Below are 53,144 nucleotides of genomic sequence, written 5' to 3' on the forward strand. Positions count from 1 at the left end.
CCACCCCGGTCAAGCTGGACGTGAAGGACGTGCCGAAGTTCAACGAATCCGAAGGCCACGGCCCAAAGCGCGCCCATAAGGTCAGCGCCTATTTCGACGACCTGTCGCAGCATCTTGTCTGGGAAATCTACAAGAAGGATTTCCAGCTCTTCAGATACGACTTCGACGATCCCGACAACAAGCTGCCCAAAGGCGAGGTCGACCTGGACGAAGTCCATGCCAGGCTCGGGCGCTGACCGGCCGCTTTCCGTTGCCCCAATACCCCCGCCGGAGGCAGCGGCGCGGATGCGCCGCTTCCCTTGCAGATTTCCCTTGCGCAATGCGAAAATCCCGCTATTTTGCCGCGTTCATTCGACCGGCGGGGGAACCCCGGACCGCGGCCCCCGCTTTGCGAGCAGTTTTCGCGACTTGCGGCCAACGCTCCGGTGGCCTATGCCCGCCCCAGATACGAACACCGAATCCGGGGCCGCCCCAGCCGGGTTGCCCCCCGAACCACTTGAGGTTGAGACATGGCCGTCCCTCAGAACCGAGTTACCCGCTCCCGCCGCAACATGCGCCGTTCGCATGATGCGCTCGTCGCCGGCAACCCGAACGAATGCTCGAACTGCGGCGAGCTGAAGCGCCCGCATCACGTCTGCCCGTCCTGCGGCCATTATGCCGACCGCGAGGTCGTGGCGCAGGCCAATGAGGTCGACCTGGACGAAGACGCGGCCTGAGCGGACCGACCGCGGATATGGCTTCGGCAGATTCCAACACCCTGCCTCGCGCCCCTGGCGACGGGGACGGCGTGGTGATCTCCGTTGACGCGATGGGCGGCGACCGCGGCCCGGCGACGGTGATCGCCGGCATGGCCGAAAGTGCCGGGAAGAACCCCGGCATCCGCTTCATCGTCCACGGCCCGCAGGCCGAACTGGAACGACTGATCGCCCGTCGCGGCGATCTTGCCGGGCGCTGCGACATTCGCGACGCCGCCGGCGTCGTGACCATGGACGACAAGCCCAGCCAGGTGCTGCGCAAGGGCGAGGGCACCTCGATGTGGTCCACGCTCGAATCGGTGCGCCAGGGCGAGGCGACCGCCGCCGTCTCCTGCGGCAATACCGGCGCGCTGATGGCGCTGTCCATGCTGCGGCTGCGCAAGCTGCCCGGCGTGAACCGCCCGGCCATCGCCTGCCTCTGGCCCTCGCGTAATCCGCAAGGCTTCAACGTCATGCTGGATGTCGGCGCCGATATCCGCGCCGATGCGCAGGACCTGCTGACCTATGCGCTGATGGGCGCCTCCTATGCCCGCAACGGCTTCGGGCTGGAGCGGCCGCGCGTCGGCCTGCTGAATGTCGGGACCGAGGAACACAAGGGCCGGCCCGAGCTGAAGCAGGCCCATGAACTGATCCCCACCACGGCGCAGGCGGCGAATTTCGACTATGTCGGCTTCGTCGAGGGGGGCGACCTGCCCTCGGCCCGCGTCGACGTGATCGTGACCGACGGCTTTACCGGCAATGTTGCGCTGAAGACCGGCGAGGGCACGGCGAAACTGGTCGGCGAATTGCTGAAGGAAGCCTTCGGCAAGTCGGTGATGTCGAAATTCGCGGCGCTTCTGGCCATGGGCTCGCTCAAGCGGCTGCAAAAGCGCATCGACCCACGCCGCGTCAATGGCGGCGTCTTCCTGGGACTGAACGGGACGGTGGTGAAATCGCACGGGTCTGCCGATGCGACCGGCGTCTCGGCGGCGATCAAGCTGGCCTTCCGGCTGGCGCAATCCGGCTTTCAGGACCGGCTGGCGGCGCGCGTGGCGCAATCCGTCGCGGCGGCCGGCCAAATCAACGGCAGCAAGGAAAGCGAGGCGTCCTGATGCGGCGTGCGATCGTCCGGGGAACCGGCCATTACCTGCCCGAGCGCGTGGTCGAGAACAGCTGGTTCGAGGACAAGCTGGACACCAGCGACGAATGGATCCGCGCCCGCACCGGCATCGAGCGGCGCCATTTCGCCGCCGAGGACCAGCGCACCAGCGACCTGGGCATCCTGGCCGCGCAGGCCGCACTGGCCGATGCCGGGCTTGAGGCCGCACAGATCGACGCGGTGATCGTGGCGACCTCGACCCCCGACCTGACCTTCCCCTCGGTCGCGACCATGGTGCAGGCCGGGTTGGGCATGCGGCATGGCTTCGCCTATGACCTGCAGGCCGTCTGCGCCGGCTTCGTCTATGCGCTGGCCAATGCCGATGCATTGATCCGCGCCGGACTTGCGGATCGCGTCCTGCTGATCGGGGCCGAGACCTTCAGCCGGATCATGGACTGGACCGACCGCGGCACCTGCGTGCTGTTCGGCGACGGCGCAGGCGCCGTGGTGCTGGAGGCCGCCGAGGGCCAGGGCAGCTCTGCCGACCGCGGCATCCTGGCGACCGACCTGAACAGCGACGGGCAATATCGCGACCTGCTCTATGTCGATGGCGGCGTCGCCTCGACCGGCACGGCCGGGCATCTGCGCATGCAGGGCAACCTGGTCTTCCGCCACGCGGTCGAAAAGCTGGCCGACACCGCGCATCGCGCGCTGGATCGCGCCGGGCTGACCCCCGACCAGGTGGATTGGCTGGTGCCGCACCAGGCCAACCTGCGCATCATCGAGGCCACGGCCAAGCGCATGCACCTGCCGATGGAAAAGGTGGTGCTGACGGTCGCCGACCACGGCAACACCTCGGCCGCCTCGATTCCGCTCGCGCTCTCGGTGGCCAATGCCGAGGGGCGCTTCAAGCCCGGCGACCTGCTGGTGGCCGAGGCCATCGGCGGCGGCCTCGCCTGGGGCTCGGTCGTGCTGCGCTGGTAGGCAAGCCCTTATTTCAGCTGCGAATCCTTGGAGCCGCGCCGATTGATCCCGGCGCTCGGGCGCCATGCCCTGTCCCGGCCCGACTGGCAATCCACGCACAGCCGCACGCCGGGAATCGCCCGCCTCCGCGCCTCGGGGATCGGCTCGTCGCATTCCTCGCAGAAGGCGGCGCTTTCCCGGTCGCCGCACTGCGCATTGCGCAGCCGCATGCGCTCGATCGCCTCTTGCGTCGAGACCTCGATCTGCTCGTTCACCGCGTCGTCGCGCGCCCAGCCGCCAGCCATGTCAGCTCCGCTCCGCCTGCCTTTTCGACCCCAAGATAGGCATGAATTGCTGCGCTTCCAAGCATCCCCCAAGGCGCCATGCGCGGGGTCTTGCGGGTAAGGCGCGAATAATGCGGGACAAAATCGGCCGATGAGGGAACGGAATCGGGCCGGGGTTGTTGACTCGGCGCCGTAAAGAAATCATCCTTCGCACCATTCAAGAGGTTTCCGAGATGAGCGACTCTACCCTGACCCGCATGGACCTGGCCGAGGCCGTGTTCCGTGAGGTGGGTCTGTCCCGCCACGAATCGGCCCAACTCGTCGAAAGCGTGCTTGGCCATATCTCCGATGCGCTGGTGCGCGGCGAGCAGGTCAAGATCTCGTCCTTCGGCACGTTCTCGGTCCGCGACAAGAACGAACGCATCGGCCGCAACCCCAAGACCGGGGAAGAGGTGCCGATCACGCCGCGCCGGGTGCTGTCCTTCCGGCCGTCGCATCTGATGAAGGATCGGGTGGCGGCAGGGAACAGGCGCAAGGGCTGATGAGCAAATCCCCCGACGCCTTCAGATCCATCGGAGAGGTCTCGCGCCTCGTGGGCGTCGCGCCGCATGTGCTGCGCTATTGGGAATCGCAATTCACGCAGCTTGCGCCGGTGAAGCGCGCCGATGGGCGCCGCTATTACCGACCCGACGATGTGCGCCTCGCCGCGGGGCTGTGCCAGGTTCTGCGCGAGGAGGGGCTCAGCATCCGCGGCGCCAAGCGGCTGATCGGCGCCGACCGCGGCTCGGCGCTGCGCGAGATCGGCGCCGCACGCCTGGGCGAGGCACAAGGCGATGCCGGGCCGGCCGAACGCCCCGCCCCCAGCCCGGCGGTGCGCCTAGCCCTGCCCGGCTCGGCCGAACCGGCAATGCCGGCAGCACCGACCCGGACCAGGATCGCGGCGAAACCGGCCCGCCCTGCCCCGCAACACGCCGAATCGCTGCCGCTTTTCGCGGGATTGGATACTGGTCGCCCTTCCGCCCCCGCAACCGACTGGCTGGGGCGGCTGGTCGGCACCGCCATGGCGCTGCGCCAGCACGAATTGCAGGGCAAGCCCCTGCCCGCCCGTGCAAAAGCCCTGCGCGACGCGCTGCACGACCGCCGCTGACGCCTATGGCCGGCCGCTTTCCCACCGCCCGCGGCGGCCTGTCCACAGCAATCGAAAATCTTGCCGAAAATTCCGCCCTTGGCCCCTTGTGCTGGCGGCCCGCTTCGCTCTATATGCCCCTCGTCGGGCCGTGGCGCAGCCTGGTTAGCGCGTCCGTCTGGGGGGCGGAAGGCCGCGAGTTCGAATCTCGCCGGCCCGACCATTCCGAAAACGCCCATCCCCGTCCGGGGGTGGGCGTTTCCTTTTGCCGAAAGGGTTTCGCGTGAACGGTGTGCTTCCCGATACGTCCCTGCGCCAGCTGATCGCGAGCGGTGCGATCTCGGCCGACCAGCCGATCCTGCCCGAACAGGTCCAGCCTGCCAGCCTGGATCTGCGGCTGGGTGCGACCGCATGGCGGCTGCGCGCCTCGTTCCTGGCCGGGCGCGGGCGCAAGGTCAGCGACCGGCTGCGGGATTTCGAGATGCACCGCATGGATCTCACCGACGGCGCCGTGCTGGAAAAGGGCTGCGTCTACCTGGTGCCGCTGATGGAGCGCCTGACGCTGCCCGCCGGTCTCGACGCGGTGGCCAATGCCAAAAGCTCGACCGGGCGGCTGGACCTGCTGACGCGGCTGGTCACCGACGAGGGCACCGAGTTCGACCGCCTGCCGCAGGGTTATGACGGCCCGATCTATGCCGAGATCTGCCCGCGCAGCTTTTCGGTTCTGGTGCGGCCCGGCATGCGGCTGAACCAGTTGCGGCTGCGCCAGGGCCAGGCCGTGCTGACCGATACCGAATTGCGCGACCTGCATGTGCGCGAGCCGCTGGTGACCGGCGAGGCGCTGATCGACGAGGGGCTGGGCTTTTCGGTCGACCTGCGGCCCCAAGGGGGCGATCTGGTCGGCTATCGCGCCCGGCCGCATAGCGGGGTGATCGACCTCGACCGCATCGGCGCCTATCGGGCCCGCGACTTCTGGGACGAGTTGCGCACCACGGACGGTCAGCTGATCCTCGATCCCGGCGCCTTCTATATCCTGGTCAGTCGCGAAGCGGTGGCGATCCCGCCCGACTACGCCGCCGAGATGGCGCCCTACCTGGCCATGGTGGGCGAGTTCCGGGTGCATTACGCCGGCTTCTTTGATCCGGGCTTCGGCCATGGCAGCGCCGGCCAGGGCGCGCGGGGCGTGCTGGAGGTGCGCTGCCACGAGGCCCCCTTTGCGCTGGAGCATGGCCAGGTCGTCGGTCGCCTGGTCTATGAGCGTATGGCCGCGCGGCCCGAGCGACTTTACGGCAGCGGCATCGCATCGAACTACCAGGGCCAGGGGCTGAAACTCGCCAAGCAATTCGCCTGAACGGCGCGCAGGCTGGCGTGGCCGGGGGCAGTCCTAACGCATCCGCCGGGTGACGCGCGCGGCTTGGCGGGCGCGCTTGATCGCCTCGCGCATGGTCTTTTCACGGCTCTGCTGCTGCTGCGGGCTTTGCTTCTGCCCCGGTTTCGGCGCATTGATCCGGCGCGTGCCCCAGTTCAGCAGCCGGTTCGCGGCCATCCGCATCAGCATATTGACAATCTGGTTCAAATTCATCTGGTTACCCGGCACTCTTTACTCATCTTCGAACAGATCCTCGGCCATCGCCTCGGCCTCATCGGCACCCTCTTCGCCGAACAGGCCGGGTGCGAGCCCCTCGCCCGGCGGGCGCGATTCGAGCAGGCCGGCCGCACGCAGCTCGGCCAGCCCCGGCAGGTCGCGGGCGCTTTCCAGCCCGAAATGATCCAGGAAGGCTTCAGTCACCACGAAGGTCACCGGGCGGCCGGGAGTCTGGCGGCGGCGACCGATGCGGACCCAGTCCAGCTCGATCAGCTGGTCCAGCGTGCCGCGGCTGACGGCGACACCGCGGATCTCCTCGATCTCGGCGCGGGTGACGGGCTGGTGATAGGCGATGATCGCCAGCGTCTCGGTCGCGGCGCGCGACAGGCGGCGGCTTTCGACCACGCTTTCCTGCATCAGGAACCCCAGATCGGCGGCGGTGCGAAAAGCCCAGGCATCGCCGACGCGCGCCAATTGCACCCCCCGCCCTTCATAGCGGGCGCGCAGGGCCTGCACCGCCTCGCCCACATCGCAACCGGCAGGCAGGCGCGCGGCGATTTCGCGCTGGCTCATCGGCTCGGCCGAGGCGAACAGGATGGCCTCGACCATGCGCTCCTGCTCGGCCAGCGGCGGCGGCGGGAAACGCTGGGGATCGGGGGCGGCGATGTCGTCCTGGCTCATTGCGGGCGCCTGCGGATGGTGATCGGGGTAAAGGTTCCGGCCTGGGAGATTTCCAGCGCGCCTTGCCGCGCCAGTTCCAGCGTCGCGGCAAAGGTCGCCGCGGTGGCCGAGCGGCGGCGCTGCGGATCGGCCTCCCAGCCGTCGGGCAGAAAGGCGGAAAGCTCGGTCCAGTCGCCGGCAAAGCCGATCAGCCCGCGCACCCGGTCCAGCGCCTGCTCCATGGTCAGCACATCGCGGCGGTCGAAGGCATAGGGGCGGAACTCGTCGCGGGTGCGCAGCCGGGCATAGGCGCGCATCAGGTCGATCAGCCCGGCCTGCCAGGCGACCTGGCGCTGGCGGGCCACGGTTTCGGGCGCGCCGCGTGCAAAGCGGTCCTGCCCCAGCCGGTCGCGGGCCATCAGCCGCGCCGCCGCCTCGCGCATGGCGTTCAGCCGCTCCAGCTGGAAAGCCAGATGCGCGGCCATTTCCTCGGCGCTCGGCCCCTCGGCCTCGGGATCGGGCGGCAGAAGCAGCCGCGACTTGAGATAGGCAAGCCAGGCCGCCATGACCAGGTAATCCGCCGCCAGCTCGATACGCAGCGCGCGGGCCTCTTCGACGAAGGCCAGATACTGGTCGGCAAGCTCCAGCACCGAGACCTGCATCAGATCGACCTTCTGCGTGCGCGACAGCGTCAGCAGCAGGTCCAGCGGCCCCTCGAAGCCCGAGACATCGACGACCAGCACCTCCTCGGCGCGGCGCTCGGCCACGGCCTGCGGCGCGAGCCCCGGCAGATGCGGCGCCGGATCGGGTTCGGAAACCGGGTCCGGCACGGGGGTCAGGTAAGGCACCTTGGTCATGTCGCGTCCAGGCAAGAGAACCTGCGCAGAATCCGCGATAGGCCGAGCTTAGTCAACCGATCAGGCCGCCAGCCCGCCAAGCGCCGCCAGTTCGGCCCTCAATGCGGCGATATCGTCCTGAACCGGCGCGCGGCGCAGGGCCAGCGCCGCCTGCCCCCGCTCCGTCGCGCGCGGGCTCATGCTTCCGGCGGCGGCGACGATCTCTTCCATCTGCGCCGGCGTCTCGTTGCAGGACAGCACCAGGTCGCAACCGGCGGCGATGGTGGCCGCGGCCCGTTCGGCCGGACTGCCCGACAGCGCCTGCATGCCGATATCGTCGGACATCAGCAGCCCGTCGAAACCGATCTCGCGCCGGATCATCCGGATCACCGGGGCCGAGGCAGTGGCGGGCGCGTCGTCGATGGCGGTAAAGCGGATATGCGCCGTCATCGCCATGGGCAGGTCGGCGAGCGCGCGGAAGGGGGCGAAATCGCCGGCGCGAAGCTCGTCCAGCGGCGTGTCGACCACCGGCAGGTCCTTGTGGCTGTCCACCCGCGCCCGGCCATGGCCCGGCATGTGCTTGACGACCGGCAGCACGCCGGCGGCCAGCATGGCCTGCGCCGCGGCGCGGCCCAGCCGGATCACCGTATCGGCATCCGAGCCGAGGCAGCGGCTCCTCAGGAAGGGATGGGTGTCCTCGCGCGCGATATCCAGCACCGGGGCGCAATCGGCGTCAATGCCGACGGCGCGCAATTCCTGCGCCAGCAGGTAGTGGTGCAGCCAGACCGCACGTTCGCCGCGCCCCGCCTGGTCCAGCGGCGCCGGCCAGTCGGTCCAATGCGGCGCGCGCATACGCTGGACGCGCCCCCCCTCCTGGTCGATCAGCACCGGGGCATCGCGGCCCACCGCTTCGCGCAATTCGGCGGTCAGCCGGCGCAGGCGATCCGGCGCATCGACGTTGCGCGCAAACAGGATGAAGCCCCAAGGGTCGGCGGCGCGGAAGAAATCGTGCTCGGCCCGGCTCAGGTCCGGGCCGGCGATGCCGCCGAGGATGGTGGCGCTGGTCATTTCAGCGGCTCATTTCGCCGCGGCGGGGATGCAGTCCACGCCCTCGGCGATCAGCGCCGCACAGAAGCGGCGCGCCTCGTCGCGAGAGGCGAAGCCGGCGGCGCGCAGGCGCCAGAAGGTGCGGCCATTGGCCTTGTGCTCCTGGACCACCATGCCCTTGCCGGCGAAAAGCGCGCCGAACTTGCCCGAGACGCGGTTCCATTCGCCCCGCGCCAGCGCATCGCTGTCAAAGGCGCCGATCTGGACCAGCGGCGCACCCGAGGCGACCTGCGCCGGAGCGGGCGCAGCGGGTTCGGGCGCGGCGGCGGGACGGCTCTCGGCGGCGGCGGCAGGCGCAGCCACGGGCGCCGGCGCGGATGACGCCGAGGCGGCGGCCACGCGGCGCGGACGCGGCGCGGGACGCGCCGATTGCGCGATGCCGCCGGGGGTCGGCGCGACGCCGGCCTCGGCCAGCGCGGTGGTGATGGCGATGTCGCGCGTCTCGTTGCCGGCAAGGTCGGTCACCGCCTCGTTCACCGGCGCATCGGCGGCCGGGGCATCCGAGATCACCGCATTGGCGACGGATTCGGCAGCCGGATCGGGCTCGGCCAGGGTTTCGCCGTCGGGACGGGCGATGACGCGGGCGGTTTCCTCCATCAGCGGCATTTCGACCGGATGCGAAGGCTCTTGCGCGGTGGCGCCCAATTCGCCCATGGCCACGTCCTGGCCCTCGAGCGGGGTAGCGGACGGCGCGATGGCCACGCGTTCCACGGCCGCGGACTCGGCACCGGCGGCGACCGAATTCACGGCAAGGCCGGTGCGGTCGGTCAACTCGCCCCCCGGATTGTCGGGGGCGGTGCGGGCCTCGCCCTCGATGGCGCGGATCACCGGCACGCCCGAGACGTCGCGGACCACCAGCTTGTAGCCCCAGACGGCCAGGATCACGATCAGCCCGACCGAAACCAGCGCCCCGACGTAATGCGTAAGCCGCGTAAGCCGCCCCAAAAGCGAGGGCGATTCGGCCAGTGCCTCGGCATGGGCGTGATAGTGCTGCCCGTCCCAGCCGCCGTCTTGCCAGCCCTCGTCCTGCCAGTCCTCGACATGGCCCTGCTGCCGGTCGGCATGGGGATAATCCTGCGACAGCCCATGCGACTGCGACCCGTCAAACCCGCCCGAAGAGCGGAAATCTACTACCGTCATTCCTGCCTGCCTGCCGGTTGTCCCGACGCTGCTCGTTTATCTGCTCGTCCCCGGCAGGGCGCCGTTCTTCAGCGCATTTCTTTGGCCGGAGTCACCCCCAAGATACCAAGACCGGCCGAAATGACAACGCCGACGGACCGTGCGAGGGCGATTTTCGCCGCCATGGCCGCAGGATCGCCCTCTTGCAGGAAGCGCAAGGCGGGTTCGTCATTGCCGCGGTTCCACAGCGAATGCAGCTCGGACGCGATATCATAGAGGAAAAACGCAATCCGATGCGGCTCATGCGCGCGGGCCGCGATCTCGACCGTGCGTGGCCATTCTGCAACTTTGCGGGCCAGTTCCAGCTCGGCCGGATGCGAAAGCTGCGCCAGATCCGCCTGCGCCAGCGCCGTATCCGAGGTGTCGACACCCATCCCGGCGGCCTTGTTCAGCACCGAGTTCACCCGGGCGCTGGCATATTGCACATACCAGACCGGGTTGTCCTTGGACTGCTCCAGGACGCGCGCGAAGTCGAAGTCCAGCGCCGCGTCGTTCTTGCGCGTCAGCATGTGGAAGCGGGTCACGTCCGCCCCCGCCTGCTCGACCACGTCGCGCAGGGTGACGAAGGTGCCGGCGCGCTTGGACATCTTGAAGGGCTCGCCGTTCTTGAACAGCCGCACCAGCTGGATCAGCTTGACGTCCAGTGGCACCCGGCCGTCGGACAGCGCCTTCACGGCGGCGGTCATGCGCTTGACATAGCCGCCATGGTCGGCGCCGAAGACGTCGATCAGCGCATCGTAGCCGCGCTCGATCTTGTCCCAGTGATAGGCGATGTCGGGCGCGAAGTAGGTCCAGGAGCCGTCCGATTTCTTCACCGGCCGGTCCACGTCGTCGCCATGCGCGGTCGAGCGGAACAGCGTCTGTTCCCGCGGCTCCCAATCCTCGGGCGTCTTGCCCTTGGGCGGCTCAAGCACGCCTTCGTAGATCAGCCCGGCCTGGCGCAGCCGCTCGATCGCAGCCTCGATCCGGCCGGTGCCGTAAAGCGCCTTCTCGCTGGAGAACACGTCCATATGGACATTGAGCAGCGCCAGATCCTCGCGGATCATGTCCATCATCGCCCGGGTGGCGAAGTCGCGCACCTCGGCCAGCCATTCCTCCTCGGGCTTGTCCAGCAGGGTCTCGCCGTATTTCGTTTTCAGCGCCTCGCCCACCGGGATCAGGTAGTCGCCGGGATAAAGCCCCTCGCGGATCTCGGGCTCCAGCCCGTTGGCCTCGCGATAGCGTTCATAGGCCGAGCGCGCCAGCACGTCGACCTGCGCGCCGCCGTCGTTGATGTAATATTCGCGCGTGACCTCATGGCCCGAGAAATCCAGCAGCGCGGCCAATGCGTCGCCGAAGACCGCGCCGCGGGTATGGCCGACATGCATCGGGCCGGTGGGGTTGGCGCTGACGAATTCGACGTTGATCCGCTGGCCCCTGCCCATCTCGGAACGGCCGTAATCCCCGCCCTCGGCCAGCGCGGCGCGGACGACGGACTGCCATTCGCCGGGCACCAGCCGCAGGTTCAGGAAGCCCGGCCCCGCCACCTCGGCCGAGGCGATGCGCGGATCGGCGGCCAAGCACGCCGCCAGCGCCTCGGCGATGTCGCGCGGTTTTTTCCCGGCGGGCTTGGCCAGCACCATGGCGGCGTTGGTGGCCATGTCGCCATGGGCGGCGTCCCGCGGCGGCTCGACCGTCACGTTCGCGGTGTCGAGGCCCGCAGGCAGCTCGCCCGCCTGTTCCATCTGCGCCAGCGCGCCGATCACCAGCGTGCGGATATCCGAAAAGAGGTTCATGGCTTCCATCCGTAAGATCGCCCGGGGATAGCGCCTGCCCAAGGGGGCCGTCAACCGGGCCGCCGAACGCGAAAACCGCATCAGATTGACGAAGAGCGGGTTTTCCGCTAGGTCCGCCCTGTCTGCATCCGGCAGGCAAGGCGAGGGGCGTGCGGAAATTGCGTCCCGACCCGCCGCGAAACCCGGTTTCCCCGGGCAGGCGGCGATGGACGCAAGCACGGCGCGGGCTGGCCCGCGCATTTGATACGAAAGCCCTGAATGACCAAGTTTTCCGATCTGAAGCTGGACCCCAAGGTTCTGAAAGCCATCGCCGAGGCCGGCTATGAGACGCCCACGCCGATCCAGGCCGGGGCGATTCCCCCGGCGCTGGAAGGGCGCGACGTGCTGGGCATCGCCCAGACCGGCACCGGCAAGACCGCCAGCTTCACCTTGCCGATGATTACCCTGCTCGGCCGCGGCCGGGCGCGGGCGCGGATGCCGCGCAGCCTGGTGCTGTGCCCGACGCGCGAACTGGCCGCGCAGGTGGCCGAGAATTTCGACATCTATGCCAAGCATACCCGGCTGACCAAGGCGCTGCTGATCGGCGGCGTTTCCTTCGGCGAGCAGGACAAGCTGATCGACCGCGGCGTCGATGTGCTGATCGCGACGCCCGGCCGGCTGCTGGATCATTTCGAGCGCGGCAAGCTGCTGCTGACCGGCGTGCAGATCATGGTGGTCGATGAGGCCGACCGGATGCTCGACATGGGCTTCATCCCCGATATCGAGCGCATCTTCCAACTGACGCCCTTTACCCGGCAGACGCTGTTCTTCAGCGCCACCATGGCACCCGAGATCGAGCGCATCACCGACACCTTCCTGCACGCGCCCGAACGCATCGAGGTCGCCCGCCAGGCCACCACCAGCGAGACGATCACCCAGAAGCTGATCGAGATCGCCCCCACCCGCCGCGACCAAACCGCCAAGCAGAAGCGCGAATTGCTGCGCGCCCTGATCCGCGCCGAGGGCGAGGGCCTCAAGAACGCCATCATCTTCTGCAACCGCAAGACCGAGGTGGACATCGTTGCCAAGTCGCTCAAGGCGCATGGCTTCGACGCGGCTCCGATCCACGGCGACCTGGACCAGCGCCACCGCATGGCGACGCTGGACGGCTTCCGCGAGGGCACGCTGCGCTTTCTCGTCGCCTCGGACGTGGCGGCGCGCGGGCTGGACATCCCGGCGGTCAGCCATGTCTTCAACTTCGACCTGCCCAGCCATGCCGAGGATTACGTGCACCGCATCGGCCGCACCGGCCGGGCCGGGCGACTGGGCACCGCGATTTCCATCGCGACGCCGGCGGACGAGAAATACCTGGGCGCCATCGAATCGCTGGTCAAGCAGGCCCTGCCCCGCTGCCCGGTGCCGGAGGGCTTCACCCTGTCCACCGCCGCCCAGGGCGCGCCGCGCCCCGCACGCGAAACCGGCCGCAAGGAACGCGGGCGCGACCGCGACCGCCGGGGCCGCCGCGACGACAGCGAACAGCGCGCAGCGGCACCCGTCCAGGCCCATGAGCCGCGCGCCGAAGCGAAACCGGCCGAGCCGGCCGAGCGCAGGCATGACCGCGCGCCCCGTGAAGACCGCCGCGAAGATCGCCGCGAGCGCCACGAGCGTAGCCATGACCGGCGCGAGGACCGCCGCACCGACCGCCATCCCATCATGGGCATGGGCGATCATGTGCCGGAATTCCTGACCCGCAGCTTCCGCCCCGGCTTCACCGAACCCGCCGAAGAGATGCCGGCCGAGGAAACCGTCGCGGCCGAGCCCCGGCGCAAAGGCATCGCACCGGCCCCGGCGGAACAGGCCCGGGCCGAATCCGCACCGGTCGGTGCTGCTGCCCAACCCGCCGAACCTGCAGCCGTCGAGCCGCTTGCCGAAGTCCAGCCTGTGCCGGCCCCCGAACCTGCCACGGTCGAGCCTGTCGCAGAACCCGTGACGGAAGCCACCCCCGAAGCCGCTGCCGAAGAAGCACCTGCCGAGCCCGCAGCGGCCCCGGAACCCGAGGCCAAGGCGAAGCCCGTCCGCAAGCGCAAGCCGCGCACGACCAAGGCCAAGGCCGAAGCGGCGGAGGCGCCCGCTCCCGAGGCCGCCGAAACCGCGCAGCCCGAACCGGAACAGGCCGAAATCGCGCAACCGGAGGCCCCAGCCGAGGTTGAGGCCGAGCCCGCCGCCAAGCCGGCGCGCAAGGCAGCGAAAAAGCCGGCCAAGCCCCGCGCACCCCGCAAGACGAAGGCCAAGGCGGCCGAGACGGAGGCCGCCACCGGAACCGCGGAACCCGGCGCCGAGACTGCCCCGAGCCCGGACGACACCACCGCCGGGGCCTGAGCCGGGTCCATGGCCCTTTCGGCCTTCACGCCATCCTCGCGACGCGGGCGCCCATCCTGGGCGGCGCTCGCCCTTGGCGTCGGGCTGGGCGCGGTGGCCGCGCTGGGTCAGGCTCCCTGGGATCTCTGGCCGCTGACCTTGCTGGCGCTGGCGCTGCTCTGCCGGCGGGTCGCCCATGCTGCAACGCCCCGCGCCGCCGCCTGGAATGCCTTTGCCGCCGGGCTGGGCTATTTCGCGCTGGCGATGTCCTGGATCGTCGAGCCCTTCCTGGTCGAGCCCGAGATCTATGGCTGGATGGCCCCCTTTGCGCTGGTCTTCATGGCGGCAGGCGGGGCACTGTTCTGGACCGTTCCCGCCTGGCTCGCCGCCCGCTTTGCGCCCGGCTTTCCCCGGCAGGGGCTGGGCTTTGCCGCGCTGATGGTGCTGTCGGACTGGATGCGCGGCTGGATCTTTACCGGCCTGCCCTGGGCGCTGACCGGCCATGTCTGGATCGACACCCCCGCCGGGCAGGTCGCGGCGACCCTCGGCGCGATCGGGCTGTCCGGCCTGACCATGCTGGCCACCGCCCTGCCCCTGTGCTTTCACCGGCCCGGCCGCTTTCCGGCACTGCCCGGCACGGTCCTGGCCGCGTTGGTCGTCGCCACCGCCTGGAGCGCCGGGCTGGCGCGGCTGGCCCAGCCCCTGCCGCCCGATACCGGCCTGCGCCTGCGCCTGATCCAGCCCGACGCCACCCAGGCGCTGAAATGGGACCCCTATTGGTCCGAGGTGTTCTTCCGCCGCCTGCTCGACCTTTCGGCGGCGCGCGACCCCGACGCGGCGCCGCCGGATGCGGTGATCTGGCCCGAGACGGCGGTGAACTTCCTGCTGGAGCAGTCAGGCACCGCCCCGCAGGAGATCGCCGCCTATGTCGGCACTCCGGTGATCCTTGGCATCCAGCGGGTCGAGGGCGAGCGCTATTTCAACAGCCTGACCCAGTTCTCGGCCGACGGAATCGGCCCGGTCTACGACAAGTTCCATCTGGTTCCCTTTGGCGAATACACGCCCTGGGGCGACATCATGGCGCAGTTCGGCATTCGCGCCTTTGCCGCGCAGCACGGCTTCGGCTATTCCGCCGGCCCGGCGCCGCAGGTCATGCACCTGCCCGGCCTGCCGGCGATGCAGCCGCTGATCTGCTATGAGGCGGTGTTTTCGCATCACCTGATCGCCGAGGAAAATCGCCCGGAATGGCTGCTGCAAGTCACCAACGACGCCTGGTTCGGCCAGCTTTCCGGGCCGTGGCAGCATCTGGCGCAGGCGCGGCTGCGTGCTATCGAATCGGGCCTGCCCCTGATGCGGGCGGCCAATACCGGCGTCTCGGCGGTGATCGACGCGCGCGGGGGGCTGCGCGCCACGCTGGGACTGAACCGCGCCGGCCGCATCGATGCCGCGCTGCCCGGGGCATTGCCGCCCACGCCATGGTCGCGCTGGGGCGACTGGCCGGCCGTGGCGCTGGCGCTGGCGGCCTTCCTGCTGCTTGCCGGAACGTCTCGCGCCAAGTTGCGCGGTTGACGTCGGCGGGCGCGTCCACTAACGCTTCCCCTGACCGCCACAACGGCTTCCTGGCGTGGCGGCGTCATTTCAACGGAGCATCTTCATGGCCAGACAGGACTATGTGTTCACCTCGGAATCCGTCTCCGAGGGCCACCCCGACAAATTGTGCGACCAGATCTCGGACGCTGTTCTGGACGCGCTTCTGGCCGAGGACCCGGCCGCCCGCGTCGCCTGCGAGGCCTTCGCCACCACCGGCACGGTCGTGATCGGCGGCGAGATCGGGCTGAGCGACAAGAAAAAGCTTGGCGAATACATGGGCCGCATCGCCGAGATCGCCCGCAACACCATTCGCGACATCGGCTATGAGCAGGAAAAGTTCCACTGGAACACCTGCCATGTCCACAACTACCTGCACGAGCAATCCGCCCATATCAGCCAGGGCGTCGACCGCGACGGCGCGGGCGACCAGGGCATCATGTTCGGCTATGCCGTCGACGAGACCCCGGAACTGATGCCGGCACCGATCCAGTATGCGCACGCGATCCTGCGCCGGCTGGCCGAGGCGCGCAAGTCCGGCGCCGAGCCGACGCTGGGGCCGGATGCGAAATCCCAGCTGAGCCTGCGCTACGAAAACGGCAAGCCGGTCGAGATCACCAGCCTGGTGCTGTCGCACCAGCACAAGGACGAGAGCCAGACCTCGGACGACATCCGCGCCATCGTCGAGCCCTATATCCGCGAGGTCCTGCCCGCCGAATGGCTGACCGAGCGCACGGAATGGTGGGTGAACCCCACGGGCACCTTCGTGATCGGCGGACCCGACGGCGACGCCGGCCTGACCGGGCGCAAGATCATCGTCGACACCTATGGCGGCGCGGCCCCGCATGGCGGCGGCGCCTTTTCGGGCAAGGACCCGACCAAGGTGGATCGCTCGGCCGCCTATGCCGCGCGCTACCTGGCCAAGAACGTCGTCGCGGCCGGGCTGGCGAAGCGCTGCGTGATCCAGCTCAGCTATGCCATCGGCGTGGCGAAGCCCCTGTCGATCTATGCCGACACCTTCGGCACCAGCGAGGTTCCCGAGGCCGAGATCGAGCGCGCCGTCTCGCGGGCCATGGACCTGACACCGCGCGGCATCCGCGAGCATCTGGCGCTTTGCCGCCCGATCTATCGCCGCACCGCCGCCTATGGCCATTTCGGCCGCGCCCCCGATGCCGATGGCGGTTTCTCGTGGGAGCGGACCGATCTCGTCGAGGCGATCAAGCGCGAGCTTTGAGGGCATGGGGGCTTTGCCCCCGCGCGTTCCGCGCTCCCCCAGAGTATTTTCGAAACAGAGAAGGGGCCGCGGGCTTTCGCGGCTCTTTTTCCATGCGGGACCGGGCGCTCAGTCCTTGAAGCTGCGGCTGTCCTTGATCTGGTCCCAGGCCCAGACCACCTCTTGCAGCCGATCCTCGTCCGAGCGGTCGCCGCCGTTCATGTCCGGGTGAAGATCCTTGACCAGGGACTTGTATTGCTTGCGGATCTCGGCGCGGGTCCAGGTCTCCTTGGCCTCCAGGATCTCCAGCGCCCGGCGCTCGGTCGGCGGCAGCTTGCGCGCGGTGCGGGTGCGCAGTTCGGGGTTGGTGCCGTTCGCGCCCAGGATCTCCAGCGGATCGTCGATGCCGTGGCGGGCCCACTTCTGTTCCTGCGCGGCGCGGCCGAAGGGCTTGGTCGGCCGTTCCCAGACCGTGGCATTGTCCAGGAATTCCTGGAACTCCGCCTCGGACTGGCCCTGGAAATAGTTCCAGTTCAGGTTGTATTCGCGCACATGTTCCTTGCAGAACCAATAGTATTCGTCCAGCGCCCGCGGGGATTTCGGCGCGCGATACTGGCCCGGCTGGTTGCAGCCCTCCTTGTCGCATCGCCGCGTCGATGTTTCGAAGGCGCCGGACATGCCGCGCCGGCCCTTGGCCCGGCGTTTCTTGTCCGAGGCCGCGGAAATGTCGAATCCGAACGGGTCGCTGTTGCTCATCTGCCTGCCTTGTCCTGAACGGGACAGGCAGTTTAGGCTATTTCGCGGGACATGAAAGGGGGCAAGCGCATGATTGCCGACGAGATGCGTAAAAGACTGGCCGAACTCCAACCCTTGCGGCTGGAAATCATCGATGAGAGCGAGAACCATCGCGGCCATGGCGGTTGGCGCGAGGGTGGCGAGACGCATTTCCGCATCCGCATGGCCAGCGCCCGTTTTGCGGGGCTGGGCCGTGTCGCGCGCCACCGGCTGGTGCATGCGACCTTGGGCGACATCGTGCCGCGCATCCATGCGTTGGCGCTGGAACTGGCGGAAAACTGACCCGTTAGCGCGCGCAGGCTTGCCGGACCGGGGCACCGGGCGTAGAAGCCCGGAAAGCCAGAAAGCACAAGGAATTTCCGCATGACCTCGCCCAAGGATTTCAACGATCGCATGCTGTCGCTTGGCCTTGCCCGCGTCAGCGAGGCCGCCGCCCATGCCTCGGCGCGGCTGATCGGCCGCGGCGACGAGAAGGCCGCCGACCAGGCCGCCGTGAACGCGATGCGCGAGCAGCTGAACATGCTCGACATCAAGGGCGTCGTCGTCATCGGCGAGGGCGAGCGGGACGAGGCGCCGATGCTGTTCATCGGCGAGGAGGTCGGCACCGGCGCCGGCCCCGCGGTCGACATCGCGCTGGACCCGCTGGAGGGCACCACGCTGACCGCCAAGGACATGCCCAACGCGCTGACCGTGATCGCCATGGCGCCGCGCGGCACGCTGCTGCATGCGCCCGATGTCTACATGGAAAAGCTTGCCATCGGCCCGGGCTATCCCACTGACGTGGTCAGCCTGGACATGTCGCCCTCGGAACGGGTGCGGGCGCTGGCCAAGGCGCGCGGGGTCAAGGACAGCGACATCACCGTCTGCATCCTGGAGCGCCCCCGGCACGAGGACCTGGTGGCCGAGGTGCGCTCGACCGGCGCGGCCATCCGGCTGATCACCGACGGCGACGTGGCCGGCGTGATCCATTGCGCCGAAGCGGAGCTGACCGGCATCGACATGTATATGGGCTCGGGCGGCGCGCCCGAAGGGGTTCTGGCCGCCTCGGCGCTGAAATGCATGGGCGGGCAGATGTGGGGCAAGCTGCTGTTCCGTAACGACGACGAGAAGGGCCGCGCCGCCAAGGCCGGCATCACCGACCTGAACCGCATCTATTCGCGCGACGAGATGGTCACCGCGGACGTGATCTTTGCCGCGACCGGGGTGACGAACGGCTCGATCGTGGCCGGCGTCAAGCGCGAGCCGCATTACCTGCAGACCGAAACCATCCTGATGCGCTCGAAGACCGGCTCGTTGCGGCGCATGATCTATCGCAACCCGATCAAGTAAGCTTGGACGGACGGGCTTGAACAGCAGGCGGTCATGGGGGATGAAGCCCACATGACCGCCTTTCTTTCCGTAGAATCCTCGCTGACCGGCCGCCTCTGGCGCGGTCCCGAAGCCACGCTGGAACGCGCCGCCGAGGCGCTGGCCCAGGACAGCCGCCTGCCCCTGCCCGTCAGCCGGGTGCTGGCCGCGCGGGGCGTGCCCGCGCATGAGGCGCCGCTTTACCTCGACCCCAAGCTGCGCGACCTGCTGCCAGACCCTTCGAGCCTGCGCGACATGGACAAGGCGGCCGAGCGGCTGGTCGCGGCCGTGCTGGCCGGCCAGCGCATCGCCATCTTCGCCGATTACGATGTCGATGGCGGCGCCTCGGCCGCGCTTCTGCTGGACTGGCTGCGCCGGCAGGGCCGCGACGCCACGCTCTATATCCCCGACCGCATCGACGAGGGCTATGGCCCCAACGCCCCTGCCATCGCGTCGCTGTCGCAGGGTCATGACCTGATCATCTGCGTCGACTGCGGCACGCTCAGCCATGAGGCGCTGGCGGCGGCGAGTTGCGATGTGATCGTGCTGGACCACCACCAGGGCGGCGAAACCCTGCCCCCGGTCCTGGCGGTGGTGAACCCGAATCGCGCCGACGAGGACGGCAGCCTTGGCCATCTCTGCGCCGCGGGCGTGGTGTTCCTGACGCTGGTGCGCTGCAACAGCCTGCTGCGCCGGGACGGCCATCCGCAACCCGACCTGATCCCGCTCTTGGACTTGGTGGCGCTGGCGACGGTCGCGGATGTGGCGCCGCTGGTGGGCGTGAACCGCGCCTTCGTGCGGCAGGGACTGCTGGTCATGGCGCGGCGCGAACGTCCGGGCCTGGTGGCGCTGTCGGACGTGGCGCGGCTCGATTCGGCGCCGAACGCCTTTCACCTGGGCTTTCTCCTGGGGCCGCGCATCAATGCCGGCGGCCGGGTCGGGCGTGCCGATCTGGGCGCGTTGTGCCTGTCCTGCACCGACGGCCGGCAGGCCGAGCGGCTGGCGGCCGAACTGGACGTGCTGAACCGCGACCGCCGCGCCATCGAGGCCGCCGTGCGCGACGAGGCGCTGGCCCAGGTCGAGGCCCGCGCCAGCGACAGCCTGGTCGCCTGGGCGGCGGGCGACGGCTGGCATCCCGGCGTCGTCGGCATCGTTGCCGCGCGGGTGAAGGAGGCGACCGGCCTGCCCTCGGTGGTGATCGGGGTAGAGGGCGGCATCGGCAAGGGCTCGGCCCGCTCGGTGCCCGGCGTGGACCTGGGCCGCGCCATCCAGCGCCTTTCGGCCGAGGGGCTGCTGTTGAAGGGCGGCGGGCATGCCATGGCGGCCGGCCTGACAATCGAGGAGGCAAAGATCCCCGCAGCCATGGAGCGCCTGTCGCAGCTTCTGTCGCGCGAAATGGCCGAGCGTCCGGGCGCCGGCGAGCTGCGCATCTCGGGCCTCATGGACCCCGCCGGGGCGACGGTCGAGCTGATGCAGATGCTGGAGCGCGCCGGCCCTTTCGGCCAGGCGGCGCCGGCACCGCGCTTTGCCTTTGCCGAGCAGCTGATCGACAGCGCGGGCGCGATGGGCGACAGCCACCTGCGCCTGCGTTTCCGCAGCCCCGGCAGCCCGGTGCTGGAGGCGGTGGCCTGGGGCGCGATGAACGGCCCGCTGGGTCCCGCGCTGCTGGGCGCCCGCGGCCGCTGCTTCCATCTGGCGGGCAAGCTGGAGCTATCGCAATGGGGCGGTCGCGAGCGGGTGCGGCTGCGTCTGGACGATGCCGCGCCGGTGGGTTGAGGCCCCTGGTTCCAGCCGGAAAAAACTTTATGCCAAGGTGATTTTTCCGCTTGCAGGCCCGCAGCAGAGAACCTAAATACCGCCCCACGCCGCAGGGTACGACCCGGCGGATACGGAAAGTGGCCCGTTCGTCTATCGGTTAGGACGTCAGGTTTTCAACCTGAAAAGAGGGGTTCGACTCCCCTACGGGCTGCCACTTCATCACTTATTCCCCCTTATTTTCAATGGCTTGAGAATTGCGATTGCCCTGCAATTCGTGGAACGAGGGCAATTTGCTCATGCCGCCATCGGCCAGCCGGGCGCGTCCTGCCGCCTTGGTATAGGTCGCAGCTTCGTGCGGAGTCTTGTGCGCGAGGAACGCCATGATCTCGTATTCCGTCGCCCCTGCATAGGCCAAGCGGGTCGCCCCCGCCTTGCGCAATCCGTGCGAAGAACAGTGCGGCAGTCCGGCGGCGATGCATTGATCCTTGAACCAGTTCGCGAAGCTTTCGGGCTTGTAGGGCCGGCCACCGCCATGGTTCAGGAACAGCATCACATCGCGCGGAAGGCCGTCCAGTTCGGCCCATAGCTCGGGCAGGATCGGCAGGTCAGCGGCCTGCCCGGTCTTGCCGCGCCGATATGAGATGCGGCCGGCCTTGATATTCTGCCAGCCCAGCCGGATCACATCCTGGCGCGCTGCCCCGGTGCACAAGATCAGGACCAAGGCCAGGCGTTGCTTGGTGCCGGGGCCGAACCTGTCCAGGAACCGCGAGATTTCATCCTCGGTCCAGGTGTGATAGCCGCTGTCGTTCTCTTTCCGCGCCATGGCCTTCTTTGCCGGGTTGACCATCAGCCATTCCTTGCGGATCGCGAAATTGAACAACGTAGACAGGTTCTTGCGCACCGTATTCGCCGCGCTGGGACCGGCCTTCATCCCCATGATATGTTCGACATGCCGGGTGCGAATATCGTCCAGCGGCCACTTGCCCGCCTCTGCCTTGAGCCAATCGAACTGGCCGCGCAGGGTCTTTTTGCGGATATCCGAAGCGTTCAGATACTGGGCATCGCCCATGAACTGCTCGATCAGCCACCCGAGGGTGCCATAGATCGCGGTCGAGAAAACAGGCTTCTGGGCGCCGCGCAGCAGCGCCTCATACTCGGCCTTGAACTCGTCGGACCCGTAGGGGTGATCGATATAGGCATCGATCACCTTCACGCCGTTGACGTGCTTCTTGAACCGCCAGCGAAGCTTGCCGCGCTGCCAGTTGCGTGACACGCCGGGGAAGCCGCCGCCGTTACGCTTTGCCATGGCGCGCTCCGATCATCTGATCAATCCGGTTGTCGGCGGCGGACACGGTGCCGGCGCGCAGAACCTGAATGGTGCCGTCCGGCGCGATACGGAACTCGCCCGGCTCAAAGCCCGCCGCAAGGGCACCTTTGATCGCGCGGGTCACGTCCGTTTGCTTGAAGGCAGTGCGAGGGTTTGCCATTGATCAACCCTTCGCTTCGCGCTGCGCCTGGATGATGCTATGCCGGTGCATATCTGATTCTCCTAGCGGGTTTCAGGTCGAAGCCGGGGCGGGCGAAGTTTGGCGACCGAGGCCGCCCCGGCTGGTACTATTCTTAGCCGCCCACGACTTTGGCGGCTTCCTCGATCTCGTGAACGATACGGCCACGCAGGTAATGAAAGTTCCAAACCTCGACAGACAGAACGTCCGGCGCATGCGGCCCTTCCCAAGGAATGTGCCGCTCTTTCGGATCAAACTGATCGACGTAATACGACGAACCCATCGAGGGCTTGACGATATAGACCTGATCCGCCTCCGGGTGGGTTTCCAGAAACTGCCGGATAGCGCAGGCTTTATGCCCGGCGCTTTCGGCTTTCATGCCGGCGTCGAGGAACCGTTGATACAGACGCAGAACGATAATGTCGTTCACATCGAAGCTGCGCGCCTTGCCCGGCGTGGTCTTGGGTGCACAGGGGTAGAAACCAGCATGAACCGCCTCGTTGAAACGATCCGGATGGGTGGCTGCGATTTCGCAGGCAAGGGCGGTAGTGGCCCGGTAGTTCGTGGATTTGGGAAAGTCGCTCATAGCTAACCTCTTGATATTTTCCAGAGCTTAACCAAACCTCTTGATATCGTCAAGAGGCGCTGCTGGAATCCGATGACAGCCATGCCCGGCCTAGCCACAGTCAACACCCGCGGACTCAAGGTTCGCTTGGAACTTGTCGGCATAGTTCCGCAACACCCGCACCAGGTTGAGGCAGGCCGGCGTTGCTGCCGGATCAACCTCAACCCGCGCGCAGATCGCCCGAACCTCGGCAGGAGAGGCGTTGAAGATGATGCGCAGGAATTCATCCTCTTGCGGGGTTATGACCATGCCAGATTCTCCGGATTGAGATGGAAGGCCCGATCCTGCACCCACTGGGCTGTCCCTCGATCATATTCACGCCATCGGAAGCTGGCGCCAGTTCCATGCCACCACCGGCCAACTGTGCCTTGCTCATGCCAGTTTTCCGAGAGGTTGACCGAAATCGCGCCAATCTCGGAAGGGGCGATTTCGCGCACCATGCCAAGGATTTCGGCCGCATGGTGGTCGATCCGTTCCTGGATGGTCGGCAAGTTGATATGGGAAGAAGAAGTGGCGCGGGCAGCGATAATGGTCGGTGCAAGGCCAAGGAAAAAGCGCCGCTTCATGCTGCGCCTCCTCGATTGCTCGCTTTCCTCGCGTGGACCAGCGCCCGCGCGTAGGCTACCGGATTGTTCAGTTTGCGCGCGGTCAATGCGGCCCGAGCAGCCTGCAGTTCGGCATCCAGCCGCTCGAAGATCGGTAGAGCTGCAGCGTCCTGCACCACTACCCGCGCCGCGATCAGGTGCGCACGCTCAAGTCGGGCAGCAAATTTGGCGTTCATGCCACGCCCTCCATCAGCTTGCCAACGCGGCGCAGGGCGGCGCGGACGTAGCTGCGGGCCTCGCGCTCGGACTGCGAATAGCCCGAGGGGCGTTCGGTCGCGTCCAGCGCCAAGGTCAGGCAGTCGTGGATTTCGAAGAGGCGGGCGGAAGGCAAGCCGGGATTGTCCCCGGGAATCGGGTTAAGGTGCATTGTCATAGCTCCTAGGCTAAGGTATCAACAATTATTGTGGATACTCGCACCCCAAGGTTGCGTCAACAATTTTTGTGGATATGAAGCCTGCACAAGCACGCGCAGCGCGCGCCCTGATCGGAATGACGCAAGGAACGCTGGCCGAGGCGGCGAGCGTAAGCTTGTCAACCGTGGTGGATTTTGAGCGGGAAAGACGGGCTGTGGCTGAACCGTCAGTCAACGCAATCCGCACTGCTCTCGAAGCGGCCGGCGTGATCTTTATCAACGAAAACGGCGAAGGTCCGGGTGTCAGACTGAGGAAGGATAATCTATGATCGAAATCGGCAAAGACTACCGGCTTGTGATGATCGAGCGCGATGACGATGGATATCACACTGGTTCCATTAGCGTCACTGTAACTGGTCGGGATGGCAACCTGCTGCAAGTAAATGGCTGTGAAGTCATCAACATGGCATCGCCCTTATTTCACTCTTTGATCGATGAGGAAGGACGGCGGGCATACTTCAAAAGGGTGAACGAAAAGTTCGAAGCAAGCCTGTCTGGTGAGGATGGGGACTTCACCTGACGGGAATGGCCGGGGCGCATCAACGTCCCGGCCATGATCAGCCCCGGTTCCGCCATGCTGATCTGCGCCGCGACCGCCGGAGAGACGATCCGCGCCTTGACGGGGTTTGGCTTTCCCAAGCCGGGCACTCGCCGTCTGATCCCAGATGCTTCGCGGTGAACAAGTCGCAAGCCCGCAGGCGCATCCCGCCCTATTTCATCAGTCTGCCCAATCGATGAAGCTCATCACGTCCTTGACGGTGGCCGGGTCCAGCCCGGCCTCTTTGGCCTCGGCCATGGCCTGCAGCATGGTGGCGACGGCGCGGGCCTTGCCGCCGTGGTCGTAAGCCTGCATCGGCCGCACCACGTCGATTGCGACGGTCGCGCCTAGCTTTTCGGTCGCTTCCTCGGCCATCAGGTTAACGATGGGTTGCAGCACCAGCTGCGCCAGGTGGCGCTGCGCCTCGCGCACCAGCGGGCCGGTGGTGGCCGGGTTGGTCAGGCCGGGCAGGATGCCGAACACGTTGTAGATTTCGCCCTTGGCCACGGTCAGAAGCTTGTCGGCCAGCGTCTTGTCGAGCTGGGGCGAAAGCTGGTCGGGTGACTGGCCGATATTCGGGTTCATGCCGGCGGCGGTTGCCTGGGCGGTGCCCTCGATGACAAGGGACGCGCCCCGGTTGCCCCGGAAGCTGCGCCGCATGGTATCCATGTCCTCGGCCGAGCCCTCGGGAACCGGGATGATCTGGCTGCCGATGGGCGCATCGCGGAACACGTCGCGCAACGCCATGGTGATTTCATCCAGCAGGGACGCCGAGAGCTTGGCGCGGGCCAGCGGTGCCGATCCGGCCCAGGGGGTGACGGCATCGCAGCCGATGCGGAAATGCAGCACCTCGGGGGCCAGCACGGTTTCCGAGCGCCCGCCGCCGATCTCGGGCAGGCCGAGGCGATAGGCGCGCGGCTGGCCATAGCGGGTGGACAGATCCCAATCGGTGGCCGGGATCAGCCGGTCGCGGATCAGGAACAGACATTCCCCGCGCAGGGCCAGCGCCCGGGCGCAGATCGCCATGCTGCGCCGGTCCAGCAGGTCGGTGCCGGTCACGTCCGCCAGCGCCAGCCCGCTTTCCCATAGGCTTACCGAGGCCTGAACGGCCGAGGTCAGTTCGGCCAGGCCGGAGCCGCCGGCAATCCACGCCTCCCGCGCCGCCATCAGCGCAGCGGTATAGCCTGGCTGCACGGCGCGGGTTTCGATGGGCTTGCGGCGGAAAATATCCATCAGCCCCATGTCAGAGCCTCCAACGGTTCAGGTGATGCGTGACGATGCGTTCCGCGACCTCGCCCACGGGCTGCCATTCCCGCGCCTCGATCTGGGCTTGCGAATAGGCCGGCCGGGTGACGGCCGAGACCTCGAGGAGATCGGCCGCCGTGATGGTGCGCAGTGTGCCCCCCGCGCGCCGCTCGATCCGCTCGCCGCCGCGGTGGACGCGGAAACCGGGCGACAGGCCACGGATCAGGCCCGAGGCATGGGCGGCAAGGAAGTCCCGCGCCCAGCTGGTCTGGCCGTCAATCGTGGCCTCGATCTGCAAGGCGGTGTCGGTGTCTCGCAGCTGCAAGGTGCCGGCCGCGCGCGATGCCAGCGGGCGGTTGAAGTCATGGCCGGCCAGCAGGTGGATATCCTCGTCCCGCTCGATCCGGTCTGCGAAGGCGCGGGCGGCGATAACCTCATACCGCCCGGCTGCCAGTTCGGTTTCCGCGCCATAAGGGAACGTCGCCCGAAGGCGGGTTGCCCCGCCCTCGCTGCGCAGTTCCAGCGCCCCGAGTGACGCCCCCCACAGCATCAGGGTTCCCCGATGCCGGTCAGGATGCGAGTCTGCATCCCACGCGGCACGGTAAAATCGGCCGTGACCAGCGCCGTCAGCACCAGCTGGCCAGATTGCGCCTTGGTGTAGGGATCGCGGATCAGGTCCACGCCGCCGTAGATGCCGAGATAGCCCGGCGCGATGCCCTGCACGGTCGCGGTCAGGATCGCGGTTTCATCGGGGATCACATTGCTGATCGCCGGGCTGGCAATGTGCTTGGTCAGGCGGTCCCATTCCGAAACGGCGGTGCCGGTGATCAGCGCATCATCCAGCTCGGCCCAGATCGCCGGGCCAAAACCCAGATTGACCTGGCTGGCCGAGGTGATCGCGTTGGCCTGCATGAAGGCCACCACCTGCGCCCGGAATGCCGCCCAGGTCGCGGCCGCGCCAACGGCGGTCGAGGCGATGCCATAGGTCGCCGCGCCGGGGATGATGCCCAGAGGCTGGCCGGCCGCGCCGCTGCCGTTGATCACCACCCGGTCAAGCTCGGTGCCGATCACCGCGTTCAGGTCGCGGCGGATGGCCGATTCCAGCCCTTCGCCCGCCTGTTTCAGCGCCTTGCGGCTGATGATCATCTGCGCCCCGCCGGTCTGGTCGGGGTTCAGGCTGCGTTCCGAGGTCTGGTATTCCGAGGCCGCGCCGACATTGCCCAGCTCGGTGGTCTGCCAGCCGAACACCGCGCCGGCGGTCGCAACCGGGAATTCCAGCTCGCCCGAGGTGATGTTGATCGACTGGACGCCGAGGCGCGAGGCCACCGAAGCCGGGAAAAGCCGGTCGATCACCGGGCGGATGGTTTTCGGGTTGATCTGGTCGGCCGCGACGGTTTCGCCCGCGCGGGTTTCCAGCGCCGCCAGCGGGACCGGGACGCCCTGATAGCCGCCCTTGCTGCGCAGTTCCTCAACGACCTCCTTGGTCGCGCCCGACAGCGCCCGGCCTTCGTCGATGGCAAGGGCGACCTGGCGCAGCTCGAAGCGGCCGACCAGTTCGGCATATTCCCGGTCGGAGCGGGTTTCCAGTTCCTCGCCCGCCTCGCGGCGTTCGGTATCTTCCGCGATCAGCGCAGCGCGATACCGGGTTTCGTTGGCGCGATATTCCGCGTCCAGCGTCTCCATGGAGCGGGTTTCGTCCTCGGTCGGGCTTTCCTTGCCCACCAGACCCGCCAGAGCCTGCCGGATTTCCGACTGGCGACGGGCGATTTTGACACTATCCAGCATGTGATACCTCATGTTGCCGGGTTTGGGTTCGTCGCCAGATCGGCAACGGCTTGCGCCCAGGCATCGCGCTCGGGCGACCGGATCGGCGCGGGGTGGCCGCATTCGATCCGGGTTTTCTTGGTGTGGCAGGAGCTGCACCGGGTGGCGCAATTGCCGGGGTCGAAGGCCAGATGCGGATGCGTCCGCACGGGCTTCACATGGTCGATTTCCAGCCGGCCGCGCTTCGTGCCGCAGTCCACACAAGCCCAGCCGTCGCGCTCCAGCACGATCTGGCGCAGCACTTGCCAGCGTTTGGTTTTCAGGACGGGCCGGGAATGGCGCCGCCATTGGTCGCGCTTCATGCCCATGCCGCCCTCGCTTTCCGGGTCGGTGCGGCCTGCATCCGCGCGCCCTGGGCAACCGCCAGCACCGCCGCCGCCGCCGCGTCGATACGGCCGAGGGCACGGCCCTTCGCCAACTTGGCGTTGCCGGCCGGGTCGATCAGGGTCACGGCATCCGCGAAGGCGAAGCGCAGCAGCAGCGACGGCACGACCTTCACGTCGCCGTCGAACAGCGCGCGGCGGAACCGCTCGATATCCTCGGCCCCGTCCTTCCAGCCGAAGCCGCGCCAGATGAACGGGACGCGGGCGAAGCCGGCGCCGTTCATGGCCTCGGCAAATTCGGCATGACGGAAGCGGTCGCCGACGATGCAGGCGGGCTGGATACCGTCCAGCTGGCGCACGATCTCGGCCAGCCACGGGCCGGGCGGAACCGTGTTCTCGCCCATGACCGACAATTCGCCACGCTCGTGCATTTCGACATAGCGATGGGCGACGGCATCGGCCGCGCCGCGATCCGCCAGCGACGGGAAGGCCGGGAAGGTGCCGAGGGCTTCCAGCCGCCCGGTTTCCGGCCAGTAGAACGCCGCCGCCGACATGGAGCGCGAACCGCCCAGGTCCACGCCGAGAATGCAAGGGCCTTCGCGGGGCGGCAGATCCTCGGGCGCGACCTCGGCCGAAAGCCATTCGTCCACCGTGACCAGCACCGACCGATTCTCGATCGACACGCGCTCGTTGCGGTTCAGGTTGCGGAAGCTGGACAGGGCCGCGCCGCCGCGCGCGATGGCGGTCTTTGCCGCCGACAGCAGCCATTCCGGGGTCGAGCCGATGCCCTCGGCCGCGCCGGGGTTCGCCAGCAGCAGGCTTTCCAGATCATCGGCCGGCAGGCCGAAGGGCGGGCGATGCTCCTGGACGTAAGAACCGGGCGGCGGTTCATCCAGCCAGCGGCTGAAGGTGTTGGTGTCGTCGGGGGCCGAGGTCGAGATGATCAGCGCCCGGCCGTCGCGCTTGCCGAGACCCGAGAGAATGGCGTTTTCGAGATTGTCGCCCTTCTCGCGTTCCCAGGCGGCGCGCTCATCCATGATGGCCAGCGTCGGGGCACCGCCGAGAATGGACTTGCCGTCAGCGGCGATGCAGCGCGCCAGCCCGCCGCCATTGCCGCCGAATTCGATTTCCAGCTTGGAGCCGCGCCGAATGGTGAACTGCGCCTGATCGGACTCCGGCAGGCCGTTGATGTAGCCCAGCACGAAATTGAAGGCGATGCGCGCCTGGTCGCGGTTGCGGGCCGCGAAGATGATCTCGCGGTTCGGCTGCGGATCTTCCTGGAGCGCCCCGACCAGCTCGGCCAACGCGAGGCCCGCCGAAAGCGCCGTCTTGGCATTGCCCCGCCCGATGGACAGGACGCCGACCGTCACGCCTTTGCCGAACGAACCTTTCACGAATTTTTTCTGGAAATTCGCCAGTTTGAGCGGTTTTCCGGCCTTTTTGCCCTCGGGAACGCGCAACAGGCCCAAAAACTGGATCGCCCGCATCGACGGCGATTTTCCCCGGATTTTTTCCAGAAGTGAGAGAGGAACACTCTGGCGCCGGTCCCCCGGCAAAACCGAAGTCTGGGCATTGGGACCATGCCCGAACAGGTCGCGCGCCGCGCCTTCCGTTCCCGTGATCATCTCTTTGCCTTCTCGCATCTAAGCTCTTGTTCCTGTTCTTCTCTTGTCCCTGCCCATCGGTTCAGACCCCGAGCGACGGTCAGGAAGCGGGTTAAAGGCCGGGGTTCAGAACCCAGCGTTCCCGCCCTGACCGCCGCGATCTTGACCTGCCCATTCGGACGAGCCCGTCGCTTAGGTCAGACCTGCCTTTCCCTCGGCCCGGTCCGCTCTCCCATGTTCGCGCCTTGAGGGTGGCAGCGGGTTCCTGGGGCTTGGAGAGACCGCCGAAGCGGGATAGCTGCCCCTGCGGATTTCCACCGCACCGTGCGACTGTTGCCGCGCCGGTTTGCGCCTGAACCGTTCCGTCTGCTGCGCTTTAAGCCGCCGCGCATCGCTAACCCGTGAAAGCTCCACGGCGGCCGAGGCCCGCGCCATGCGGGCCGGTATGTTCAATCCTCGATCAGGTCAGGTTCATCCTCCCTGGCGACGGGTGGCAGCTCTGCCACCAGGCGGCGCATGACGGCCAACTGCCGATGGCTGGGCATCCAGCCCGGACGCTTGCGCGCCCTCTGGATCGACAGGGCAAACCCCCGCGCCCATTCGTCGGTGGCGTCCGCAATGACGCGGCGCCACCGGAACAGCAGCTGGTCAATGTCGGGATCGCCCGTGTATCCTCGCTCCGCGCTCATGTCCGCACCCCGCGATAGCGGCCGAGGATCCGGGCGAAGTGGGGCGACAGGCTAACGGCCTGCTTATCGACCGCGCCCCTGGTGTCGTAATAGACCGACACTTGGTCCAGCATCGCCTTGCGCAGATCGCCGGGAATGTCGCCGGCTGCATCACCGAACCCCGCGACATACTCGATGACGATTTCCCCCTGCGGCCTGGACCCGCTCAATCGAAGCGCGGGGCGCCGGCCGGTCATTACCGCAAAGTCGTCGAACGCTTCCCCGTCTGCGGTGATGGTCACGGTTGACCAGTCCAGGAGCGGCGCTATCGGCAGGCTGAAGCTCATGGCGCGCGGCCAGCACGGCAAGGTGACGCGGATCGTCTGATTGATCAGCGCGAGCTGCCCGTAATCCTCGGCTTCGCGCGCCACCGCATCAATCGCATTGACGAAATCGGCGTCGTCATCATCGAACAGGACGCGCGTATGGTTCTTGGCCTCTGTCAGGTCCAGCACCGGCTCGGGCGACCTCGAAATCCGCTCGACGTTCATGCCGCCTCCTCCCCGCTGACATGCGACAGGAAGGCCACCTGATCGGCCGGGGGCAGTGCCTCGTAGCAGGCCAGCGCATAGGCCTTGCGCTCGGCCGTGCTGGCCCAGCTGGCCCATTCCCGCGCCTCGGGCATCAGCCGGTAAGGGTTCGGGATCGGATGGCCGGGCGACAGATGAGCGTGGATGATTTCGAGGAAGCGCACCGCGTCGGCGCCGCAGTTCAGCGCGGCATTGATCAGGTGACGGGCCGCCGCTTGGCGCCGGGCGTTTTCCTCGATGCGGTCGAGGAAGGCGGTGACGCCACCAAATTCCGCGCAGGGCAACCCGGAATTTTCACCAACATTATCAACGCCCCCCGCGGCCCGATGGGGGCCGTTGATGACATTGATTTCATGAGGAAATGGGCTTGACCCTACGGGCTGCCACTTCTTCCCTTCAGAAGCAAAATATTGCGCCCTTCGGGTCGGACAAGGCTCCGCTCTGCAACCGCGATGGGCAATCGGCTGCGAACACCGTGGCCTCCGGTCCTGCAATCCTGAAACACCGGGGCCATGGCGCGCTTGCCCATGACGGCAGCCCGATGCGACCTATCCAAAGTTGCCGATGATCGTAGATCGCCCTCGCGCGCCGGCAAGGCGTGCGCTTCATCCAGTGGGTGCCCCGGACAAAGGTTGTGCTACCCCAACCGGCGCGGCTGCAGCCGACAGGCGATCCCGCGCACCTGCGTTACAGGGCCGAGGACGATCCCGGTCCTGCCTGCCCGGTTGATCGGGTGGCCTACAGGCATTCCTTCCGGCAAAGCCGGGCTCTCAATCGCGTCGCACGGTCGGGGGCGCTGAAAAGCCCCCGAAACAGCCGTATTCCGGCGCTAGGCTTGAAGCGACCTGACCCCGACTTCACCCTCTCCGCGCGACTTGATCGCCGCGACCGCGGCAATGCTGCCGGCGGCCGTGGTGTAATAGGGGATCTTGTCGTTCAGCGCGACCGCGCGAATCTCGCGCGAGTCGGCGATGGCCTGCGCGCCCTCGGTGGTGTTCAGCACCATGACGATCTCGCCGTTCTTCAGGCGGTCCACGATGTTCGGACGGCCCTCATAGACCTTGTTGACCAGTTCGGTCTCGACCCCCGCACCGCGCAGGAATTCGGCCGTGCCGCGGGTGGCAACCAGCTTGAAGCCCATGGCGGTCAGCTCGCGCGCCGCCTCGGCCAGCGCCTCGGTCTTGTCGGCGTCGCGCACCGAGACGAAGACCAGGCCGCTTTCGGGCAATTGCGTGCCCGCCCCCATCTGCGCCTTGAGGAAGGCGCGCGGGAAGCTGCGATCCCAGCCCATGACTTCGCCGGTCGAGCGCATCTCGGGGCCAAGCAGCGTGTCGACGCCGGGGAAGCGGGCGAAGGGCAGCACCGCCTCCTTGACCGAGAACCAGGGCGTGTTCGGGTCGGCCAGCGTCAGCGGGTCGGCGAAGGGCAGCGGATCGTCGGGGCCGACGCCCTCGGGATAGGCCGGGCGGGCGGGGAAGTTCGACATCGGCTCGCCCGCCATCAGCCGCGCCGCGATCGAGGCGATGGCGCTGTCGGTGGCCTTGGCGACGAAGGGGACGGTGCGCGAGGCGCGCGGGTTGACCTCCAGCACATAGATCGCGCCGTCCTTCAGCGCGAACTGCACGTTCATCAGCCCGACGACGTTCAGCGCCTTGGCCATGGCTTCGGTCTGGGTCTTCAGCTCGGCGATGGTGGCAGCGTCCAGCGTATGCGGCGGCAGCGAACAGGCCGAGTCGCCGGAATGCACGCCGGCTTCCTCGATATGCTCCATGATGCCCGCGACATGCACGGTCTCGCCGTCGGACAGCGCGTCGACATCGACCTCGATGGCGCCCGAGAGATAGCTGTCGAGCAGCACCGGACTGTCGCCCGAAACCTGCACAGCCTCGCGGATATAACGGTTCAACTGGTCCATGTCGCGCACGATCTCCATCGCGCGACCGCCAAGGACATAGGAAGGGCGGATGACCAGCGGAAAGCCGATGCGGTCGGCGATCTCGATGGCCTCGGCATCGCTATGGGCAATGCCGTTGATCGGCTGTTTCAGGTCCAGGTCGTTCAGCAGCTTCTGGAACCGCTCGCGATCCTCGGCCAGGTCGATGGCGTCCGGCGTGGTGCCCAGGATCGGGATGCCTTCTTCCTCCAGCGCATTGGCAAGCTTCAGCGGCGTCTGGCCGCCGAACTGGACGATGACGCCGTGCAGCGTGCCGTTCTCTTGCTCGATGCGCAGGATCTCCAGCACATGCTCCAGGGTCAGCGGCTCGAAATACAGCCGATCCGAGGTGTCGTAATCGGTGGATACGGTCTCGGGGTTGCAGTTGACCATGATCGTCTCGTAGCCGGCCTTGGTCAGCGCGAAACAGGCGTGACAGCAGCAATAGTCGAACTCGATGCCCTGGCCGATGCGGTTCGGCCCGCCGCCCAGGATCACCACCTTCTTGCGGTCGCTGGGCCGGGCCTCGTTCTCGACCTCGCCCATCGCCGGCGCCTCGTAGGTCGAATACATATAGGGGGTCTGGGCCTCGAACTCGGCGGCACAGGTGTCGATACGCTTGAAGACCGGGTGCAGGTCATGGGCGCGGCGGGCCTTGCGGATCTCGGCCTCGGGCTTGCCGGCAAGCTTGGCCAGCCGGGCGTCGGTGAAGCCCATCATCTTCAGCCGCCGCAAGCCCTCGGCATCCTCGGGCAGTCCCTGGGCGCGCACATCGGCCTCGGCATCGACGATCTCGCGCAGCCGGGCCAGGAACCAGGGATCGAAGGCGGTCGCATGCTGGATCTCGTCGTCGCTCAGCCCGTGGCGCATGGCCTGGGCGATCAGGCGCAGCCGGTCGGGGGTCTGCTGGCTGATCGCCTTGACGATGGCGGCCTTGTCGGGGGCGCCGGGGATCTCGATCTCGTCAAGCCCGGTCAAGCCGTTCTCCATCGAGGTCAGCGCCTTTTGCAGCGATTCGTGGAAGGTCCGGCCGATGGCCATGACCTCGCCCACGGATTTCATCGCCGTGGTCAGCTCGGGCCTGGAGCCCGGGAACTTCTCGAAGGCGAAGCGCGGGATCTTGGTCACGACATAGTCGATCGAGGGCTCGAAGCTCGCCGGCGTCACGCGGGTGATGTCGTTGTCCAACTCGTCCAGCGTATAGCCCACCGCCAGCTTGGCGGCGATCTTGGCGATGGGGAAACCCGTCGCCTTCGAGGCCAGCGCCGAGGACCGCGACACGCGCGGATTCATCTCGATCACCACCATGCGGCCGTCCTTGGGGTTGATCGCCCATTGCACGTTCGAGCCGCCCGTCTCAACGCCGATCTCGCGCAGCACGGCGATGGAGCCGTTGCGCATGCGCTGGTATTCGCGATCGGTCAGGGTCAGCGCCGGGGCCACGGTGATCGAGTCGCCGGTATGCACGCCCATCGGGTCGACGTTCTCGATCGAGCAGACGATGATGGCATTGTCGGCGCGGTCGCGCACGACCTCCATCTCATACTCTTTCCAGCCCAGCAAGCTCTCGTCCACCAGCACCTGCGCCACGGGCGAGGCTTCCAGCCCCGACCGCACGATGCGCTCGTAATCGTCGCGGTTATAGGCGACCCCGCCGCCGGTGCCGCCCAGCGTGAACGCAGGCCGGATTATGGCGGGCAGGCCGATCTCCTCCAGCGCCTCCATCGCCATGGCGACGCCGGCCGCGACGTCATAGCGGCCGTTCGGATGCTTGGGCGCCGCGACGATGGTGGCGCGCGGGTTCTCCAGGCCGATGCGGTCCATGGCCTCGCGGAACAGCTTGCGGTCCTCGGCCATCTCGATGGCGGCACGCTGCGCGCCGATCAGCTCGACGCCATAGCGGTTCAGCACGCCCATATCCGCCAGCGCCAGCGCGGTGTTCAGGCCCGTCTGCCCGCCCATGGTCGGCAACAGCGCATCGGGCCGCTCCTTGGCGATGATCTTCTCGACCACCTCGGGGGTGATCGGCTCGATATAGGTCGCATCCGCCATCTCGGGATCGGTCATGATCGTGGCGGGGTTCGAGTTGACCAGGATGACCCGATAGCCTTCCTCGCGCAGCGCCTTGCAGGCCTGGGCGCCGGAATAGTCGAATTCGCAGGCCTGGCCGATGACGATGGGACCGGCGCCGATGATCAGGATGGATTTGATATCGGTTCTCTTCGGCATGACGGTCCCTCGGGCTGGCGGCTGATAAATCGTCCGGGGTTATAGCCATGGCGGGCAAAGTCGCAAGGGTCCGCGCCGCCCGCCCGGCCAAAAATCCGCCAAAGCGAAAAGGGGCGGCGCCGATCATGCGCCGCCCCTGCCCTTCTTCGTTCCCCAAATACTCATGCGACCGCGCAGCCGGCGCGACCTCTCATGCCTGGGAAGCCTTGGCCTTCTTCAGCGTCTTGCCATGGTTCGCGATCCAGTCCATCGCGGCCAGCAGCACGCCCGAGATCACGAAGACCAGATGGATCACCACCATCCAGCGGATCTGATCGGGGGCGTATTTGCTGACATCCATGAACACCTTCAGCAGATGGATGCCCGAGATCGCCACGATCGAGGCCACCAGCTTCAGCTTCAACCCCGAGAAATCGACCTCGCCCTGCCAGTCCGGCCTGTCCTCATGCTCGCTCAGGTCCATGCGGCTGACGAAATTCTCGTAGCCCGAAAAGATCACGATCAGCAAAAGGTTCGCCGCCAGGCTCAGGTCGATCAGCGCCAGCACGCCCAGCACCGCGTCGTTGACGGTCATGACCGGCAGGATGCCGACCAGGTGCCACAGCTCCAGCGCAAAGACCCAAAGCAGGATCAACAGCGACAGCGCCAGACCGACATAGATCGGCGCCATCATCCAGCGACTGGCGAAAAGGCTGCGTTCGAGAAGGCGTTCCATGAATGCTCCTGAATGAATGGACGGCCCGCGCTATATATACCGCGCGCCGCCGCCCGGAAGGGGGCGAGCCTTCGCGGCGCAGGCCCGCACCGCCACCGGCGCGCGATGGCGGCGCCAGGAACGAAGGAAAAGATATTCGGACCAAGGGGCCTGACGACGCGCGCGCCTCTGTCGCCGTGTCGCAAAGCGCGACGAAAGGCCGCTCGCCCCGTGCCCGGGGACATCGCATCGCGACGAACACCGCCGCCATACGGCGGGCCACGGCCCCATCTTCACCGTTCTGCAAATACTCCAGGGACGGCGCCGACGGCGCTCAGTCCGCCGACTGGTCCTCGGCCTTCTGGGCCAGGGCCTCGGCCCGCGCCGCCAGCTCCGCCATGGCCTCGCTCAGGCTCTCGGGCACCACCGGGACCTCGACGCGCCGCGGATTGGATTTCAGCCGCGCCAACTCACGCTCAAGCGTGGCGACGCGGTCCTCCAGCCCCGAGGTGCGGTCGGCCAGCATCAGCCCCGACAGCAGCAAGAGCCGCGGCTCGGGCATCCGGCCCGCCTGTTCCAGAATCACCTGGGCCTCGGCATCCAGCAGGCCGGCGGCGCGCTTCAGCAACCGCTCCTCGCCCTCCTGGCAGGCCAGGGTATAGGCCTTGTGCCCGATCGAGAAATCCACTTCGGCCATCGCTCAGCCCCTTTCCCCGTCCAGAGTGGCGCCGTCCCCGGCAAGCTCCGCCGCCTCGGGCGGGCCGTCCTCCCGCGCCTCGCCGGCAAGGGTCGCGGCCTCCGGCGGCACCGGGTTCTCGACCATGGCGGGCGGCGCATCGGCGGGGGCCGGGGGCGCCGGGCCGTCTATCATGCGGTCCAGCGCGTCGACGATCTCGCCCATCTGCGCGACCTCGGCGGCACGGGCGGCGCGCAGCGATTCGATCTCGGCCTCCAGCGCGCGGCGGATATCGTCCTGCGACGCGCCCTCGCCTTGCGCCGCGACGAAGGCGCGGTTGGCCCCGGCCAGCGCCTCGTTCGCGGCAGACAGCTGCGCGGCTTCCTGCCCGGCCGCGACCAGGCGCTGATGCGCCTCGGCCAGCCGCGCCTCGCAGTCGGAAAGCGTGGTGGCCTGGCGCTGGTGCAGGGCGGCAAGCTCTTGCGAAAGACGCCGATTCTCGGCCTCGGCCTCGTGCAGCCGCACTTGCACCGCCTCTGCCTCGGCCGAGGATGCCGGCGGCGGGGCATGGCGCGCCTGGGCCACGCGGTCCAGGAATTGGTCGATCCGGTCCAGCGCCGCGATCAGCCGCTTTTCGCTGAGGTTCAGGTCTTCTCTCATCGGCCAGGATCCTTTCGGGTCGCTTGTCCTTTGGGGCTTGCCCGTCACTTTTCGCATTGGATCGGCCATATGACAAGGACGGGCGGGACTTCCCGCCCGATCCGCGACGCCGCATCGGCTTTTCAGCCGCCGGATCGGGCCCTATAAGGCGGCAAGCCTGCATAAGGAGAGGACGCGATGCGCCGCGCAAAGATCACCCGCGAAACGGCCGAGACGCAGATCGAGGTCGAGCTGGACCTCGACGGCACCGGCCGCTACGACAACCGGACCGGCGTCGGCTTCTTCGACCACATGCTGGACCAGCTGGCGCGGCATTCGCTGATCGACCTGACGGTGCGGGCCAAGGGCGACCTGCATATCGACGACCACCACACGGTCGAGGATACCGGCATCGCCATCGGCCAGGCGCTGACCCAGGCGCTTGGCGACAAGCGGGGCATCCGGCGCTATGGCTCGTTCCACCTGGCGATGGACGATGCGCTGGTCCGTGCGGCGCTGGATCTTTCGGCGCGGCCCTATCTGGTCTGGAACGTGGATTTTCCGGCGCAGAAGATCGGCACGTTCGACACCGAGCTGGTGCGGGAGTTCTTCCAGGCGTTGTCGACCCATGGCGGGATCACCCTGCATGTCGACCGCATCCACGGGCTGAACGCCCATCACATCGCCGAGGCCGCCTTCAAGGCGGTGGCCCGCGCCATGCGCGAGGCGGTCGAGCCCGACCCGCGCATGGCGGGCGTGCTGCCCTCGACCAAGGGGGCGCTCTGATGCGGGTGGCCCTGGTCGATTACGACAGCGGCAACCTGCATTCGGCTGAAAAGGCCTTTGCGCTGATGGGGCGCGAGGCGGGGGCCGAAGTGGTGGTGACCTCGGACCCCGATGCGGTCGCGCGCGCCGACCGCATCGTGCTGCCGGGCGACGGCGCCTTTCCGGCCTGCCGCGCGGCACTGGATGCCGTGCCCGGCATGGTCGAGGCGCTGCGCGAGGCGGTGCTGGACCGCGCCGTGCCCTTCATGGGCATCTGCGTCGGCATGCAGATGCTGGCCGAGACCGGACACGAATATCGCGACACCCAGGGGCTGGGCTGGATCGGCGGCGAGATCGACGCCATCGACGCCCCCGGCCTGAAGGTGCCGCATATGGGCTGGAACGACCTGACGGTGCTGCGCCCTCATCCGCTGCTGGACGGCATCGCGACCGGCGATCACGCCTATTTCGTGCATAGCTGGCAGTTCCGCGTCGCCGATCCGGCGCATCTGCTGGCCACTGTCGATTACGGCGGGCCGGTGACGGCGGTGGTCGGGCGCGACAATATCGTCGGCACCCAGTTCCATCCCGAGAAGTCGCAGGCCGTCGGCCTGCACATCATCGGCAACTTCCTGCGCTGGCGCCCGTGAGGGGCGCGGCCGGGGGCTCTGCCCCCCGCCCTTCAGGCCCCTCGACGGGGCCCGAAGGGCGTCCCCCGGGGTATTTGGAAAACGGAAAGCAGCCGGGCCGCTATTTGACCTGGACCCAGCGTTGCGTCTTGCAGAAGACCGCGACGCAGCCCGAGACGTTCAGCGTCTTGCCGTCGAGCTGCATCTTCGACTTGTAGGTCTTGTCGGCGCCCGGGTCCCAGATCGTGCCGCCCGAGAACTTGCCGCCGCCATCGTCGGTCATGCCGGCGACGATGTTCTTGCCGGCATGAGGCGACTTGATCTCCTTGCCCGCCTTGTCGAAGCTCTTGATCAGCCTGCCGCAATACTTGCCACCGCAATCGTAGAACTCGACCATGCCGACATTGCCGTCGTCATTGGCCTGGGTCTGGAAGATGCCGCCGATGCCATCGGCCTGGGCGGTGGTGCCCGCAAGCGCGAGCAAAGCGGCAAGAGCCAGTGTCCTCATGGTGATTCCCCCTCCCCTGGGGCTATGGTCCCGGGTGCAGGATGCGGGTGCCTGCCGCCGGCGATCAAGCCTGACGTGAGGTCGCGGCCGCGGGACCCGGGGCCTTTCGGATCGGCGCCGGCTGTGGCAAAGGGGCGCCACGCTATCAGGAGAGATGCGATGATCCTTTATCCCGCGATCGACCTCAAGGACGGCAATTGCGTGCGCCTGCTGCGCGGCGACATGGAGGCGGCGACCGTCTTCGGCACCGACCCCGCCGCCCAGGCCCGCGCCTTTCGCGACGCCGGGGCGAAATGGCTGCATCTGGTCGACCTGAACGGCGCCTTTGCCGGCAAGCCGGTGAACGCCGCCGCGGTCGAGGCGATCCTGGCCGCCATCGACCTGCCCGTCCAGCTGGGCGGCGGCATCCGCGACATGGCGACCATCGAAGGCTGGCTGGACCGCGGGCTGGCACGGGTGATCCTGGGCACGGTGGCGGTCGAGCAGCCCGAACTGGTACGCGAGGCGGCGATGGCATTCCCCGGCAAGATCGCCGTGGGCATCGACGCGCGCGGCGGCCGGGTGGCGACGCGCGGCTGGGCCGAGGAAACCGACGTGAACGTCGTCGACCTTGCGCATCGCTTCGAGGACGCGGGCGTCGCCGCGATCATCTATACCGACATCGACCGCGACGGGGCCATGGCCGGTCCCAACATCGCCGCGACCGAGGCGCTGGCACGGGCGGTCAACGTTCCGGTCATCGCCTCGGGCGGGGTCAGCTCGATGCAGGACCTGATGGCGCTGCGCGCGACCGGGGTCATCGCCGGGGCGATTTCCGGCCGGGCGCTTTACGACGGCGCCATCGACCTGAATGCGGCGCTGAAGGCGCTAGCCTGAATGCGGCGGGCGAGGTAACAAGGCATCATGCTGAAGACCCGTGTGATCCCCTGCCTGGATGTCGCCGATGGCCGCGTGGTCAAGGGCGTGAACTTCGTCGACCTTCGCGATGCCGGCGATCCGGTCGAGGCGGCGCGCGCCTATGACGCGGCCGGCGCGGACGAGATCTGCTTTCTCGACATCCACGCCACGCATGAGAATCGCGGCACCATGTACGACCTGGTGACGCGCACGGCCGAGGCCTGTTTCGTGCCGCTGACCGTGGGCGGCGGCGTGCGCAGCCACCAGGACGTGCGTGCCCTGCTGCTGGCCGGGGCCGACAAGGTCAGCTTCAACTCGGCCGCCGTCGCAAACCCGGACGTGATCGCCGAGGCCGCCGACCGTTTCGGCAGCCAGTGCATCGTCTGCGCCATCGACGCCAAGACCGTGGCGCCCGGCAAGTGGGAGATCTTCACCCATGGCGGCCGCAAGCCCACCGGCATCGACGCGGTGGAATTCGCCCGTACCGTCGCCGCTAGGGGCGCGGGCGAGATCCTGCTGACCAGCATGGACCGCGACGGCACCAAGTCCGGCTTCAACATCCCGCTGACCCGCGCCGTGGCCGATGCGGTCACGATCCCGGTCATCGCCTCGGGCGGGGTCGGCATGCTGGAGCATCTGGCCGAGGGCGTGCTGGAGGGCCATGCCTCGGCGGTGCTGGCGGCCTCGATCTTTCATTTCGGCACCTTCACCGTGCGCGAGGCCAAGGAGCACCTGGCCGCCGCCGACATTCCGGTGCGGCTGACATGAGCGGCCCGCACCCGACCGGCCTTCACCGCCTGGCCGAGACCATCGCGGCACGCAAAGGTGCCGACCCCGAGACCAGCTGGACCGCCAAGCTGCTGGCCAAGGGTCCCGAGAAATGCGCCGAGAAATTCGGCGAAGAGGCCGTGGAGGCGATCATCGAGGCGGTCAAGGGCGACCGCGCCAAACTGATCTCCGAGGCCGCCGACACGCTTTATCACCTGCTGGTCATGCTTGCCGCGCGCGACGTGACGCTTTCCGACGTGGAAAATGAACTCGACCGCCGCGAGGGGCGTTCGGGGATCGAGGAAAAAGCGTCTCGAAAGTGACATCATGCTGGACATGCTGGCGGGCGAGTTCTCGCGCCCCATGAGCCTGCCCGCCGGCGTGGTCGTCCTGCGGCTGACCATGGCGGTTCTGCTGGGCGGGGTGATCGGCTGGGAACGCGAGGTCAAATCCCGCGCCGCAGGGCTGCGCACGCATATGCTGATCGCCCTGGCGGCGGCCTGCTTCACGCTGGTGGCTATGGAACTGGTCGATTTCAGCCCGGTGAACGAAGAGCAGCAGCGCACCGACCCGCTGCGGCTGATCGAGGCGGTGACGGCCGGCGTGGCCTTCCTTGCCGCTGGGTCCATCGTCATCAACAAGGGCAATGTGCGCGGCATCACCACCGGCGCCTCGATGTGGCTGTGCGGCGCCGTCGGGCTGTGCTGCGGCACCGGCGACCTGCGGCTGGCGCTGATGGCCACCGGCATGGCGATGGTGGTGCTTTACCTGATCCGGGTGCTGGTCAGCCCCGCCGCCCGCGAGGTGGCTGGGGGCGACGAGGACTAGGGGCAGGCCACCACCTTGACCGCGCCGCCCTGGGCTGAAAGCGCGATCTCGCCCGAGGCGAGCCGCAGCGCGTCATGGCCGAAGACCTCGGCCCGCCAGCCATGCAGCGCCGGCAGGTCGCGGGCGCCCGAGGCGATGGCGTCGAGATCGGAGGCCGAGGCGATCAGCCGAGGCGCGACGCCCGCCGCATCGGCCTTGGCCTTCAGCAGCACGCGCAGCAGATCGGCCAGCGCGGCATTGCCGGGACGGCCCGGTTCCTCGGGGGCGGGCTTGGGCAGGTCGCGCGCCTCGACCCCGGCCTTGACGGCCGAAAGGATGCCATTGGCGATCTCGCCCCGGCGGGCGTCGCGCAACAGCAGGCGGGACTTGGCCAGATCGGCCTCGGAAAGCGGCTTGGTCGAGGCCAGCTCGATCAGCGCATCGTCCTTGAACACCCGGGCGCGGGGTATGTCGCGCTCTTGCGCATAGGTCTCGCGGAAGCGCGCCAGTTCGCGCACCACGGCCAGGAAGCGCGGCGAACCGGAGCGGGTGCGCACCCGCTCCCACGCCTCTTCCGGGCGGGTGATGTAGGTTTCGGGGTTCAGGAGCACCGCGACCTCTTCGGCAAGCCAGGGCGCGCGTCCGGTTTTGTCGAGTTGGGCCGAAAGGAATTCGTAGATCGCCCGCAGATGCGTCACGTCCGCCAGCGCATAGGCCGCCTGGGCATCCGACAGCGGCCGGTGCGACCAGTCGGTGAAGCGCGAGGACTTGTCCAGGGGCTGGCGTGCGATCTTCTTGACCAGCGTCTCATAGCCGACCTGCTCGCCGAAGCCGCAGACCATGGCGGCGATCTGGGTGTCGAACAGCGGATCGGGCATGACGCCGGCGTCGTGGAAGAAGATCTCCAGATCCTGCCGCGCGGCGTGGAAGACCTTGACCGTCGGCTTGTGGCGGAACAGGTCGTAGAGCGGCTCTAGCGACAACCCCTCGACCAGAGGGTCGATCAGCACGGAAAGCCCGCCCGCAGCCTTGGTGGCCGATGCCGGCGGCAGGGCGGCCTGGATCAGGCAAAGCTTGGAGTAATAGGTCCGCTCGCGCAGGAATTCGGTGTCGAGCGTGACATAGGGCTCGGCCTTGGCCAGTTCGCAGAACTCGGCCAGTTCGGCCGTGGTGCTCAGGGTGCGGATCTCGGGCTTGCGGTCGTTCAGGGCGTTTGCGGGCATAGGCTTCCTTCAGGGGGCGGTCATGCCGCCGGCGATTCTCTTCGGGATTATCGAAGCTTCGCCGAAATTCAAGGCACGACCCGGCGTTTCACAGCGGATCGATGTCGCCCTGTGCCCGCATTGCCTCGAATTCGGCGACAAAGCCGGCCAGGGCGCCGCGCCCGATGGCATCGCGCAGCCCGGCCATCAGCTCCTGGAAGTAATGCAGGTTGTGCCAGGTCAGCAGCATGCCCGAGATCATCTCGCCAGCGCGGAAGACATGGTGAAGATAGGCACGGCTGTAGCCGGTGCAAGCCGGGCAGGTGCAATCCGCGTCCAGCGGGCGCGGGTCGTCGGCATGACGCGCGTTCTTGATGTTGACCTGCCCGCGCCGGGTCCAGGCCTGCCCCGTGCGCCCCGAACGCGAGGGCAGCACGCAATCCATCATGTCCACGCCGCGCAGCACCGCGCCGACGATGTCGTCGGGCTTGCCCACGCCCATCAGATAGCGCGGCTTGTCCTCGGGCAGGAAGCCGGGCGCATAGTCTAGCACGCCGAACATCGCCTCCTGCCCCTCGCCCACGGCGAGGCCGCCGATGGCATAGCCCTCGAAGCCGATGGCCTTCAGCGCCTCGGCCGATTCCTCGCGCAATTCGCGGGTGACGCCGCCTTGCATGATGCCGAAAAGCGCATGCCCCGGCCGGTCGCCAAAGGCGTCGCGGCTACGCTGCGCCCAACGCATCGACATGCGCATGGATTTCGCCACCTCCTCTTCCGAGGCCGGCAGCGCCGGGCATTCGTCGAAGGCCATGACGATGTCCGAGCCCAGCAGGCGCTGGATCTCCATGCTGGTCTCGGGCGAGAGGTGATGCTTGGAGCCGTCGATATGGCTGGAAAACGTCACGCCCTCTTCGGTCAGCTTGCGCAGGCTGGACAGCGACATGACCTGGAACCCGCCCGAATCGGTCAGGATCGGGCGCGGCCAGTTCATGAACTTGTGCAACCCGCCCAGCCGGGCGATGCGTTCCGCGCCCGGGCGCAGCATCAGGTGATAGGTATTGCCCAGCAGGATGTCGGCGCCGGTGGCGCGCACCGATTCGGGCAGCATGGCCTTGACCGTGGCAGCGGTGCCGACCGGCATGAAGGCGGGGGTGCGGATCTCGCCGCGCGGCGTGTGGATCACCCCGCTGCGGGCGCGGCCGTCGGTGGCCGAGACGGAGAAGGAGAATTTGTCGCTCATGCGCCGGCACATAGGCGCTTTGCGCGGCGGATGCAAAGCCGGCTTACGCCCCAACCGCGCGCAAGAGCTTCGCCCGCTCGGGGGGAATGGCGCGAATCTCCAGCCCGGTAAAGACATGCAGCGTGTCGAGTTGGCGGTCCACCACCGCATGATCGCTGACCCAGCCCCCCATGGCCAGGTATGAGCGCAGAAGCGGCGGCATCGCCGCCATGGCCCGGCGCGGATCCGGCTTGCGCAGCCGCAGCGCGCGGGCAAAGCGAAACACCTGCGGCGCCTTCACGCGCGGCAGCCAGCGCTTCGGCGCCAGATGCCGCTCGCGCAGCATGGCGAATGCGTCCTCATAGCCGTCCGTATCGGTGCCCACGAAGCTGGAGCAGCCGAAAAGCATCTCGATGCGCTCGTCGTCGACATGGCGGGCCAGCGCGCCCCAGGCGAGGCGCAGGATATCCGGGTCGCGCCATTCGGGATGGATGCAGAAACGGCCGATCTCGACCATGCGGCCGTCGAAATCGCGCAGCCGCGACAGGTTGTAATGGCGCGCGGAATAGCTGTCGCCGATCTCGGCCCCGCCCGACAGCGTCAACATGCGAAAGCACGCAACCAGCGCGCCGGTAGAGTCGTCGCGAATCAGCACATGGTTGCAACGCTCGTCGTAATCGTCGGCATCCAGCGCCCCGGATGCCTCGGCACCAGGCCGGCGGCCCAGAAAGCAAAGCCAGCGCAGCCGCTGCGCCTCACGGATATTCTCGGCACTTTCGGCAAAGCCGACCACATAGCGGCCCTTGCTGAATGACATCATGACGCCCCGCCCGATCCGTAGACCGGCCCACTTCGACTTGTTAACAACCACACTGCGCCTATCTTGTAACAGCAGCATAGCAGGATTGAAGGGCGAAGATGTCAGAGCGGATCACCAAGACCGATGCGGAGTGGCGCGCAGAGCTGGATCCCGAAACCTATCGCGTGACCCGGCAGGCGGGAACCGAGCGGCCGTTCTCGCATCCGGGCTTTCCCAAGGGGCCGGGGCATTACGAATGCGTCTGCTGCGGGGCGCGGCTGTTCGACGGCGATGCCAAGTTTGAAAGCCATTGCGGCTGGCCCAGCTTTTCCCAGCCCGGCGGCAAGATCGACGAGCATCGCGACATCACCCACGGCATGATCCGCACCGAGGTGCGTTGCCACCGCTGCGACGCGCATCTGGGCCATGTCTTTCCCGACGGCCCGCCGCCCACGGGCCTGCGCTATTGCATCAACGGCGTGGCGCTGCGCTTCGTGCCGGAACCGGGCTGACATGGAAAAGGGCGCCGATGGGCGCCCCGTTCCCGTCAATCCCCGAGGAAATCGCCGGCCTGGACGCGGCCGACATTGCCCAGCAGCTGGCGGATCAGGCCAAGGCTGGTCACGCCGGTATCCGTCACGCGGCGCGACAGCACCACGACCTGCCCGCGCTCCAGCCCGAAACGCTCGACATTGCTGACCACGCCGCTTTCGGCAAAGCTGACGGCAAGCACCTGACGGTCGATCTCGCGCGGCTCGCGCGGGCCGTAATGCTGCCAGCGCGAACCGACGTAATACCAGGCCGATCCGGTCAGCAGCCCCTGCGCCGAGGGCCGGCCGATCAGCCCCTCCAGATCGGATTGCGTGGTCTGGCCGACGGTCACCTGCGCCAGCTGCTCCTCGGGGGGGATGTAGCCGTGGTTGCGATAGGTGGCCTGGCAGGCGGAAAGGCCAAGAGGTGCGGCCAGTGCAAGACCCAAGAGCTGCCGCCGGGAAATCTTCATCTTCTCTCTGTCCCTCTACGCGCCTGTTGACGCCGCGCGACCGGCTTAGCAAACTCATGCCCCGCGCTCAAGAATATCCAGACCCAGGGCGGATCAGCCCGCGAAAGGCCACCGATGACCGATTCCAAAACCCCGCAGACCCGGTTCCGGGTGGCCCACCTGAACCCCCGGCAGCCGACCGATTTCGCGCTGGCCCCCGCCGCGCCCGCACGCGAGGCGCTGGCGGCCGAGCTGGGGCTGAACGCCCTGCCCCGGCTGCGCTTTTCCGGCCGCATCCGCGCGCTGGCCAGCGACGCCTGGGAGGTGACGGGTGAACTGGCGGCCCGCGTCGTGCAGCCATGCGTGGTGACGCTGGCGCCGGTCGCGACCGATCTGCGCGAAGAGGTGCATCGCGTCTTTTCGCCCCATGTCGGCACGCCCCAGGACGACGAGGTCGAGATGCCCGACGAAGAGCTGGAGCCCCTGGGCCAGTTCATCGACGTCGAGGCGATCATGACCGAGGCGCTGGTGCTGGCCCTGCCGCTTTACCCCCGCGCCGAGGATGCGGCGCTGGACGCGCCCGAACCCGCGCCCGAGGAACCGGCCCGCAAGCCTTTTGCCGGGCTCGCGGACCTGCTGAAACAGCCGAAGAACGACTCGTAACCTAGGCGGATCGCTGGAGTTTCTCCCAATCGGGCGAAATCTCCGGTCCCAGGTTCAGCGGCGCCAGCATCCCCTGGCCCAGGATGTGGTCGGCGGCCTTTTCGCCGGTCATGATCGAGGGCGCGTTCAGGTTGCCATTGGTGATGCGCGGAAAGATCGAGCTGTCGGCAACGCGCAGCCCCTCGACCCCGATCACCCGCAATTCGGGGTCGACCACCGCCATCGGGTCGTCGGCGCGGCCCATGCGCGCCGTGCCGCAGGGGTGGAATGCCGACTCGGCATGCTCGCGGATGAAGGCGTCGATCTGCTCGTCGCTCACGACTTCCTCGCCGGGCTGGATCTCGTAGCCCTTGTATTCGGCAAAGGCCGGCTGCTCGAAGATCTCGCGCGTCAGCCGCACGCAGGCGCGGAACTCGGCCCAGTCGTCGGGATGCGACATGTAGTTGAAGCGGATCTCGGGCGCCTGCCTGGGATCGGCGGATTTCAGCCGCACCGTGCCGCGCGATTTCGAGCGCATCGGCCCGACATGGACCTGGAAGCCATGCCCCTCGGCCGCCGCCTTGCCGTCGTAGCGCACGGCAAGCGGCAGGAAGTGATACTGGATGTCGGGATATTCCACCCCCGCCGCGGAACGGATGAAACCGCAGCTCTCGAACTGGTTCGAGGCGCCCAGGCCCGTCCCCGTCGCCAGCCATTGCGCCCCGATCGAGCCCTTCCCCCACAGGTTCCAGTGCTTGTAGAGCGTGATGGGCTTGGTGGCGGTATATTGCATATAGACTTCCAGGTGGTCCTGCAGGTTCGCCCCCACCCCGGGCCGGTCCGCCCGGACCGCGATGCCGTGCTCGGCCAGATGCTCGGCCGGCCCGATGCCCGACAGCATCAGCAGCTTCGGCGTATTGATCGAGCTGGCCGAAAGGATCACCTCATGTTTCGCGCGGAATACATTGACCCCGCGGCTATTTTTGACTTCCACTCCTACGGCGCGGCCATCCTCGAAGACCACGCGCTGCGCCAGTCCCCGCCGCAGCCGCAGCTGGCCGGTTTCCTGCGCCGGACGCAGATAGGCATTGGCGGCCGACCAGCGCCGGCCTTCCCAGATCGTCGCCTCCATGGCGCCGAAACCCTCCTGCCGGGCGCCGTTGTAATCCTCCGTCGTCGGATAGCCGGCCTCGCGCCCGGCCCGGATGAAGGCGTTGAACAGCGGATTCTTGCGCGAGCCGCGCGTCACATGCAGCGGCCCCTCGGTGCCGCGATAGTCGCTGACCGCGCCATGCGAGCTTTCCATGCGCTTGAAATAGGGCAGCACGTCGGCATAGGCCCAGCCGCCGGCGCCGCTTTCGGCCCAGAAGTCGAAATCCCGGGCATGGCCGCGCACGAACACCATGCCGTTGATCGAGGACGAGCCGCCGACCACCTTGCCGCGCGGCGTGACCAGCCGGCGCCCGCCCAGATGCGGCTCGGGCTCGGACGAAAACCCCCAGTCATAGCGGCGCATGTTCATCGGATAGCTCAGCGCCGCCGGCATCTGGATGAAGGGCCCGACATCGCTGCCGCCATATTCGATGATGTCCACCCGCTTGCCGGCCATCACCAGCCGGTAAGCCAGCGCGCAACCGGCCGAGCCGGCTCCGACGATCACATAATCCGGGATCACGCCTGCCTCCCCTGCACCGCCGCCGCGGCTCTTTCCGTTTTCCAAATACCCATGCCCACCGCGCCAGGGGCGCGACGCCGATCAATAGGGCGCATCGACGCCTCCCATGCCGACATAGACCGATTTCAGCTGCGAATAATGCTCGATGGCAGCGGCCGAGTTCTCGCGCCCGATCCCCGACAGCTTGACGCCGCCGAAGGGCGCCTCGACCGGGGTCAGGTTATAGGCGTTGATCCAGGTGGTGCCCGCCTGCAGGGCCGCCGCGACCCGGTGGCCGCGCGCCAGGTCGCGGGTGAACACCCCCGCCGCCAGCCCATAGGGCGAGGCATTGGCGCGCCCGACCACTTCGTCCTCCGAGGAAAAGCCCAGCACCGACATCACCGGGCCGAAGATCTCCTCGCGCACGATCCACATGTCGTCCGAGGCATCGGCAAACACGGTCGGCGGGACGAATGCACCCTCGCCCGGCCCGCCGCAGACCAGCCGCGCGCCCTCGTCGCGGCCGCGCGCGATGGCGGCACGGATCTTCGCCGCCTGGCCCGGGCTGACGATGGGGCCGTGCTGGGTCTCCTCGTCCAGCGGATCGCCGATCCTGACCCCGGCCACCCGCTCGGCCAGCCGGTCGAGGAACTCGGGCAGGATGCCGTTCTGCACGAAGACCCGGGTGCCGTTCGAGCAGATCTGGCCCGAGGAATAGAAATTCGCCAGCACCGCCGCACCGACCGCATCGTCCAGCGAGGCGTCGTCAAAGACGATCAGCGGCGACTTGCCGCCCAGCTCCATGGTGACATGGCGCATGCCCTCGGCCGCGCTCGCATAGACCCTCTGCCCGGTCGCGACCGAGCCGGTCAGCGAAACCTTGGCCACGCGCGGGTCCGTCACCAGCGCCGCGCCGATCTCGCCGCCCCCCTGCACCACGTTGAAGATGCCCGGCGGCAGCCCCGCCTCGGCCAGGATCTCGGCCAGTTTCAGCGCGCCCAGCGGCGTTTCCTCGCTGGGCTTGAAGACCATGGCATTGCCCATGGCCAGCGCCGGCGCCGCCTTCCAGCAGGCAATCTGGCTGGGATAGTTCCAGGCGCCGATGCCGACGCAGACCCCCAGCGCCTCGCGGATCGTATAGACGAAATCGCCGCCCAGCGGGATCATCTGCCCGGTGACGGTGGGCGCGAGCCCGCCGAAATATTCCAGCGCATCGGCGCCCGAGGGCCAGTCGGCCACCCGCGTCTCCTGGATCGGCTTGCCGGTATCCAGCGTCTCCAGCCGCGCCAGTTCCTCGGCCCGCTCGCGGATGATCTGCGCCGCGCGAATCAGCACCCGGCCGCGCTCGACCGGACGGGCGGCGGCCCATGCCGGCTGGGCGGCGGCCGCGGCGGCGGTGGCGCGGGCGACCTGGTCGCGATTCGCCTCGCGCAGCAGCGCGATCACCTCGCCGGTATAGGGATAATGCACGGGCAGCGCCGCGCCCTCGCCCTCGACGAAGCCACCGTCGATGTAAAGGCTCGCCTGCGATTGCGCATCATGGCTCATGGCAGCACCTTCTCCAGATAATCCAGCGTCGTGCGTTCGGCGGCGGCCGCATCGGCCTCGTTGGACAGCGCCGCGCGCAGGTAAAGCCCGTCGATCAGTGCCCCCAGCGTGCGGGCGATCCGCTCGGCCCCGGCACCCGCCAGGGGGCGCAGCGCCACCAGCAGGTTCGAGGAGAGCCGGCGGTGATAGACGCGCAAAAGACGCGCCGCCTCGGGCTCGACCAGCGCCAGGGCATAGAAGTTCAGCCAGGCGGCGATGGTCTCGCGCTCGAAGTTCGCGCTGTCGAAACTGGCGCCGACGATGGCACGCAGCCGGTCCTGCGGCGTCCCGGCCCCCCGCAGCGCCGTGCGGGTCGAGGTGCCGTATTGCGTCAGGATATGCCGCATGGCTGCCAGGAAGATCCGCTCCTTGGAGCCGAAATAGTGATGCGCCAAGGCCGAGGACATGCCCGCCTCGCGCGCGATCTGCGCCACGGTCACGTCCAGCGAGCCCGCCCGCCCCACTGTGGCAATCGCGGCGTTGATCAGCGCCGCTTTTCGGATAGGTTCAGCGCCAAGCTTGGGCATGACAGGATACCATTGTGCAGTTTCGTTCGAAAATTCGCGCAAGAGACCCGTATCTGACAGATCTTTGATTGACTCGTCAATCAATAAAAGCCTTAATCGACTCACCAGTCAACAAACCAGGGAGATAAAGATGACTTTTCGTCGCACCACCGCCGCTCTTGCCGCCGGGCTGGTCGCCTCGCTCGCCACGGCTGGCATCGCTGCGGCAGAAGAGCCGATGGAGTGCCGCAAGGTCGTCTTCTCGGATGTCGGCTGGAGCGATATCAGCGCCACCACGGCGCTGGCCTCGACCGTGCTCCAGGCCCTCGGCTACCAGACCGAGACCAAGATCCTGTCGGTGCCGGTGACCTATACCGCCATGTCGACCGACGACGTGGACGTGTTCCTGGGCAACTGGATGCCGACGATGGAGGCCGATATCGCCCCCTATCGCGAGGCGGGCACGGTCGAGATCGTGCGCACGAACCTGACCGGGGCGAAATACACGCTGGCGACGAACCAGGCCGGCGCCGATCTGGGCATCGACGATTTCGGCAAGATCGCCCAGCACAAGGACGCGCTGGCCGGCAAGATCTACGGCATCGAGCCGGGCAATGACGGCAACCGCCTGCTGCTGGACATGGTGGCCGACAACAAGTTCGACCTGGGCACCTTCGAGGTCGTCGAAAGCAGCGAACAGGGCATGCTGGCGCAGGTCGCCCGTGCCGACGCCGCCGGCAAGCCGGTGATCTTCCTGGGCTGGGAGCCGCATCCGATGAACAGCCAGTTCCAGATGACCTACCTGTCCGGCGGCGACGAGGTCTTCGGCCCCGACTTCGGCGGCGCGCGGGTCGATACCAACACCCGCGCCGGCTATGTCGAGGCCTGCCCGAACGTCGGCAAGTTCCTGCAGAACCTGGAATTCACCCTGCCCATGGAAAACGAGGTCATGGGCCTGATCCTGAACGACGGCGAGCAGCCCGCCGATGCGGCGCTGAAATGGCTGAAGGCCAACCCGGACGCGGCAAAACCCTGGATCGCGGGCGTGACCGCTGCCGATGGCAGCGATGCGCAGGCGGCCCTGGACACGGTGCTGTCCAAGTGAGGTCCGGCGGGCGGGATGCAGCCTCCTGCCCGCGCGCCTTGCTCATCGGGCATTTTCCTCTACCCTAGCCGGGACATCGCCTCCGGGCCGTGCCGCCATGATCCCGTGGCGCATGCCGGTCCCCGGACGCCCGAATGTCCCGCATGGCAGAAAGAAAGGGACGCATGGACCAACTGACTGCACTTCTGACCGATACCAAGATCCCGGTGGGCCGCACCGCCAAGGCGATCTTCGACTGGCTGAACGCCAATGCCGCGGTCGTCTTCAACTTCATCTCGAAGATGATGGACGGGCTGATCGGCGGCATCCTGAAGATGCTGGTGTTCCCCCATCCGCTGGTCTTCACCCTGCTGGCCGTGGCATTGACCTGGGCGCTGCAACGCAGCTGGAAGACCTGCCTGCTGGTCGCGCTGGGCTTTCTGTTCATCCTCAACCAGGGCTATTGGGACGCGACGATGCAATCGCTGACGCTGGTGCTGTCGGCCTGCGTGGTCTGCATGGCGATCGGCGTGCCGCTGGGCATCGCCGCCGCGCACCGGCCCCGGCTCTATGCCTGGATGCGGCCGGTGCTGGACCTGATGCAGACGCTGCCGACCTTCGTCTACCTGATCCCGGCCATCGTGTTCTTCGGCATCGGCATGGTGCCCGGCCTGATCGCCACGGTGATCTTCGTGCTGCCGGCGCCGATCCGGCTGACGCATCTGGGCATCAGCTCGACCCCCAAGGCGCTGGTCGAGGCCGCCATCGCCTTCGGCGCCACGCCGCGCCAGCTGCTGTGGAAGGTCGAGCTGCCCTCGGCCACCTCGCAGATCATGGCGGGGCTGAACCAGACCATCATGCTGTCGCTGTCCATGGTCGTCATTGCGGCGCTGGTTGGCGCCTCGGGGCTGGGCGTGCCGGTGGTCCGGGCGCTCAACAGCGTGAACACGGCGCTGGGTTTCGAAAGCGGCTTCATCATCGTGGTGGTCGCCATCATGCTGGACCGGATGCTGCGGGTAAGGGGGCGCGATGAGTGAACGCATGCAAGCCGCACATAATGCGGTCGAATTCGACAATGTGAACATCGTGTTCGGCGACGCGCCCAATGCCGCGCTGCCGCTGATGGACCAAGGGCTGGAACGCGGCCCGATCAAGGCCGAGACCGGACAGGTGCTGGGCGTTCACAATTGCTCGCTGACCGTGCGCGAGGGCGAGATCCTGGTGCTGATGGGCCTGTCCGGCTCGGGCAAGTCCACGCTTCTGCGGGCGGTGAACGGGCTCAACGCCGTCTGCCGCGGCGAGGTGCGGATCTGGGACGGCGACCGCATGGCCTCGGTCACGAAAGCCTCGGGCGCCGAGTTGCGGCGACTCAGGCGCGAATGCATCGCCATGGTCTTCCAGCAATTCGGCCTGCTTCCCTGGCGCTCGGTACGCGAGAACGTGGGGCTGGGGCTGGAACTTGCCGGCATCCCCGCGGCCGAGCGGCGCAAGCGCGTCGATGCCCAGCTCGCCACCGTCGGCCTGGCCGAATGGGCCGAGCGCAAGGTGGGCGACCTTTCGGGCGGCATGCAGCAGCGCGTCGGCCTGGCACGCGCCTTCGCCACCGAGGCGCCGATCCTGCTGATGGACGAGCCCTTCTCGGCGCTGGACCCGCTGATCCGCAACCGGCTCCAGGACGAGTTGCTGGAATTGCAGCAGCGGTTCCGCCGCACCATCATCTTCGTCAGCCACGACCTCGACGAGGCGTTCCGCATCGGCAACCGCATCGCGCTGATGGAGGGCGGCCGCATCGTGCAGGTCGGCACCGCGCGCGAGATCATCGCCAATCCGGTCAACGCCTATGTCGAGGATTTCGTGGCCCACATGAACCCGCTGGCGGTGCTGACCGCCGAGGACATGGCCGAGCCGGGCGAAGCGGCGGGCGAGCCCATCGACCCCGAAACCCCGGTGCGCGAGGTCATCCAGATCATGACCGAGGCGGATGCCGAGATGCTGCCCCTGCAAGGCGGACGGCGGGTGACGCGGCAGGGCATCATGACGCGCCTGGTCGCGCAACGCAGCCAGGGCGGCGGCGCCGTCGAGCACTAGGCCCGGACGGGCGCGGCCGGGTCAGCTTTCCCGGGTCGCGCCCACCGGCGGCGTGATCGTCTGGCGCCGCAGCCTCGCCTCGCGCCAGGTGATGTAGCTGATGGCCCCGATCATGATCGCGCCGCCCACCAGCACCCACAGGTCGACCGGCTCGGCAAAGACCAGCGCGCCCAGCAGGCTGGCCCAGATCAGCTGCAGGAAGGTGACCGGCTGCGTCACCGTCAGGGGCGCGGCGACAAAGGCCCGCGTCATGGCGTAATGGCCCGCGGTGGCGAAAAGCGCCGTGCAGGCCAGCACCGCATATTGCAGGGGCGTCGGCGGCACCCAGACCAGCGCCGCGATGGGGGACAGCCCGATGCAGACCGTCAGCGACATCATCGCCACCACCACCGTGGCCGGCACCAGTTCGGACAGCCGCTTCGCCACCAGGTAGGACATCCCGAAGATCACCGAGGCGCCCAATTGCGCGACATGCCCCGGCTCCAGCACCCGGATGCCGGGGCGCAGCACGA

Annotated in this window: 61 protein-coding genes, 2 tRNA genes and 1 riboswitch (2 of these 64 running past the window's edge); of the genes, 27 read left to right on the plus strand and 36 right to left on the minus strand. The window is 67.7% G+C overall.

The genetic code is table 11. The annotated features are described in order from the left end of the window. The 4 genes from QPR87_RS03015 to QPR87_RS03030 form a co-directional block, all read left to right on the plus strand. A protein-coding gene (locus QPR87_RS03015) for a sulfotransferase family protein (protein WP_230999111.1) crosses the window boundary here: on the plus strand, window positions 1-236 show its end. It extends 583 nt beyond the left edge of the window; 236 of the gene's 819 nt are visible here — the last part of the coding sequence; its start codon lies beyond the left edge, outside the window; its stop codon occupies window positions 234-236. Window positions 237-509: 273 nt separating this feature from the next. Beyond that, window positions 510-716 (plus strand): 50S ribosomal protein L32, encoded by a 207-nt coding sequence (rpmF, locus tag QPR87_RS03020; RefSeq protein ID WP_011748153.1) that lies wholly within the window; start codon window positions 510-512, stop codon window positions 714-716. Between the two features lie 17 nt (window positions 717-733). Next, on the plus strand, window positions 734-1,846 hold the full coding sequence (plsX, locus tag QPR87_RS03025) for a phosphate acyltransferase PlsX (RefSeq protein ID WP_230999112.1): 1,113 nt from the start codon (window positions 734-736) through the stop codon (window positions 1,844-1,846). Beyond that, window positions 1,846-2,817: a beta-ketoacyl-ACP synthase III gene (locus tag QPR87_RS03030; protein WP_011748155.1), complete on the plus strand. Its 972-nt coding sequence runs from the start codon at window positions 1,846-1,848 to the stop codon at window positions 2,815-2,817. The genes plsX and QPR87_RS03030 overlap by 1 nt, the downstream gene beginning before the upstream one ends. 8 nt (window positions 2,818-2,825) lie before the next feature. Here QPR87_RS03030 and QPR87_RS03035 read toward each other — a convergent pair whose 3' ends face one another. Continuing rightward, entirely contained in the window at window positions 2,826-3,101 is a 276-nt protein-coding gene (locus QPR87_RS03035; protein ID WP_285048262.1) for a DksA/TraR family C4-type zinc finger protein, read from the minus strand. A gap of 212 nt (window positions 3,102-3,313) precedes the next feature. Here QPR87_RS03035 and ihfA point away from each other — a divergent pair, with 212 nt between their 5' ends. The 4 genes from ihfA (at window position 3,314) to QPR87_RS03055 (ending at window position 5,557) form a co-directional block, all read left to right on the plus strand. Beyond that, entirely contained in the window at window positions 3,314-3,622 is a 309-nt protein-coding gene (gene ihfA / locus QPR87_RS03040; protein ID WP_011748157.1) for an integration host factor subunit alpha, read from the plus strand. Continuing rightward, window positions 3,622-4,227, plus strand: coding sequence for a MerR family transcriptional regulator (locus QPR87_RS03045; protein WP_285048266.1), 606 nt, complete (start codon window positions 3,622-3,624; stop codon window positions 4,225-4,227). The genes ihfA and QPR87_RS03045 overlap by 1 nt, the downstream gene beginning before the upstream one ends. Before the next feature lie 124 nt (window positions 4,228-4,351). Further along, window positions 4,352-4,429, plus strand: a tRNA-Pro gene (locus QPR87_RS03050). 60 nt (window positions 4,430-4,489) lie between these two features. Beyond that, window positions 4,490-5,557: a 2'-deoxycytidine 5'-triphosphate deaminase gene (locus QPR87_RS03055; protein WP_041529895.1), complete on the plus strand. Its 1,068-nt coding sequence runs from the start codon at window positions 4,490-4,492 to the stop codon at window positions 5,555-5,557. 33 nt (window positions 5,558-5,590) lie between these two features. On the opposite strand, the gene QPR87_RS03060 is transcribed toward QPR87_RS03055, so the two are convergent. From QPR87_RS03060 to argS, 6 genes are all read right to left on the minus strand, one after another. Continuing rightward, window positions 5,591-5,788 carry a hypothetical protein gene (locus QPR87_RS03060; protein ID WP_285048267.1) on the minus strand — a complete coding sequence of 66 codons (198 nt, stop codon included), beginning with the start codon at window positions 5,786-5,788 and terminating at the stop codon, window positions 5,591-5,593. An 18-nt stretch (window positions 5,789-5,806) separates the two neighbouring features. Continuing rightward, window positions 5,807-6,472: an SMC-Scp complex subunit ScpB gene (gene scpB / locus QPR87_RS03065; protein WP_011748160.1), complete on the minus strand. Its 666-nt coding sequence runs from the start codon at window positions 6,470-6,472 to the stop codon at window positions 5,807-5,809. Next, entirely contained in the window at window positions 6,469-7,308 is an 840-nt protein-coding gene (locus tag QPR87_RS03070; RefSeq protein WP_049792320.1) for a segregation and condensation protein A, read from the minus strand. Before QPR87_RS03070 ends, scpB begins: the two co-directional genes overlap by 4 nt. A 60-nt stretch (window positions 7,309-7,368) precedes the next feature. Next, a complete protein-coding gene (gene nagZ, locus QPR87_RS03075; protein ID WP_285048268.1) occupies window positions 7,369-8,355 on the minus strand; it encodes a beta-N-acetylhexosaminidase in 987 nt (328 codons plus the stop codon). A 9-nt stretch (window positions 8,356-8,364) separates the two neighbouring features. Beyond that, window positions 8,365-9,534, minus strand: a complete 1,170-nt coding sequence (locus tag QPR87_RS03080; protein WP_285048269.1) for an SPOR domain-containing protein — start codon at window positions 9,532-9,534, stop codon at window positions 8,365-8,367. Between the two features lie 68 nt (window positions 9,535-9,602). Then, entirely contained in the window at window positions 9,603-11,348 is a 1,746-nt protein-coding gene (gene argS, locus QPR87_RS03085) for an arginine--tRNA ligase (RefSeq protein WP_285048270.1), read from the minus strand. A gap of 258 nt (window positions 11,349-11,606) precedes the next feature. Between argS and QPR87_RS03090 the strand changes: the two genes are divergently transcribed. The 3 genes from QPR87_RS03090 to metK all read left to right on the plus strand — a co-directional run bounded on the left by QPR87_RS03090 (window position 11,607) and on the right by metK (window position 16,506). Further along, on the plus strand, window positions 11,607-13,706 hold the full coding sequence (locus QPR87_RS03090) for a DEAD/DEAH box helicase (RefSeq protein ID WP_350310437.1): 2,100 nt from the start codon (window positions 11,607-11,609) through the stop codon (window positions 13,704-13,706). A 9-nt stretch (window positions 13,707-13,715) separates the two neighbouring features. Beyond that, a complete protein-coding gene (gene lnt / locus QPR87_RS03095; protein ID WP_285048272.1) occupies window positions 13,716-15,254 on the plus strand; it encodes an apolipoprotein N-acyltransferase in 1,539 nt (512 codons plus the stop codon). 31 nt (window positions 15,255-15,285) lie between these two features. Next, window positions 15,286-15,334: riboswitch (SAM-SAH riboswitch) on the plus strand. Window positions 15,335-15,339: 5 nt separating this feature from the next. Then, window positions 15,340-16,506: a methionine adenosyltransferase gene (metK, locus tag QPR87_RS03100; RefSeq protein ID WP_011748165.1), complete on the plus strand. Its 1,167-nt coding sequence runs from the start codon at window positions 15,340-15,342 to the stop codon at window positions 16,504-16,506. A gap of 108 nt (window positions 16,507-16,614) precedes the next feature. Here the strand turns inward: metK and QPR87_RS03105 are convergent, their stop codons facing one another. Continuing rightward, on the minus strand, window positions 16,615-17,241 hold the full coding sequence (locus QPR87_RS03105; protein WP_011748166.1) for a J domain-containing protein: 627 nt from the start codon (window positions 17,239-17,241) through the stop codon (window positions 16,615-16,617). 69 nt (window positions 17,242-17,310) lie between these two features. Between QPR87_RS03105 and QPR87_RS03110 the strand changes: the two genes are divergently transcribed. The 4 genes from QPR87_RS03110 to QPR87_RS03125 all read left to right on the plus strand — a co-directional run bounded on the left by QPR87_RS03110 (window position 17,311) and on the right by QPR87_RS03125 (window position 20,599). After that, window positions 17,311-17,562: a BolA family protein gene (locus tag QPR87_RS03110; protein WP_011748167.1), complete on the plus strand. Its 252-nt coding sequence runs from the start codon at window positions 17,311-17,313 to the stop codon at window positions 17,560-17,562. Between the two features lie 81 nt (window positions 17,563-17,643). Then, window positions 17,644-18,609, plus strand: a complete 966-nt coding sequence (gene glpX / locus QPR87_RS03115; protein ID WP_104491892.1) for a class II fructose-bisphosphatase — start codon at window positions 17,644-17,646, stop codon at window positions 18,607-18,609. A gap of 51 nt (window positions 18,610-18,660) precedes the next feature. Beyond that, window positions 18,661-20,403 carry a single-stranded-DNA-specific exonuclease RecJ gene (gene recJ / locus QPR87_RS03120; RefSeq protein WP_011748169.1) on the plus strand — a complete coding sequence of 581 codons (1,743 nt, stop codon included), beginning with the start codon at window positions 18,661-18,663 and terminating at the stop codon, window positions 20,401-20,403. A gap of 121 nt (window positions 20,404-20,524) precedes the next feature. Next, window positions 20,525-20,599 (plus strand) — tRNA-Glu (locus tag QPR87_RS03125). Window positions 20,600-20,608: 9 nt separating this feature from the next. On the opposite strand, the gene QPR87_RS03130 is transcribed toward QPR87_RS03125, so the two are convergent. The 7 genes from QPR87_RS03130 to QPR87_RS03160 all read right to left on the minus strand — a co-directional run bounded on the left by QPR87_RS03130 (window position 20,609) and on the right by QPR87_RS03160 (window position 23,487). Beyond that, window positions 20,609-21,691, minus strand: coding sequence for a tyrosine-type recombinase/integrase (locus QPR87_RS03130; RefSeq protein ID WP_285048273.1), 1,083 nt, complete (start codon window positions 21,689-21,691; stop codon window positions 20,609-20,611). Further along, entirely contained in the window at window positions 21,678-21,836 is a 159-nt protein-coding gene (locus QPR87_RS03135; protein ID WP_285048274.1) for a hypothetical protein, read from the minus strand. Before QPR87_RS03135 ends, QPR87_RS03130 begins: the two co-directional genes overlap by 14 nt. Before the next feature lie 169 nt (window positions 21,837-22,005). Continuing rightward, complete coding sequence (locus tag QPR87_RS03140; protein ID WP_285048275.1) at window positions 22,006-22,476, minus strand: hypothetical protein; 471 nt, start codon at window positions 22,474-22,476, stop codon at window positions 22,006-22,008. A gap of 90 nt (window positions 22,477-22,566) precedes the next feature. Further along, window positions 22,567-22,764, minus strand: coding sequence for a hypothetical protein (locus tag QPR87_RS03145; RefSeq protein WP_285048276.1), 198 nt, complete (start codon window positions 22,762-22,764; stop codon window positions 22,567-22,569). Then, window positions 22,755-23,081: a hypothetical protein gene (locus tag QPR87_RS03150; RefSeq protein WP_285048277.1), complete on the minus strand. Its 327-nt coding sequence runs from the start codon at window positions 23,079-23,081 to the stop codon at window positions 22,755-22,757. Before QPR87_RS03150 ends, QPR87_RS03145 begins: the two co-directional genes overlap by 10 nt. Further along, window positions 23,078-23,296, minus strand: coding sequence for a hypothetical protein (locus QPR87_RS03155; RefSeq protein WP_285048278.1), 219 nt, complete (start codon window positions 23,294-23,296; stop codon window positions 23,078-23,080). The genes QPR87_RS03150 and QPR87_RS03155 overlap by 4 nt, the downstream gene beginning before the upstream one ends. Continuing rightward, complete coding sequence (locus QPR87_RS03160; protein WP_285048279.1) at window positions 23,293-23,487, minus strand: hypothetical protein; 195 nt, start codon at window positions 23,485-23,487, stop codon at window positions 23,293-23,295. The genes QPR87_RS03155 and QPR87_RS03160 overlap by 4 nt, the downstream gene beginning before the upstream one ends. 310 nt (window positions 23,488-23,797) lie before the next feature. Between QPR87_RS03160 and QPR87_RS03165 the strand changes: the two genes are divergently transcribed. Further along, window positions 23,798-24,052, plus strand: a complete 255-nt coding sequence (locus QPR87_RS03165) for a hypothetical protein (RefSeq protein ID WP_285048280.1) — start codon at window positions 23,798-23,800, stop codon at window positions 24,050-24,052. Between the two features lie 198 nt (window positions 24,053-24,250). Here the strand turns inward: QPR87_RS03165 and QPR87_RS03170 are convergent, their stop codons facing one another. The 12 genes from QPR87_RS03170 to QPR87_RS03225 form a co-directional block, all read right to left on the minus strand. After that, window positions 24,251-25,312 (minus strand): hypothetical protein, encoded by a 1,062-nt coding sequence (locus tag QPR87_RS03170; RefSeq protein ID WP_285048281.1) that lies wholly within the window; start codon window positions 25,310-25,312, stop codon window positions 24,251-24,253. Between the two features lies 1 nt (window position 25,313). Next, window positions 25,314-25,865: an HK97 family phage prohead protease gene (locus tag QPR87_RS03175; RefSeq protein ID WP_285048283.1), complete on the minus strand. Its 552-nt coding sequence runs from the start codon at window positions 25,863-25,865 to the stop codon at window positions 25,314-25,316. Beyond that, a complete protein-coding gene (locus tag QPR87_RS03180) occupies window positions 25,865-27,100 on the minus strand; it encodes a phage major capsid protein (RefSeq protein ID WP_285048285.1) in 1,236 nt (411 codons plus the stop codon). The genes QPR87_RS03175 and QPR87_RS03180 overlap by 1 nt, the downstream gene beginning before the upstream one ends. A gap of 8 nt (window positions 27,101-27,108) precedes the next feature. Next, entirely contained in the window at window positions 27,109-27,447 is a 339-nt protein-coding gene (locus QPR87_RS03185; RefSeq protein WP_285048287.1) for an HNH endonuclease, read from the minus strand. After that, complete coding sequence (locus QPR87_RS03190; protein ID WP_502921591.1) at window positions 27,438-29,087, minus strand: terminase large subunit domain-containing protein; 1,650 nt, start codon at window positions 29,085-29,087, stop codon at window positions 27,438-27,440. The genes QPR87_RS03185 and QPR87_RS03190 overlap by 10 nt, the downstream gene beginning before the upstream one ends. Before the next feature lie 428 nt (window positions 29,088-29,515). After that, window positions 29,516-29,755: a hypothetical protein gene (locus QPR87_RS03195; RefSeq protein ID WP_028710965.1), complete on the minus strand. Its 240-nt coding sequence runs from the start codon at window positions 29,753-29,755 to the stop codon at window positions 29,516-29,518. After that, entirely contained in the window at window positions 29,752-30,285 is a 534-nt protein-coding gene (locus QPR87_RS03200) for a head-tail connector protein (protein WP_285048289.1), read from the minus strand. Before QPR87_RS03200 ends, QPR87_RS03195 begins: the two co-directional genes overlap by 4 nt. Then, entirely contained in the window at window positions 30,282-30,608 is a 327-nt protein-coding gene (locus QPR87_RS03205) for a hypothetical protein (RefSeq protein ID WP_285048290.1), read from the minus strand. Before QPR87_RS03205 ends, QPR87_RS03200 begins: the two co-directional genes overlap by 4 nt. A 545-nt stretch (window positions 30,609-31,153) precedes the next feature. Beyond that, window positions 31,154-34,486, minus strand: a complete 3,333-nt coding sequence (gene carB, locus QPR87_RS03210; RefSeq protein WP_285048291.1) for a carbamoyl-phosphate synthase large subunit — start codon at window positions 34,484-34,486, stop codon at window positions 31,154-31,156. 190 nt (window positions 34,487-34,676) lie between these two features. Further along, on the minus strand, window positions 34,677-35,201 hold the full coding sequence (locus tag QPR87_RS03215) for a TIGR00645 family protein (RefSeq protein WP_011748172.1): 525 nt from the start codon (window positions 35,199-35,201) through the stop codon (window positions 34,677-34,679). A 313-nt stretch (window positions 35,202-35,514) separates the two neighbouring features. Further along, window positions 35,515-35,877, minus strand: coding sequence for a cell division protein ZapA (locus QPR87_RS03220; protein WP_285048292.1), 363 nt, complete (start codon window positions 35,875-35,877; stop codon window positions 35,515-35,517). A 3-nt stretch (window positions 35,878-35,880) separates the two neighbouring features. After that, window positions 35,881-36,516, minus strand: a complete 636-nt coding sequence (locus QPR87_RS03225) for a hypothetical protein (protein WP_285048295.1) — start codon at window positions 36,514-36,516, stop codon at window positions 35,881-35,883. A 177-nt stretch (window positions 36,517-36,693) separates the two neighbouring features. On the opposite strand from QPR87_RS03225, the gene hisB reads away from it, so the two are divergent. Both hisB and hisH read left to right on the plus strand, forming a co-directional pair. Next, complete coding sequence (gene hisB / locus QPR87_RS03230; RefSeq protein WP_011748175.1) at window positions 36,694-37,281, plus strand: imidazoleglycerol-phosphate dehydratase HisB; 588 nt, start codon at window positions 36,694-36,696, stop codon at window positions 37,279-37,281. Then, window positions 37,281-37,910, plus strand: coding sequence for an imidazole glycerol phosphate synthase subunit HisH (gene hisH, locus QPR87_RS03235; RefSeq protein WP_104491890.1), 630 nt, complete (start codon window positions 37,281-37,283; stop codon window positions 37,908-37,910). Before hisB ends, hisH begins: the two co-directional genes overlap by 1 nt. Window positions 37,911-38,010: 100 nt before the next feature. Here hisH and QPR87_RS03240 read toward each other — a convergent pair whose 3' ends face one another. Continuing rightward, on the minus strand, window positions 38,011-38,397 hold the full coding sequence (locus tag QPR87_RS03240) for a DUF2147 domain-containing protein (protein WP_285048297.1): 387 nt from the start codon (window positions 38,395-38,397) through the stop codon (window positions 38,011-38,013). A gap of 159 nt (window positions 38,398-38,556) precedes the next feature. Here QPR87_RS03240 and hisA point away from each other — a divergent pair, with 159 nt between their 5' ends. The 4 genes from hisA to QPR87_RS03260 are packed head-to-tail and all read left to right on the plus strand — an operon-like array spanning window position 38,557 to window position 40,890. Continuing rightward, entirely contained in the window at window positions 38,557-39,273 is a 717-nt protein-coding gene (gene hisA / locus QPR87_RS03245; RefSeq protein ID WP_285048299.1) for a 1-(5-phosphoribosyl)-5-[(5-phosphoribosylamino)methylideneamino]imidazole-4-carboxamide isomerase, read from the plus strand. 27 nt (window positions 39,274-39,300) lie between these two features. Further along, on the plus strand, window positions 39,301-40,062 hold the full coding sequence (gene hisF / locus QPR87_RS03250) for an imidazole glycerol phosphate synthase subunit HisF (RefSeq protein ID WP_285048301.1): 762 nt from the start codon (window positions 39,301-39,303) through the stop codon (window positions 40,060-40,062). Continuing rightward, window positions 40,059-40,385 carry a phosphoribosyl-ATP diphosphatase gene (locus tag QPR87_RS03255; protein ID WP_011748180.1) on the plus strand — a complete coding sequence of 109 codons (327 nt, stop codon included), beginning with the start codon at window positions 40,059-40,061 and terminating at the stop codon, window positions 40,383-40,385. Before hisF ends, QPR87_RS03255 begins: the two co-directional genes overlap by 4 nt. A gap of 4 nt (window positions 40,386-40,389) precedes the next feature. After that, the gene (locus QPR87_RS03260) at window positions 40,390-40,890 is read left to right on the plus strand and encodes an MgtC/SapB family protein (RefSeq protein ID WP_011748181.1); all 501 of its coding nucleotides are present in this window, start codon (window positions 40,390-40,392) and stop codon (window positions 40,888-40,890) included. Here the strand turns inward: QPR87_RS03260 and rnd are convergent. The 3 genes from rnd to QPR87_RS03275 all read right to left on the minus strand — a co-directional run bounded on the left by rnd (window position 40,887) and on the right by QPR87_RS03275 (window position 44,110). Next, window positions 40,887-42,092, minus strand: coding sequence for a ribonuclease D (gene rnd, locus QPR87_RS03265; protein WP_011748182.1), 1,206 nt, complete (start codon window positions 42,090-42,092; stop codon window positions 40,887-40,889). The two genes, QPR87_RS03260 and rnd, sit on opposite strands and share 4 nt — an antisense overlap. An 88-nt stretch (window positions 42,093-42,180) precedes the next feature. Next, entirely contained in the window at window positions 42,181-43,311 is a 1,131-nt protein-coding gene (gene tgt / locus QPR87_RS03270; RefSeq protein ID WP_285048303.1) for a tRNA guanosine(34) transglycosylase Tgt, read from the minus strand. A 43-nt stretch (window positions 43,312-43,354) separates the two neighbouring features. After that, a complete protein-coding gene (locus QPR87_RS03275; protein WP_011748184.1) occupies window positions 43,355-44,110 on the minus strand; it encodes a GNAT family N-acetyltransferase in 756 nt (251 codons plus the stop codon). 98 nt (window positions 44,111-44,208) lie between these two features. Here QPR87_RS03275 and msrB point away from each other — a divergent pair, with 98 nt between their 5' ends. Continuing rightward, the gene (msrB, locus tag QPR87_RS03280) at window positions 44,209-44,601 is read left to right on the plus strand and encodes a peptide-methionine (R)-S-oxide reductase MsrB (protein WP_011748185.1); all 393 of its coding nucleotides are present in this window, start codon (window positions 44,209-44,211) and stop codon (window positions 44,599-44,601) included. Between the two features lie 35 nt (window positions 44,602-44,636). Here the strand turns inward: msrB and QPR87_RS03285 are convergent, their stop codons facing one another. Further along, on the minus strand, window positions 44,637-45,092 hold the full coding sequence (locus QPR87_RS03285) for an outer membrane protein assembly factor BamE (RefSeq protein WP_011748186.1): 456 nt from the start codon (window positions 45,090-45,092) through the stop codon (window positions 44,637-44,639). Window positions 45,093-45,206: 114 nt separating this feature from the next. On the opposite strand from QPR87_RS03285, the gene QPR87_RS03290 reads away from it, so the two are divergent. Next, window positions 45,207-45,734, plus strand: coding sequence for a YceD family protein (locus QPR87_RS03290; RefSeq protein ID WP_230999141.1), 528 nt, complete (start codon window positions 45,207-45,209; stop codon window positions 45,732-45,734). 1 nt (window position 45,735) lies between these two features. On the opposite strand, the gene betA is transcribed toward QPR87_RS03290, so the two are convergent. The 3 genes from betA to betI all read right to left on the minus strand — a co-directional run bounded on the left by betA (window position 45,736) and on the right by betI (window position 49,481). Further along, the gene (betA, locus tag QPR87_RS03295; protein ID WP_104491880.1) at window positions 45,736-47,388 is read right to left on the minus strand and encodes a choline dehydrogenase; all 1,653 of its coding nucleotides are present in this window, start codon (window positions 47,386-47,388) and stop codon (window positions 45,736-45,738) included. A gap of 81 nt (window positions 47,389-47,469) precedes the next feature. Continuing rightward, complete coding sequence (betB, locus tag QPR87_RS03300) at window positions 47,470-48,915, minus strand: betaine-aldehyde dehydrogenase (protein ID WP_285048307.1); 1,446 nt, start codon at window positions 48,913-48,915, stop codon at window positions 47,470-47,472. After that, the gene (betI, locus tag QPR87_RS03305; protein WP_011748190.1) at window positions 48,912-49,481 is read right to left on the minus strand and encodes a transcriptional regulator BetI; all 570 of its coding nucleotides are present in this window, start codon (window positions 49,479-49,481) and stop codon (window positions 48,912-48,914) included. Before betI ends, betB begins: the two co-directional genes overlap by 4 nt. A gap of 130 nt (window positions 49,482-49,611) precedes the next feature. Here betI and choX point away from each other — a divergent pair, with 130 nt between their 5' ends. The 3 genes from choX (at window position 49,612) to choV (ending at window position 52,632) form a co-directional block, all read left to right on the plus strand. Further along, window positions 49,612-50,565 (plus strand): choline ABC transporter substrate-binding protein, encoded by a 954-nt coding sequence (gene choX, locus QPR87_RS03310; protein ID WP_104491876.1) that lies wholly within the window; start codon window positions 49,612-49,614, stop codon window positions 50,563-50,565. Between the two features lie 164 nt (window positions 50,566-50,729). Continuing rightward, window positions 50,730-51,581 carry a choline ABC transporter permease subunit gene (gene choW / locus QPR87_RS03315; RefSeq protein ID WP_011748192.1) on the plus strand — a complete coding sequence of 284 codons (852 nt, stop codon included), beginning with the start codon at window positions 50,730-50,732 and terminating at the stop codon, window positions 51,579-51,581. Beyond that, window positions 51,574-52,632, plus strand: coding sequence for a choline ABC transporter ATP-binding protein (gene choV, locus QPR87_RS03320; RefSeq protein ID WP_011748193.1), 1,059 nt, complete (start codon window positions 51,574-51,576; stop codon window positions 52,630-52,632). Before choW ends, choV begins: the two co-directional genes overlap by 8 nt. A 21-nt stretch (window positions 52,633-52,653) precedes the next feature. On the opposite strand, the gene QPR87_RS03325 is transcribed toward choV, so the two are convergent. Beyond that, window positions 52,654-53,144, minus strand: partial view of a DMT family transporter gene (locus QPR87_RS03325; protein ID WP_285048310.1) — the 3' portion only. It continues 424 nt past the right edge of the window; 491 of the gene's 915 nt are visible here — the last part of the coding sequence; its start codon lies beyond the right edge, outside the window — the gene reads right to left on this strand; its stop codon occupies window positions 52,654-52,656.

The organism is Paracoccus sp. SSJ (assembly GCF_030234105.1).
Lineage (GTDB): Bacteria > Pseudomonadota > Alphaproteobacteria > Rhodobacterales > Rhodobacteraceae > Paracoccus > Paracoccus denitrificans.

Bases quoted from the DNA above. Each gene is read 5' to 3' on its own strand.
- QPR87_RS03275 (WP_011748184.1), bottom strand. From the start codon at position 44,110: ATGATGTCATTCAGCAAGGGCCGCTATGTGGTCGGCTTTGCCGAAAGT.
- tgt (WP_285048303.1), bottom strand. From the start codon at position 43,311: ATGAGCGACAAATTCTCCTTCTCCGTCTCGGCCACCGACGGCCGCGCC.
- QPR87_RS03180 (WP_285048285.1), bottom strand. From the start codon at position 27,100: ATGCTGGATAGTGTCAAAATCGCCCGTCGCCAGTCGGAAATCCGGCAG.
- QPR87_RS03070 (WP_049792320.1), bottom strand. From the start codon at position 7,308: ATGACCAAGGTGCCTTACCTGACCCCCGTGCCGGACCCGGTTTCCGAA.
- nagZ (WP_285048268.1), bottom strand. From the start codon at position 8,355: ATGACCAGCGCCACCATCCTCGGCGGCATCGCCGGCCCGGACCTGAGC.
- scpB (WP_011748160.1), bottom strand. From the start codon at position 6,472: ATGAGCCAGGACGACATCGCCGCCCCCGATCCCCAGCGTTTCCCGCCG.
- hisF (WP_285048301.1), top strand. From the start codon at position 39,301: ATGCTGAAGACCCGTGTGATCCCCTGCCTGGATGTCGCCGATGGCCGC.
- QPR87_RS03160 (WP_285048279.1), bottom strand. From the start codon at position 23,487: ATGCACCTTAACCCGATTCCCGGGGACAATCCCGGCTTGCCTTCCGCC.
- QPR87_RS03260 (WP_011748181.1), top strand. From the start codon at position 40,390: ATGCTGGACATGCTGGCGGGCGAGTTCTCGCGCCCCATGAGCCTGCCC.
- QPR87_RS03190 (WP_502921591.1), bottom strand. From the start codon at position 29,087: ATGATCACGGGAACGGAAGGCGCGGCGCGCGACCTGTTCGGGCATGGT.
- betB (WP_285048307.1), bottom strand. From the start codon at position 48,915: ATGAGCCATGATGCGCAATCGCAGGCGAGCCTTTACATCGACGGTGGC.
- betI (WP_011748190.1), bottom strand. From the start codon at position 49,481: ATGCCCAAGCTTGGCGCTGAACCTATCCGAAAAGCGGCGCTGATCAAC.
- QPR87_RS03170 (WP_285048281.1), bottom strand. From the start codon at position 25,312: ATGGGGCTGATGGATATTTTCCGCCGCAAGCCCATCGAAACCCGCGCC.
- QPR87_RS03110 (WP_011748167.1), top strand. From the start codon at position 17,311: ATGATTGCCGACGAGATGCGTAAAAGACTGGCCGAACTCCAACCCTTG.
- QPR87_RS03240 (WP_285048297.1), bottom strand. From the start codon at position 38,397: ATGAGGACACTGGCTCTTGCCGCTTTGCTCGCGCTTGCGGGCACCACC.
- QPR87_RS03060 (WP_285048267.1), bottom strand. From the start codon at position 5,788: ATGAATTTGAACCAGATTGTCAATATGCTGATGCGGATGGCCGCGAAC.
- argS (WP_285048270.1), bottom strand. From the start codon at position 11,348: ATGAACCTCTTTTCGGATATCCGCACGCTGGTGATCGGCGCGCTGGCG.
- QPR87_RS03215 (WP_011748172.1), bottom strand. From the start codon at position 35,201: ATGGAACGCCTTCTCGAACGCAGCCTTTTCGCCAGTCGCTGGATGATG.
- choX (WP_104491876.1), top strand. From the start codon at position 49,612: ATGACTTTTCGTCGCACCACCGCCGCTCTTGCCGCCGGGCTGGTCGCC.
- QPR87_RS03045 (WP_285048266.1), top strand. From the start codon at position 3,622: ATGAGCAAATCCCCCGACGCCTTCAGATCCATCGGAGAGGTCTCGCGC.
- hisA (WP_285048299.1), top strand. From the start codon at position 38,557: ATGATCCTTTATCCCGCGATCGACCTCAAGGACGGCAATTGCGTGCGC.
- QPR87_RS03175 (WP_285048283.1), bottom strand. From the start codon at position 25,865: ATGCTGTGGGGGGCGTCACTCGGGGCGCTGGAACTGCGCAGCGAGGGC.
- QPR87_RS03105 (WP_011748166.1), bottom strand. From the start codon at position 17,241: ATGAGCAACAGCGACCCGTTCGGATTCGACATTTCCGCGGCCTCGGAC.
- choV (WP_011748193.1), top strand. From the start codon at position 51,574: ATGAGTGAACGCATGCAAGCCGCACATAATGCGGTCGAATTCGACAAT.
- rpmF (WP_011748153.1), top strand. From the start codon at position 510: ATGGCCGTCCCTCAGAACCGAGTTACCCGCTCCCGCCGCAACATGCGC.
- QPR87_RS03290 (WP_230999141.1), top strand. From the start codon at position 45,207: ATGACCGATTCCAAAACCCCGCAGACCCGGTTCCGGGTGGCCCACCTG.
- QPR87_RS03090 (WP_350310437.1), top strand. From the start codon at position 11,607: ATGACCAAGTTTTCCGATCTGAAGCTGGACCCCAAGGTTCTGAAAGCC.
- QPR87_RS03155 (WP_285048278.1), bottom strand. From the start codon at position 23,296: ATGAACGCCAAATTTGCTGCCCGACTTGAGCGTGCGCACCTGATCGCG.
- plsX (WP_230999112.1), top strand. From the start codon at position 734: ATGGCTTCGGCAGATTCCAACACCCTGCCTCGCGCCCCTGGCGACGGG.
- recJ (WP_011748169.1), top strand. From the start codon at position 18,661: ATGACCGCCTTTCTTTCCGTAGAATCCTCGCTGACCGGCCGCCTCTGG.
- QPR87_RS03080 (WP_285048269.1), bottom strand. From the start codon at position 9,534: ATGACGGTAGTAGATTTCCGCTCTTCGGGCGGGTTTGACGGGTCGCAG.
- lnt (WP_285048272.1), top strand. From the start codon at position 13,716: ATGGCCCTTTCGGCCTTCACGCCATCCTCGCGACGCGGGCGCCCATCC.
- QPR87_RS03225 (WP_285048295.1), bottom strand. From the start codon at position 36,516: ATGAGAGAAGACCTGAACCTCAGCGAAAAGCGGCTGATCGCGGCGCTG.
- QPR87_RS03150 (WP_285048277.1), bottom strand. From the start codon at position 23,081: ATGAAGCGGCGCTTTTTCCTTGGCCTTGCACCGACCATTATCGCTGCC.
- rnd (WP_011748182.1), bottom strand. From the start codon at position 42,092: ATGCCCGCAAACGCCCTGAACGACCGCAAGCCCGAGATCCGCACCCTG.
- hisB (WP_011748175.1), top strand. From the start codon at position 36,694: ATGCGCCGCGCAAAGATCACCCGCGAAACGGCCGAGACGCAGATCGAG.
- QPR87_RS03185 (WP_285048287.1), bottom strand. From the start codon at position 27,447: ATGGGCATGAAGCGCGACCAATGGCGGCGCCATTCCCGGCCCGTCCTG.
- msrB (WP_011748185.1), top strand. From the start codon at position 44,209: ATGTCAGAGCGGATCACCAAGACCGATGCGGAGTGGCGCGCAGAGCTG.
- QPR87_RS03035 (WP_285048262.1), bottom strand. From the start codon at position 3,101: ATGGCTGGCGGCTGGGCGCGCGACGACGCGGTGAACGAGCAGATCGAG.
- QPR87_RS03165 (WP_285048280.1), top strand. From the start codon at position 23,798: ATGATCGAAATCGGCAAAGACTACCGGCTTGTGATGATCGAGCGCGAT.
- QPR87_RS03200 (WP_285048289.1), bottom strand. From the start codon at position 30,285: ATGAACGTCGAGCGGATTTCGAGGTCGCCCGAGCCGGTGCTGGACCTG.
- QPR87_RS03030 (WP_011748155.1), top strand. From the start codon at position 1,846: ATGCGGCGTGCGATCGTCCGGGGAACCGGCCATTACCTGCCCGAGCGC.
- QPR87_RS03145 (WP_285048276.1), bottom strand. From the start codon at position 22,764: ATGGTCATAACCCCGCAAGAGGATGAATTCCTGCGCATCATCTTCAAC.
- hisH (WP_104491890.1), top strand. From the start codon at position 37,281: ATGCGGGTGGCCCTGGTCGATTACGACAGCGGCAACCTGCATTCGGCT.
- metK (WP_011748165.1), top strand. From the start codon at position 15,340: ATGGCCAGACAGGACTATGTGTTCACCTCGGAATCCGTCTCCGAGGGC.
- carB (WP_285048291.1), bottom strand. From the start codon at position 34,486: ATGCCGAAGAGAACCGATATCAAATCCATCCTGATCATCGGCGCCGGT.
- ihfA (WP_011748157.1), top strand. From the start codon at position 3,314: ATGAGCGACTCTACCCTGACCCGCATGGACCTGGCCGAGGCCGTGTTC.
- QPR87_RS03195 (WP_028710965.1), bottom strand. From the start codon at position 29,755: ATGAGCGCGGAGCGAGGATACACGGGCGATCCCGACATTGACCAGCTG.
- QPR87_RS03140 (WP_285048275.1), bottom strand. From the start codon at position 22,476: ATGAGCGACTTTCCCAAATCCACGAACTACCGGGCCACTACCGCCCTT.
- choW (WP_011748192.1), top strand. From the start codon at position 50,730: ATGGACCAACTGACTGCACTTCTGACCGATACCAAGATCCCGGTGGGC.
- QPR87_RS03285 (WP_011748186.1), bottom strand. From the start codon at position 45,092: ATGAAGATTTCCCGGCGGCAGCTCTTGGGTCTTGCACTGGCCGCACCT.
- glpX (WP_104491892.1), top strand. From the start codon at position 17,644: ATGACCTCGCCCAAGGATTTCAACGATCGCATGCTGTCGCTTGGCCTT.
- QPR87_RS03220 (WP_285048292.1), bottom strand. From the start codon at position 35,877: ATGGCCGAAGTGGATTTCTCGATCGGGCACAAGGCCTATACCCTGGCC.
- QPR87_RS03255 (WP_011748180.1), top strand. From the start codon at position 40,059: ATGAGCGGCCCGCACCCGACCGGCCTTCACCGCCTGGCCGAGACCATC.
- QPR87_RS03130 (WP_285048273.1), bottom strand. From the start codon at position 21,691: ATGGCAAAGCGTAACGGCGGCGGCTTCCCCGGCGTGTCACGCAACTGG.